The organism is Paraburkholderia phytofirmans OLGA172, from assembly GCF_001634365.1.
Classification (GTDB): Bacteria; Pseudomonadota; Gammaproteobacteria; order Burkholderiales; family Burkholderiaceae; genus Paraburkholderia.
This window is the reverse complement of sequence record NZ_CP014579.1, coordinates 1-57,671: the sequence shown is the minus strand read 5'-3', so window position 1 is coordinate 57,671 and position 57,671 is coordinate 1. Positions and strand designations below refer to the sequence as shown.

Below are 57,671 nucleotides of genomic sequence, written 5' to 3'. Positions count from 1 at the left end.
GCCGCCCTGATACTCGAGCGACTTCATCAGCGCGATGACGGGCGACTGCCGTGCATCGGCCATCAGCTTGAGCTGTTCGATCGCGGACGGCAGCGTGGCAGCAGGCTCCCATTGCAGCGTGTTCATGAAGCCCTGCCAGTGTTCCGCGTAGTCGGTGAAGTAGCGGTTGAGCAAGTCCGCTTTCATGCTGTCGGCCGATTGCGCGGCTTGGGCGGCTTGCGGGCCTGTGTTTTGCCCACTGTTCTGGCCGCTGCTCCGGTCATGCTGGCCACTCGGTCTATCGGTCAGCACCCAGTCGTGCGCCACCTTGCTGCGCTTTGCGGCTTCATCGATGGCGGGCGCTATGGTGCCTTCGTACGCCTGACGAGTGAAGACACCGGGCACCGTGGCCGTCGAGCGGATCAGGCCGCGTGTATCCGTGCCGGCCGTGAGCGACGCGAGCGTCTGGTTCGGGTATTTGTTGCCCACCGCATCCAGGATGCTCTGGTAAATCGTGTCCTCGGAGTTCTTCACGCCGATCACCGCAAGCAACGTCTGGCGCGAGGCGTTGACAAGGTCGGGGCTTGGCTGGATGCGCCAGTCCGGATGCGCCTTCAGGTGTTGCGCGTAAAAGCCGAGCAAGCGTTCTGACAGATCGAGTTTCTCGCCGCTCGCGAGGCGGGCATCCGGGTTCCAGTAGCGCGGCAGCAGCGGTGTCATGAACGCGGCGTCGGCGCGGCCCGGATCAGCCATCATCAGGTACGTCTTGAGCGCCTTGTGGCCGTCGAGCGCGAGGCGGCTGGTCTGGTCGTCGAGCTGGGCGGTCTGCATCTGGCCGAGGTCGGCCAATTGTGCTTCCAGGTTCTGCTGGAGCGGCGTCAGCAAGACACGTTTGCTCGCCTCGGCGTAGGAAGTCCACAGGGCAGCGAGCACATCCCGATCATGGTTCAGGCCGAAGCGCGTCAGGAGCGGCGCATGGTGCTGCGTGCGGTATTCGTACAGATCGATTCGCTGTTGCAGGGCAAGCAACGCTCGCAGCCGGGCGGCGGAATCCGTGGCCGTGCTGTTGATCCGGACAGCCTGCGCCGTGATATGCAGATCGCGCGCGTTCGAGAGGCCAGAGACCAGCATGCCTGCGGTCCACACACCGATTGTGGTCAAGGCGCACAGGGTGAACACCGTGACTGGGTGCCAGCCGGTGCGGCGGCCGGTTGCACCACGAGATGCTTCGCCGAGGTAGTGCCACAGTGGCAGATCTACGCTGCTTGCGCCGTCATCGTCGTCGCCGGTGGTCAGCGGAAACGGTGCGAAGAACGCGCCGCTGACGGGCTGGTGGCGCGAGCGTTCGGCTAACCCTGCAATCCAGCTGGCTAATGGCGCGCTGCGTGTATCGAGGCGTTCGGAGAGTTTCGCTGCATAGTCGTCGCGGCGGTTGCTGCCGAGTTGCGCGACGCTGCGATCGGCGAGGCGATCGCGCAGGGTAAGCAAAGCGGCTTCAATTGAGGCGGCACTGGCTGTGCGGGGGAATTCGCAGCCAACGACCGGCGTGGCGCCTGGGGCGACCTCGTCGGTCTGCGCGATGTCGAGCACGAAAACGGGCGCGGACCAGTGCAGCGCCTCGGCGATGCGTGCGAGGTTGATGCTGTGGGCGCTCGTACCGCGGCGTTGCGTGGGCAGGTCTGCCGTGCCGTCGAGCGTCAGCACGACCGCATCGACTGGGCGGCGGCGGCGCAGTGTGGCCAGTTGCTTCAGCCAGCTCTCATCAGGGCGGCCATCGGGACCGGCTTTACTCCACAGCAGCACGGCGTCTTGTGTAACCAGCCAGCTTCGTTCAGCCCGTTCCGGCAGCAGGCGCCCGATCGCCGAGTCGTCGCCAGTCAAAAGCAGCCACGGCTGCCGATAGCGCCAGCGCAAGCCGTGCTCGTCTCGAAGATGCTCACGCAGACGCTGGAGCGCATCCGACCTGCCCTTCGATTGCGCACCGGCATCCTTGGGTGCCAGCAGCCCCTGCGTGGTCCCCGTGAGGCGCTCGACGTTCCAGTGCAGTAGCCTGCTCAAGCGCCGAGCCGCGTCCGCCTCCTCACGTCTCGGCTCGAAGCCGAAGTAAAGCGTGATGATGACGAGGCACGCGCAAAGGGCAATGATCGCCAAAGTCCTTTTCGTTTCGGTATCTAGCCGGAACAGATCTCCTTTGAACCAGATCAGGCCGCCGGCAGCGATCGCAACGAGCAGATACGAAAACACTTCTACACGGAATTTAGGCATCTACTTGCCTGTCTTGCTGCATGTGATTTTCTGCCGGCGCGAGAACCGCGAGCAGGATCCGCCCCTCGCTCTGAATTCCCGCGATGTACGGCGCGGCGCACGCATTGGCCCGACCGAGTGCGAGCACCGTCGCGAGCCACGATGCGGTTGGCCCCGTGTTGCCGGCAAGCGTCTCGAGTGCGAAGTCGGACGACGCCCCGTTGCCTGAGCGGCCCGCCGCTTGCAGTCCGATGCGCAACTGCGCCGCGCTACGTTCGTCGAATCCGGTCTGAATCGTGCCCCCCACCGCGGCGCCTGCCGTGCCTCCCCACTTCAGCGCGTAGTGCAATACGCCTCCGGGCTGGATACTCGTGTCCACCTGCGGGCGATGCAGCCAGCCGGCTACGGGAAGCTGCTCCGTGCGCGCGAGTGCAGCTGGACAGAGCAGTATCATGGCTGCCGCCTCGGCACTACCGGGTTCAGGATCGGCTGTGCGAAGCCGATTCAGCGTCACGCTGATCAGTAACGTCACGACGTCGCGTTGCACGGGGTTTGCACGATCGAGGATCGTGTCGGCGAGCCACGGGCCGCCGCTGGGCTCGATCACGGGTTGCACGTTCAGGCGTGACGGCCATACACGCGCGGCTATTCGTTGCCAGATCGCCTGAATGGCTTCGCCCGAAAGCACGGCACTGTTGATGTCCAGGTAAACCTCAACCGGAACCCGCGCCGGGACCGCGTCCAGCCCCTCCGCCACCGCCGGAGCAAACGAGTGCAGGATCCAGCCGAGTACGATGCCCTGGCGCTCCTCGTCGTCGAACGTCAACGCCGCCGCCACGGGCTCGAGGCAACTCGCGACAATCATTTCGTGCGAATCCCTTGCCTGGCGCGTTGGCGGTTTTGCACTGCGCGCGACAATCGCTTCGAAGGTGTTTTCCTGCTCGTCGGCGTGCAGGCGGTATCCGGCAGCAAGCACGGCGAGCGGCACGCTGGCCACCTCGAACACCGTGTCGGCGTAGACCTTGCTGAGCCTGTTGTGGGTAAGCGCCTCGCTCCGTCGTTTGTAAAAATGCGAAAAACGCCGCAAAACGATTGCTGCCGACAGACACACGGGAATCACAACGACACAGAACCAGAACCACACCGTCTGCGTCTTCTCATTGCGCGGCCATGACCAAAGCGCAAAAGCAACACCGCACAAAGCCAGCACAACGAAGACAATCGACGAGAGAAACGGCGACGGCGCTTTGTCGGGAACCGGATACTCAGGCGGCAGCAACGAGAAGTTCACGGCCATCCGGGTAACCTACCGCGATCCGCTGTTGGGCAACGACGAGATCAGTGCGCAGCCGCACTCACACAGATGACCGTCCTCGGCCACTTCAAGCTCACCGTCACGAACATTCGGATTGCCCTCCGCAATACGGTTCGGACCGTGTACATCGCAGCGCACAGGGTCCGTGCGCCGGGCCAGTGCGCGGCCCACGAACATACGCGAACCGCCACGCAGGACTTCTCCCCCGCGGCTCAGCCTATCGCCTTCTCTCACCACACCTGTCATTCCGTTTCTCCTTGATTCACTCTGGCAACCCTCGCCGCCTGTTGCCCGTTTTCATTCAGGAACCTGCAGCCGCTCGCGTATTGGCCTTATTGGCCTCTCTCAATAGCTCGTCCACGCGCTGCGCATTGCGCTCATCTTCAACACGCTGTTTCGCTTCCTTTTCCAAGTCGCTCTTTCCGAACGTATCCGTCGCCCGCGTCTGGAAGTACAGCGTGGATGACAGAACGTGGTCGTGCCAGCTGGTCAGCATCGTGTCGTGCACCAGCAGGTCGAAGAGCGCCATGACCTGCGGAGGAAGGGGCTTCTTGCCACTGGCGCCCTCCTGCCATGCCCCGACAAGCGCGACCTGCTCGGGGGTGAGCATCTCCTGCCTGACGATGCCTTCGGCCGCGCCCGTAATGTCCGGGTCGTAAGGAAGATCCATGCTCGTATCGCGGGACTGGACACGTTTGAGCCTCGCTTCCAGTTCGGGCTGCCTGGACATGCGCTTGACCAGATCGGCCGATTCGCGGTCAATGCGCTCCCAGACGTGCACCACCGGTCTCGCCAGGGCCTCGTCGGTCGGAATCAGATCTTGCTGCCGGCGCGCCTCGAGTTGCTTGTAGCGAGCAAGCAGGCTCTCGAAGCTGGCGCGGTTCGCGGGCTTGCTGCGTTCGCTTTCCGGCAGGCTTTCCAGCCGTTCGTGCTCGATACGCAGTTTCTGTTGGGTATCGGCTTTCTCGGCCAGCAACGCCCGCCAATCGGCCAGCTTCTGCTCGGCAGGGGCGGTGATCGAGGCGCGGAATGCGGGATCCTGATAGCGTACTGCGAGCCAGCGCAGGAACACCTGCATGTGGGCCTGGAAGTTGAGGCCTTTGTCGCGCGGCACCAGTGCGCGGTAGGCGGCGATCAGGTCGGGGAGTTTGTAGGATGCCTTGCCGTCGGAGATGGGGGAGGCGAGGGTGAATTTATCGTAGGTTCGAGGTTTGTACTTGCTGAGATCTTCCATCATGTCCACCGCTGCGCCGGCCATCAGTGCCTCGTTCAGCATGTCACGCAGCGCAACGCGCTGGAGTTCCGCGCGAAATCCCATCGACCCCTCCGGCGCGCCGCCCGTGATGTCTTCGCTGGTGCCCGGATACAGGTACTGGTCGCCACGTGTCTTCTCGAGGCTGTCGAGCCGCTGATAGAAGCGCAGTTCGTGCGCGGCGGCGAAATGAACGCACTTCTGGACGGCCTGTGGCACACCCAGAGGCCGGTCGCCATAGTTCTGCTTGATCATGTTCACCAGCGGCAAGAAGTCGAGCAGCTTGTTCTCGGCCATAATCGACGACACCGCGTCGAGCAGGCCAAGAAACCGGATCTCGATCGCGTCGCCTTCAATTGCGAGATCGTCATCCCGGCGCCGCTTGTACCGGCGCACCAGTTCGTTGACGAACACACGCGCCAGCACGGCACCGCGATCGGCGCCGAACACGGAGACCTCGATGCGCTGCACCGTGGACATCTTTGCCTTCGCATCGCGATACGCCGCCTCGAACTGCTTGAGCGCCGCGTGAAGCCGGTCCTCAACGCCGGTACCAAACAAGCTCGAAACCGCCGCGTTGTCGCGTACCTGTGGAATCGAATCCATCGCGACGCCGACAAATACACCCTTCGCCACTGACCAGCCGGCCTTGAGCGGGTTCTTCTTCAGGTCAAACAGTGTGGCCCGAACCGCCGCCTTCCCACGCGTCACCCAGCGGTCGTCCCACGCCATCGTCAGCACGCGGCCAACCTTGGCCGGGGCCTTCTTCGCTTCAGCAACCAGTTCGGCGTATGCCTTGGCTACCGGCCGCAACGACATTTCGTCCAATGCCTCCAGCGCTGCGCTCTTCGCGGCTTTTCCGGGTGCATTTTTGAGGTCCAGCACCTTGTCGACCCCGACGACTTTCTGCGCAGTGGATTTCGCCGAGTTCGCTGCTGATTTGCCTACTGCGGTTGCCGTCTTTACAGCTGCGGAGATAATCTCGTTGTTGGCCGCGTCTTTGTTCAGTTCCGTGCCCAGACCGGAATAGTAGAAGGGATACCAGAACTGGTTGAGCATCTTTTGACGCCGTGTGTCGCGCATGTCGCGGTGTGCTTCCCACAGCCGGCAAATATTCGAATAGCGCGACGTCGACGGGTCGTCATGGTCACGATTGCGGCCAAACCCGTCGAAGAAGAAACCCATCTTGATGACTGCACCGCATGGAATACAGTCGTCCTTCTTGTACGGCTTGTGCGCTGCGAGTATTCCGTCGAGCACCTTCAAAGGTGTCCTGTCGGACGGATCGAGTTGCGTGGGATCACCCATGTTTAGCTCCGGTCGGGACGTGTTCGAATTTGTCGCTCTTTAATTCCGTGACTATTGCGGCCGGCAGTTTTTCCATCGCCGCGCCGAACGCGCCGGGTTTGTCCTTTGTTTCAGCCAATATCTTCTGAACAGCTGGATGTTCATCGAACCTGGAATTGACCACCATCGCGTAGTACACGTACCAGCGCAGATCCCGTTTATCGGTGAGGCGGTACTTCATCCATCCACCCGCTGCAATACGGGCGGTCTGTCTGAACACCACCGCGTCATCAAGCCCTTTCGGATTGATCTGTTTGCCATAGGTCCGGTCCAACCATCCCCAGATCTCGTCGTACTCAATTCGCGTACCACTCAGGTCACGCCGGAACTCGAACTCGATGTGATCGTCCGGGTAGAAGTGCAGGCCGAGGATGCGTTCACCGGCTCCACCGGCGACTTTGGTAGGAGGAAGATGAACCCGGGTGATTTTATGAATATCCTGAATGGGTTGTTGCGCGTGGATAGCCTTGATCGCAAGGTCAGCGTCGTAGACATACCAATCGACCGTGAAATCAGTTCCCTTCAGCTTGTAGCAGCAACTCAGGCGACCTTCACCCGACCCAGGCATCAAATCACCACCACCACCGGCCCTGTTACCGTACTTGTCGGTGATCACAAACCGGTCCAGGTTGTACGGCGTGTAGTTGAAGCCCTCGACGCTCAGCCCGCCATACGTCGGCTCGGACGAAAACGCATCGCACCCTCCGATGAGCGTCAACGAAAGTAATATCAGGCACAAAGCGTGTTTGTCTGTCTTCATTCTCGTTCTCATGTTCTGTAGCACGTCGACTGGGGCCGTCGGTCCTTCGCCGCCACTTCACGCCCGGCGGCGGCCATCTGACGTGGCGCCCCCCTTCCGAAAAATCAGCCATGGGTCGCTCCTGTCGGTGCGTGTTCGAATTTGTCGTTCTTTAATTCCATTACTATTGCCGCTGGCAGCGTCTCCATCGCAGCTCCGAACGCGCCAGGTTTATCCTTTGTTTCAGCCAATATTTTCTGAATGGCGGGATGTTTGTCGAAGTTCGGATTCACCAATAGCGTGTAGTAGACGTACTGTTCCAGATCCTGCGTATTCGTCAGGCGATAGCGAATCCAGCCCTCTGACGCTATTCGGGCCGTTCGGCGAAATGCAGCAGCGTCGTCCCCTGAATGCGGATCGAACGTCTTACCCTGCTTCTTGACCACCCAGTCATCAATCTCGGCGTAAAAAATGCGCGTACCACTCAGGTCACGACGGAACTCGAACTCGATGTGATCGTCCGGGTAGAAGTGCAGGCCGAGGATGCGTTCGCCGGCTCCGCCAGCGACTTTGGTAGGAGGAAGATGAACCTGGGTGATTTTATGAATATCCTGAATGGGTTGTTGCGCGTGGATAGCCTTGATCGCAAGGTCAGCGTCGTAGACATACCAATCGACCGTGAAATCAGTTCCCTTCAGCTTGTAGCAACAGCTCAGGCTTCCCTCACCTGATCCGGGCATCAGATCCCCCCCACCACCGGCCCTGTTGCCATATTTATCGGTGATCACAAACCGGTCCAAGTTGTACGGCGTGTAGTTGAAGCCCTCAATACTTAACCCGCCATACGTCGGCTCGGACGAAAACGCATCGCACCCTCCGATGAGCGTCAACGAAAGCAATATCAGGCACAAAGCGTGTTTGTCTGTCTTCATTCTCGTTCTCATGTTCTGTAGCACGTCGACTGGGGCCGTCTGTCCTTCGCCGTTACTTCACGCCCGGCGGCAGCCATCTGATGTGGCAAACCCGCTGCCGCATATTCATCCATGGGCCACTCCGGTCGGGACATGTTCGAATTTGTCGCTCTTTAATTCCGTGACTATTGCGGCTGGCAGTTTTTCCATCGCCGCGCCGAACGCGCCAGGGTTGTCCTTTGTTTCAGCCAATATCTTCTGAACAGCTGGATGTTCATCGAACCTGGAATTGACCACCATCGCGTAGTACACGTACCAGCGCAGATCCCGTTTATCGGTGAGGCGGTACTTCATCCATCCACCCGCTGCAATACGGGCGGTCTGTCTGAACACCACCGCGTCATCAAGCCCTTTCGGATTGATCTGTTTGCCATAGGTCCGGTCCAACCATCCCCAGATCTCGTCGTACTCAATTCGCGTACCACTCAGGTCACGCCGGAACTCGAACTCAATGTGGTCGTCCGGGTAGAAGTGCAGGCCAAGGATGCGTTCGCCGGCTCCGCCTGGAACCTTCGTCGGAGGTAGATGAACTTCGGTAACCTTATGAATCATGTCGATAGGAGCGTAGGGATTTATCATCGCCTTGTCCTGGTCGTAGACATCCCATTTGACCGTAAAGTCAGTTCCCTTCAGCTTGTAGCAGCAACTCAGGCGACCTTCACCGGACCCAGGCATCAGATCGCCCCCACCACCGGCCCTGTTACCGTATTTGTCGGTGATCACAAACCGGTCCAGGTTGTACGGCGTGTAGTTGAAGCCCTCGACGCTCAGCCCGCCATACGTCGGCTCGGACGAAAACGCATCGCACCCAGCGATCAGCGTCAGCAACACCACGCAAAGCAATCCATGTTTCATAATCACGTCGCCCGGCGCCCCGCATAGCCATCGTCAAGTGTCTCGTCGACCTGCGAAAGCACCTCCGCAAACGGAACCTCTCCGTACCTCGCGGACTCCAGCCCCTTCCTGATCAACGGATGTTCATCGAACCTCGGCGAGACAAAAAGCCCCTTTGCCACGTACTGAAGCATGTCCCCTTCATCGCGGACGCCGTAATGCGTTGCTCTTTCCACCTGCGTACGAACGGTCCGGTACAGGTCGTCCGGCGACAGGTGTTCGAGCAGACAGCCACAGAGTTCCGTGATCTGGATCACGACCTTATCGGCGTAGCCCAGAGAAAACAGCATCAGATGCTGCTCGTCAGTCAATGCGAATTCGGCGTTGCGCACTGGCTGTGACAGAACGTCGGCGCACCACGAACCATCCTCGCCCGAACGGTTGCGATACCAGATCTCGAACGCTACGGACGCAAAGCGCGTCCACTCCTCCGCCGTCCAGGTCAGGCGTAGGCGCTCGAGTATCCGGTTGTCGTAGAAATGCAGGTAGAACGTACGCCGGTTCGCAAGCGTGTACTCGCAGTACGAGCGGAAATGTTCCGCGAGGTTGTCCAGTCCATGCGGCGACCAAATCCAGGTCAACATGAACTCGCGGTCCGAAAATTGCCAGAGGCGTTTGAGTAGTTGCTGGGGAACATCTGTGTCGGCGGCCCCGAGATCGACCTTGATCAACAGGGGTGCCACGTCCGCGAACGCCGCCAGGTCCGTCCTGTCCCAAAGGGCTTCAAACGCTATCGCGTCGAGGCGTTGCAGCGCCACCCGCAAATCCGGCAGGCTGCGAGTATCGACGAGCGCATACAGGCAAGTCTGCAGATCGTTGAGTTCATGTTTGCGACGAGCGGCTTCGACACGAGACTGAAATTCGACCCACCTTGAATCCGCGTCCGGCGCAGTTGGCGGCTGTACGGTCGTGCTCATCATCAAGCCTTTTCAGTCATGGCTTCGACGCCGGTATGCGCAGTGAGCAGACACTGCCGGCAGACGCCCGCAGGCAGCGCAGGCAATGGCGGGGCCATGCTTGCGGGCCCCTGCCAATTGAAGTTGCCAGTCTTGAGCGTGATACTGCCTGGGCACCCCAGTTCGATGTTGCCGCCGTCGAGCTTGATATAGGCACCCTGGCTGGACAGCGTCAACGCACCTGCCGAAACGGCATTGAGCTTGCCGTCGACGCTCGACAGAACCATGTCTTTCGAGGAGGCGAGTAGCATCTGGCCGGAGTGCGCTGCAGCGGAAAAGTCCGCTTTCGCAGCGACAAGCTTGATGCCCTGGTCCTGCGCGAAGATCGAGGCGCCTTGGCCTGCGGCGATCGTGACATGATTGCCGGCGCCGAGGTCCAGGTTCGAACGGGCCGTGGCTATCACATTGCCGTTTGCTGCAAGCTGAATACTTTCGCCAGTGGCAAGCGCGATGCCTGCCGGCGCGCTCAAAAGAATGACCGCCTGCTGCAATTTGAGAAGGCGTTGTTCCATCAAGTCGCGCTGTCGCTCGACGTCTGCTAGCTGGACCCGCGCTGCGGCGGCGCATTCGTTCAAACGTTGCATCTGCGCCATTGCGTCGGAAAGAAGCCCTTTCGCCGGCTCCATATCCAGCTGCTGGCCGATCGCATTCGGCTGGTCGTCCGCGGAAATGAACAGCCCCTTGCCGCCCCGGATCGCACCGTACGCGGAGGTGCGCAGCTCGAAACCCTCACCGCGCTTCTTTCTCCTGCCGTCGACAATGTGCCCCAGCGTCAGCTGGCTCTTGCCTGAATGCTTGGTGGAAAGCTTGACGTGTTCCTCATTTTCCCAGTCCTCGAACTGGAGCTTGTTGTCGCCCTGCGTGTGCATCACGTTGCGCGAGAGCCAACGATCCTGACTCGTAACCAGATCCACCGCCTGGCTGTGGTGGTGGAACGCCGCGATATACGGCTTGTCCGGATCACCGTCCCGGAATTCGATCACTGCCTCGGTGCCGTGCAGCGCGGGAAAGTGGAACCCCGTCTGCAGCGCGCCCGCAAAAGGTTTCGCGAGCCGCAGCGGCACACTCTCGCCGCCCGGATTCCACTCATCGAAGTCCAGGTCGAAGCGCACCGTGTAGTAGCCCTGCTGGGTCAGATACGCGTATTTGTAATGCCCGGGCGAAGTCACCCGCGCGCTCAGTGAGCCGGGAATCTTCGGCCATTGATCTTCTTCGAGCTTCAGGCGAAAGCGCCGGTCCGATGGAATCGCCTTGTATGCATTGCGATAGGCTTCGTCACGCGCCCCCCGATGCGTCACCTCGATGATCACCTGGCCATTCGGCGCGTCCTCTGCCCCAGGGGCATTTCCTTGAAGGTGCGGGACTTCCTGCGGGACGTCCAGCGAATCCTCATCCATGCGCAGGATGCGCGCCGGCTGCAACGCCAGCACGTTGCTTTCACCCTCATGGACGATCTGCCAGGCGATCGCCGCCTCGTGGCGCAGTTGCGCCTCCCACTGCGCGCCGTCCTGGTCCAGATGATGTGTACCGTAGACGTAAGGCTGGCCGTAGGTGGTCGTGTCTTTTCCGGCAACGTTCGCCTCGGCCCGGAATCGTTCCCACGCCCGGTCCGGGTTGTAGTCCGCTACGGCGAACGACTGCGGCACCGCCCGCGCATGGGTCTGCAGGGCGAACACCGCCTCGACGCCCGCCTCGAGCCCCGCCGTCTCCCGGTAGGGCACCGTCAGTTCCGGCTGATAGATGTAATGGTCGATGTCGTCGGCGAACACCACCACGTCGCCATGCTTGCCCTCGGTCACGTAGCTGTAGATGCCTTCTTTCTGCATCAACATCCGCACATAGGCGAGGTCTGCAGTCTGATACTGCATCCGGAACGCATGCTGCGGATACTGCCGGCGCAACCTGAAGGTGAACTGGTGCCCCTCGAAGCCATGCCGGCGCAGGATCGCTTCGATAATCTGCGGAGCGGTCTGGTGCTGGTAGATGCGGCTCGCACGCGTCATGTTCAGACGCGCGAGATGGGCCTCGACGACGATCTCATAGCGGCTGAAATCCTTTGTCTTCTTCGTTTTCGAAAAGCGCGTGATGCAGCCGCAGAACTTGCGGAGCACAGCTTCATCGGGGGCAATCGAAAACACGGCGTCCTTGCCGAGATAGTCCGACCTCGAAAGACTGTCCGGATGCGTGAGGACGATCGTGATCCGGTACGGCTCGCCCATGCGCTCGGTCGCCTCAAACGACACGACCGACAAATCCTTCGCGTTCGCCGTGCCCGGCACGTCGAGGAAGTATGACTGCCTCCCTGTCATCGCCTTACGGCTATTTTCGTATTTTCCGACTCGCCTGTTCTGATCTGCCATCATCCCATCTCCAGTTTTATCACCATCGACACGTGTCGCATAGACATTGCCCATGTCGATTCGATGCTTTGCGTTTTGGGTCAGGACGGTAAACATAATTTGCACTCCTGTGAACCACTTGAAACGCTTTTTTCGACTTTTTACAAAAACCAGATTTCCCCTACATACACGCCCCTAAATCCCGTGCTATCAATTACGCATTATCTTTGTTGTACTGATGGTTACCTCAAAATTAGAAGGATTTGAAAAATGAGTAACAGCTTTCAGAATGAAGTGCCAAAGGCCCGCATCAACCTGAAGCTCGACCTGCATATCGGAAGGGCGAAAAAGAAAGTCGAACTTCCGCTCAAACTGCTGGTGATGGGCGATTACAGCAATGGTCATGACACGCGCGCACTGGCCGAGCGCAGCAAGGTCGACGTCAACAAGAACAATTTCAATTCGGTATTGGCTGACTACAACCCGAAGGCCAGAATTGCGGTCGAGAATACGCTTGCAGGTGACGGCTCCGAATTGCCAGTCGACCTCGACTTCAAATCCATGGACGATTTCAAGCCAGACGTAGTGGCGAGCAAAGTGCCCGAACTGCGCGCGCTGATGGCCGCGCGCAACCTGCTGCGCGATCTGAAATCCAACCTGCTCGATAACGCCACATTCCGCCGCGAACTCGAAAAGATCCTCAAGGACCCGGCCTTGTCCGAGCGCCTGCGCGCCGATTTGCAGAGAATCGGTGCACCTGCTCCGGCCCACACCCAATCCGCCCAATAACAACCGTCCCGAGGAGTCTTGCACCATGGCAAAAAACGAAACGCACAGCCGTGAGCCGGCCGCATCGGACACCGTCGTCCTCGAGGCCAGGAGCGTCTACGAGTCGCTTTGCGAAAAGATCAACCTGACGCCGGTCACCACCGCGCGTCCCGTCGAGTCGTTCCAGAGCGCCGACGGACTGGCGGAGTCGTCACTGGATGAGCGCGTTGCCCAGGCCATGAGCATCTTCCTGAAGATGATCAAGGATTCGTCGCAGCAGGTCGACCGTCTGGACAGAAGTCTGCTCGACTTTCATATCGAGCACCTGGACCGGCAGATCAGCCGTCAGCTCGACGCGATCATGCATGACGAGGTCTTCCAGCGGATCGAATCGGCATGGCGCGGGCTGAAGTTTCTGGTCGACCGTACCGATTTCCGCCAGAATGTGCGAATCGAGGTGCTCGACGTATCGAAGGACGCGTTGCGCCAGGACTTCGAGGACACGCCCGAAATCATCCAGAGCGGTCTGTATCTGCACACATATATTCAGGAATACGACACGCCGGGTGGTCAGCCGATCGGCTCGATCATCTCGAACTATGCGTTCGACCGCGGTCCGCAAGACATTGCCCTGCTACGCAATATCGCCAAGGTCTCGGCCGCCGCGCACATGCCGTTCATCGGCTCGGTGTCGCCGCAGTTCTTCGGCAAGGAGTCGATGGAAGAAGTCGCGAGTATCCGCGACATCGGCAACTATTTCGACCGTGCCGAATACCTGAAGTGGAAGACCTTCCGCGACTCGGACGACGCCCGCTACATCGGTCTCACGCTGCCGCGCTTCCTCGCGCGTCTGCCGTATGGCCCGGAGACGGTTCCGGTGCGCGCGTTCAATTACACGGAAGCAGTCAAGGGTCCGGACCATAGCCGTTATCTCTGGGCTAACGCGTCGTTCGCGTTCGGCGCGAACATGGTGAGGAGCTTCATCAAGAACGGCTGGTGCGTGCAGATCCGCGGCCCGCAGGCCGGCGGACTGGTGGAAGATCTGCCGATCCACCTGTACGATCTGGGCACGGGCAACCAGGCGAAGATTCCAAGCGAAGTGCTGATTCCGGAAACGCGCGAATTCGAATTCGCCAACCTCGGCTTCATCCCACTGTCGTACTACAAGAATCACGACTTCGCCTGCTTCTTCTCCGCGCATTCGGCGCAGAAGCCGGCACTGTACGACACGAAGGAAGCGACCGCGAACAGCCGCGTCAATGCGCGTCTGCCCTACATCTTCCTGCTCTCGCGCATCGCGCATTACCTCAAGCTGATCCAGCGCGAAAACATCGGTACAACCAAAGACCGCCGCCTGCTCGAGCTTGAGTTAAACACCTGGGTGAAAACGCTGGTGACCGAAATGACCGATCCGGGCGACGACCTGCAGGCCTCGCATCCGCTGCGCGAGGCGAAGGTGATCGTCGAGGACATCGAGGACAACCCCGGCTTCTTCCGCGTGAAACTGTTCATCGTGCCGCATTTCCAGATCGAAGGCATGGATATCAATCTGTCCCTCGTCTCGCAGATGCCGAAGGCAAAGAACTGACCCATCCCGATCGGGCGGAAACCTTGTGGCACTGCCGTACGGTGGCTTGAACGCTGCCGCACGGTTTGCATTCAATGCGGAGCCGATGATATTTCCTGCATCGCTCCGCGCACCAGCCAACAACAATGAAGATAACAAGACCGCTGTGGGCCCAGGGGATTTTCATGACGCCCCAGCATTTCCAGCAGCAGGCGCAGTGGGAGCGGTTTGCCGATGAACGCGTGGCGCGCATGGCTAGCCCCGAGCCCTGGGGAGTATGCCGGGTTGCTTTCGATACGCACACGCTGTCGATCAATCGCCTCCAGTTGACCGAACTCGACGTGCGGCTGCCTGACGGCACGTTCGTCGATAGCCGAACCGCCGACCGGCTGCCTGCCGCGCGCGATCTGAGCGACGTCCGGGCCCACGTGGAGGCCGTGGTCGTGCTGGCCGGCCTGCCGCTGATGGACACGCAGGGCGGTAACTGCATCGAGGCGGATCAGAAACCGGCCCGGCCGCGCCGCTTCGTGCGCGAGTATCTGCAGGTTGCCGATCTCAACGGGGAAGGCAAAGAAGAAATCAGCGTCGAACGTCACGCATTGGCGCTGCTGTTCGACTTTGAAGAATTCGCTGACTATGCAACGTGTCCGATCGGCCGGCTCGTGCGCAATACGCAGGGCCGCTTCGAGATCGATCCGGCGTTTGTACCGCCGTGTCTCTTTCTATCGGCAAGTGGTCAGTTGATCGCACGCATGAACCGGCTGGCGGAAATTCTCAGCGCAAAAAGCGCGAGCCTCGCCGTGCGCCGCCGCGAACGCTCGGATCAGATTGCGGACTATGCGGTCGCCGACGTATCGCTGTTCTGGCTGCTTCATAGCGTGAACAGCACGTGGCCGGATCTCGCCAGGTTATGCCAGGCGCCGGACCAGCACCCCGAGCGGCTGTACGGCGTACTCGCGCGGCTTGCCGGGTCGCTGCTCACATTCTCGACCACCGAAACACTGCAGGCGATCCCGCCGTACGACCATGACGCGCCGGAACCGGTTTTCGCGGAGCTGGAATCGCTAATCCGGACCCTGCTCGACGCGGTGATCCCGTCACGCGTCGTACCCATTGTGCTGGAGCGTGCAAGAGGAACGGTCTGGATCGGAAAGATCAACGACGATCGGCTCGTCGACGGCGCCGAGTACTACCTGTCGGTCCAGTCCGGCTTGCCGGCCCACGCGCTGCTCGAGCAGTTGCCGCGCCTGTGCAAGGCCGGGGCGCCGGATGAAGTCGAGCAGATCGTCAACTCCGCATTGCATGGCATCCCGTTGCGCGCGATGTCGCGCCTGCCCGCTGCGATTCCGATCCGTATCGAAAACGAGTATTTCGCGCTCGACAGCATGCACCCCGCCTTCAGGCGGATGGTCGACGCACGCGCTTGCCAGTTCTACGTGCCGGCCTCGATTCCGGACGTGTCGCTCGAGCTCTACGCGGTGCTGCCGACATGATCGCTACCGCATCCACCTACACTACGCTCCTGCCGGTCGCATTGCGCGACACGGCGCTAACGGTCACAAGTTTGGGCAGCGACTCTGCGCCAGCAACGTCCTTTATCGATTTTCGCAAGAAATGCACGAGGCAGATCGACGAACTCCGTGCAGAACTGACAGCGGCGGGACATCCGCGTGAAGTCGTCGAAGATGCGGCCTACGCACAATGCGCGCTGCTCGACGAAGCGGCACTCAGCACACTAAAGGGCAGCGATCGTGACGCGTGGGAACGCGAGCCACTTCAAGTGGTTGAATTCCAGAGCCACGATGCGGGCCACGAACTCGTCAAGCGCATCGAGCGGCGTCTCGCTGAACCGCAACCTATTTTGCAGCTTCTCGCCATCTTCAGCGCCGTACTCAGGCTGGGATTCACGGGCAAGTTCGCACTCGACGGCGAAGTCGCGCGCACCGCATTGATACGAACCATCGAGGAACGCCTGAGCCGCAGCAGCGGCCCTGTCGACACGAGAGGGTCTGTGATAGTCAGCCACACCGCCAGACGCCGCTGGTCCGGAAATCTGCCGACCGCAGGCTGGATCGTTATCGCCTGCGCCGCAGCGGCCATCATTTATTGCGCGCTCGACCAATGGCTGAAAACCGCGATCGCAGGGATGACGTACTGATGGGTCCAAGGCTGTCTGGGTATCCCTACCGATCACTATTTGCCTGGGTCGCGACACTCGCTCTGATCTGGCTTGCGCTGTGTTCGCCCTGGTCGTCCGGGTGGAACTGGACCTGCGCGGCGGGTGTGATTGTCGTTCTGCTGGTCGCCATGGCGATCGCGACACGCCGTATCCGCGAGCGCCAGGCGTCAACGCGGCATGTGCTTGTCGCCATCGACGCCGCATTGGCTTCGCTGCCGGCTTACGTCAAGCGCAATATGCTGCTCGTCATTGCCGTCGGCGGCGCTTCGCTGGCCGAAACAGTGGCACGCAAAGAACGCGCCACCGAAAATCGCGAGGCAGGACCGGGGCACGCTGACGGCTCATTCGCCAATCTGTTCGGCGCCTACTCAGTGCGTATCACCGACACCGCCATCTGGGTGCGCACCGATGAACCGGCGCGGCTCGCGCATCTGGCGGATGCACTCACGCGATGGCGCGACGGACAGGGGCCAGACGCACTCGCGTATCTGATCGCCGCCGACAGGATAGCGACCGAATCAGGCCTTGCCGCCAGCCTGAAGCGCTGGCGCTCGGCCATTGCCGAGACGGCCCGAGCCGTAGGCTATCGGATACCTGTCTGCGTTGCGGTCTATGCGGAGGAAGAAGCGAACCCGGCGGCTGGGGAGAGTCCCTGGTTCGGCGTCTGCGGCGCAAGCGCGCTGGAAATCGACACGTTACCGGCGCTGGTTGCATCGCGTCTCGAACACTACGCGCGCGCGGCGATATCAGCTAACCCTGGCCCCCGCGCACGGCGTGCCGCGCGCCTCGACGCCCTCACGCGCTGGGCCTGCGACGCCGTGCTGCCTGCGCTCGTCGACGCGCAGCGCGGCAGTCAGCCGTTGCATATCACCGGATTCGGCGTCACCGCGGTCGAAGGGCGTCATGCTTCAGGCTCGGCGTACGGCCAGTTCGTTTCGTCCATCACCGGCCTCGCACTCTCAGCGGCCAACGGCACAGGGCTCGCTTGTCCGCTGCCGGAGCCGCTGATTCGCGGCATCGCGCCTCAACCTGCACGACAGGCATGGCCGCGCGCATTGGCGCATGCCTTTATCTGGCTCGTAGCGTGTTTTTGCGCCGCCGCGGCGGCGTCGGCCTAGCAGAATCGCGCGCTGGTTGAACGTGTGGTGACTGACATGTCCCGCTACAAAGCGATCGCGCCTGCCCACGATGCGGCACGCGTCGACGCGCTGCAGGCGATCAAACGCGATCGCGACGAACTTGAGCGCTACGCCAGTGCCGGCGTGCCGCCCCGGCTTGGACTCGGCCTCTACAGCGGAGCGCCGCTGCTGCCGCTTGCGAACGCGCTGATTGCCAGCTACCAGCCGCCACTGCCGCCGCCCTCAACGATTGAACTGGACAGCCTGTCGCTGTTCCGCACCGGCAGCGCGGTTCTGAATCCAGGCTCCAACCGCATGCTGGTCAGTGCGCTCGAGTTGATCAAGGCGCATCCGGGCACGCGCGTCCTGGTGGCCGGGCACACCGATTCGATCGGCAACGCCGGCGCCAATCTGAGACTTTCGGCGTCACGCGCCGCCTCCGTGCGCGACTGGCTCGCGGATGCGTCCGGCATCCCACTGACGCACTTCGCGATCCAGGGTTATGGCGACACGCGCCCGAAATCCGCCAACGACACGGAGGCGGGGCGCGCAGCGAACCGCCGTGTCGAAATTACGCTCGTCCCCGATTGTCGTGACGATCGCAGCAGTGGTTTATCCCCCCAAGGCCATCCGGCCTGTTCATTCGAGTAGAAGGAGAAGCAAGCAATGGCAATTCCCGCATACATGTGGATCAAGGACGATGGCGGCGCCGACGTCAAGGGTTCCGTCACGGTACAAGGACGCGAAGGCAGCGTTGAGCTGGTCGCGCTCGATCATGGCGTGAGCATTCCGACCGATGCGAATACCGGCAAGCTGACCGGCACGCGCGTGCATAAGCCAATCACCTTCACAAAGGAAACCGACGCCTCCACGCCTTACCTCTATAAGGCCGTAACGAGCGGGCAAACGCTCAAGTCGGTCGAGATCAAGTGGTACAAGATCGACGATGCCGGCAAGGAGAAGGAGTACTTCAACACCAAGCTCGACAATGTGAAGGTCGTCGCGGTGAAGCCGAAGATGCTGGACATCAAGAATCCTTCCTTCGAGAAGCATAACCACCTCGAAGACGTCGAACTGCGCTACGAGAAAATCACGTGGGCGTACAAGGACGGCAACATCATCCACACCGATAGCTGGAACGAGCGCTCATAAGCGTCCGTGACCTTGCAGGGCCAGCGACATCCGTCACTCGGCCCCGTTGCTGTTTGTGACGTGCGGACCCTGCTCGACCGGCCCGCACGCTTTTCCGTGCTCCCCCCTGCCCCTCGCCACCATGACCGCTCGCAATCTGTCTCCGTTCCTGCGCCGCCTCAACGACCATTGCGCCCGCGCTCTCGCCGAAGCAGCGAGTCTGTGCGAAACGCGCGCCCATCGCGATATCGAAGTCGAACACTGGTTAATCAAACTGCTGGAGCTCGGGGAGGGCGACCTCGTCGCGATCGTGCGCCACTATGAGCTTGACGCGGACGCCATCTGGCAAGGCCTGCTCGGCGCGATCGATCGGTTGCCGCACGAGTTGCGTGGCAAACCCGGACTGTCTCACCGGCTCGGGGATCTGCTGGAAGCGGCGTGGATTCATGCATCGCTCGAGGCCGGCACCCGCACGCCGGCGATACGCTCGGCGCACCTGCTCGCGGCACTCGTCGACGCGCCGCAACTCCTGCGCGCCCCGCAAGCGTGGCCGCTGCTCTCCGTATCGGCCGCGCAGATCGAACGCCTGATGCCTCTGCTGAATGGGATGTCGATTGAAGCGTCGGCCCTGTCCATCCAGGACAGTGGCAACGACGATCCCGCGCATCACAGCGTGAGTAGAGCGTCAGACGGTGCCGCGGCCGGCTCGCTGAACGAAATCGCCCGCCATGTTGGCGCTAGCGGCCAACTGGCATCGCCGGCCGCCGGCTCACGTGAACATCCGGCCCAGCGGCCGGGCGCTGATGCGCTGCAACGCTTCACCATCGACATCACGCAAAAAGCGCGTGACGGCAGAATCGATCCGGTTTTCGGCCGCGACATGGAAATCCGGCAGATGGTCGACATCCTCGCGCGACGCCGCAAGAACAATCCGATCCTCGTTGGCGAGCCGGGCGTCGGCAAGACCGCACTCGTCGAAGGGCTGGCGCTAAAGATCGCCGAAGGCGACGTGCCGCCGGCAATCCGCGAAGTGAGCGTGCTGACGCTCGACCTGGGATTATTGCAGGCGGGCGCGGGAGTCAAAGGCGAATTCGAGCAGCGTCTGAAGAATGTGATCGAAGCGGTACAACAATCGCCCACGCCGATCCTGTTATTCATCGACGAGGCGCACACGCTGATCGGCGCAGGCAACACAGCCGGTGGCGCCGACGCCGCCAATCTGCTCAAGCCGGCGCTCGCGCGTGGCGAACTGCGCACGATCGCCGCGACCACCTGGTCCGAGTACAAACAGTACTTCGAACGCGACGCGGCGCTGGAACGCCGCTTCCAGATGGTCAAGGTCGACGAACCCGACGATCACAACGCGTGCCTGATGCTGCGCGGTCTGAAGGAGCGCTATGCGCAACACCACGGCGTCCATATCACGGACGCGGCGGTTGCCGCGGCCGTGCGTCTATCGCGCCGCTACCTGACCGGACGGCAACTGCCGGACAAGGCCGTCGATCTGCTGGACACCGCAGCGGCACGCGTGCGCTTGAGTGTCGAAGCGACACCGGTTCAGATTTCCGCCCTGCATGCTGAACGGGCGGCCCTAAAGGTCGAACGCGCGGCGCTGGTGCAGGATCACGTCGCCACTTCCGTGGACATCGACGAACGGCTGGTCGCAATCGACGCACGTCTCGCCGTCCTCGAAACCGAGCTCGATACGCTCGAATCGTCGTTTGCCGAACAGGCACAAGCCGTCGCTGCACTGCAAACGCTACGGGCGACATGGCACGCCGCAACGGACGAAAGCGCGCGGCGCGATCTGCAGCAATCGATCCGCGCCGCCCACCAAACACGGCTCAGGCCCGGCGCCGAAGCGCTGATCCACGCGGAAGTGGACGAAGCGGCCATTGCGCGCGTTATCGCCGACTGGACCGGTGTGCCGGTCGGCAGTTTGCTGGAGGATGAACTTGCGACGCTGCTTGCGCTCGAGATGCGCCTCGGCCGCGTTGTCGTTGGCCAGGACGATGCGCTCAGCGCACTCGGCAAAAGCCTGCGTGCCGCCAAAGCCGGCCTCAAATGCGGCGAGGCGCCGCTAGGCGTATTCCTGCTGGTCGGACCTTCCGGCGTCGGCAAGACGGAAACGGCCCGCACGCTCGCCGACCTGATGTTCGGCGGCGAGCGTGCCCTGATTACGATCAATTTGTCCGAGTACCAGGAGGCGCACACCGTCTCACAGCTCAAGGGATCTCCGCCGGGATATGTCGGGTACGGCCAGGGCGGCGTACTCACCGAGGCCGTGCGTCAGCGCCCGTATAGCGTGATCCTGCTCGACGAGGTGGAAAAGGCCCATCGCGACGTGCTCAATCTGTTTTACCAGGTGTTCGACCGCGGCTTCATGCGCGATGGCGAAGGCCGCGTGATCGACTTCCGCAATACCGTGATCCTGATGACGTCGAATCTCGGCAGCGAGCAGATCATGGCCACGATGGAGACAGGCGGCGTGACTCACTCGAGGCTGATGGAAACGATCCACCCGCTGCTGGTCGAACACTTCCAGGCGGCGCTGCTTGCGCGCTTCCAGACCATTGTGTATCGACCACTGTCGGCCGAAGCGCTGGCGTCGATCGTGCGCATGAAGCTTGACAAGGTGGCGCAGCGCATCGTGCACAAGTTCGGCGTACCGCTCCTGTGCGAAGACGCGCTGGTGTCCGAACTCGTGCGTGCGTGCCAGTTGCCTGACTCCGGCGCGCGTAATATCGACAGCCTGCTCGATCAGCAAATCCTGCCGGTGCTCGCGCGCGAGTTGCTGGTGCGTATCGCGGGGCACGCGGAGTCGCGGGCCACGTCACGCAGGAATGTCTCCCCGGCAATACGTCTGTCCTATTCCGAAGACGCGGGCATCGTCGTCGAATTCGATGCGGCGATCGAGGTGGCGGCATGACTCGCGGCGGCCCCGGGCTCTTCGAGGTCGTAACCGGTCATTTCGCCAACGGCGCATCGATTGAGGACTTCGGCGCGGCCACTCAGTCTTTCTTGTCGGTACAAGACAACATCCAGCGCATTCTGAACAGCCGTCGCAACGGGCTCGCTCATCTGCCCGATTACGGACTCGATGATCTTTCGGAAATTTATCGCCACCTGCCGTCGTCAGCGCACAAGCTAAGACACATGATCGAGACCACGCTGCTCAAGTATGAGCCGCGTCTGAAATCGGTCGATATCACGATCGAAGATACCGAACCGGGCATGCTGCTGAGCTTTACGATGAGCTGCCGCCTGCATCAGACTGGGCTGGTGCGCTTCGGTACGCACTTCACGCCAGATGGCCAGACCCGCCTCACCCTACTAAAGTCTGAGCACGATCGCGATTGAAGGCGCTTCCCGCGCGGCAGCGGTACTTCCGGGGTGCGCTTCGCTCTCTTTTTTGCTCCCGTAAGAGCTCACCGTTAGATTGTTTTCCTCTTTTTCACGCTCCCGAAAATGCTCACCTTAAACACCCACCGGTGCGTGCGGCATCGAGTGGCTGTGCGCTGAAAAACATTTCCTTCAGCACATGAATCGGTAGGGCACCGCCGCGCTCTCAGGATGCCCTCACCCGCCGAACAAAGAGTCGCCGCGTGAGATCGAACGCCACCAGATTCCCCGCCACCACCAGCAGGAGCCCGACCACAGCCAACGCGGACCATTGGTAGCCTTCGAATACCGTCGACGCCGCGAGCGCCACAATCGGAAACAGCACGGTGCAGTAGGCGGCCCGCTCCGGCCCGATGCGCCCGACCAGCATGAGGTACGCGGTAAAGCCGATCACCGAGCCGAACACGGCCAGATACGCGAGCGCGCCGAGATAACGCGCGTCAGGCTCGATGGAGAAGGAAAAGCCGGCCAGCGCGCTGCCCACCGTCAGGATGCCGGCGCCGATCAGCATTGCCCAGCTATTGGTGGTGAACGGGTGCAAGCCCATCGATTGCATCCGGCTCGACAGCAGATTGCCGGCCGAAAAGCACAAGGTGCCGAGGAATGCGATAGCGAGTCCCAACCACACCGTGTGGTCGCCCAGGTGTCCTGCCATCTGCTGGACGAACAGGCACACGATGCCGACGAGCCCCAACGCCGCACCGGCAATCGCCGACGCTTGCAAAGGACGGCCCATGAAGAGCCGGCCGTTGATCGAATTCAGCAACGGCGCAGTGGAAAACACCACCGCGACGAGGCCGCTCGGCACCACCTGTTCGGCATAGTAAAAGCACAAAAAGTTGAGGCAGAAGAGCGCCAACCCTTGCGCGGCGAGGAAGCGCCATGCGGCGCGCGGCGGCCAGATGGGCCGGCGCATGATGCGCAGCAGCGCGAACAGCACCAGCGCCGCGATCCAGAAACGCCACGCAATCGACACCGGCGGCGGCACCGCACCCAATTGCCATTTGATCGCGATCCAGGTGGTGCCCCAGATGAGCACGGTGACGGCGTAGAGCGAAAAATTCATGACAGTGCCTGCAGCAGCAAAATGCGGAAACCCAACTATGCTGCAGCGCCGGCGGCCGCACTTGTCCAGGATTGCGCACATTTTCGGAGGCCTGAGCGGCCGGCAATCACTCGCCCTATACTGACGCTTACCCTGTCATCGAATGCATCCCGCTCGTTTCCGTGAACGCCAAACCGCCCGCCCCCGTGATCGAATCCACCGAAACGCCGTTCGGCCTTCAGTCGGTCTGTCACACGCTGCAGAGCGCCAACGCGAATCTCGAACGCTTCGCGTGGCTGGGCGACCGGCTCGCCATCGCCGTCTGGACCCGCGATATCGAGGAAGCCGAGACCATCTATGAGCGGCCCGGCCATCACACGCTGTCGTGCTATCTGGATGGCGGCTATCGCACCGAGCGTCAGAAGATGCCCGGGCGCTACGGCGCGCCGTCGCGGCTTTGCGCGTTGCCCGGCGAGCATGAATCGCGCTGGTGGGTGCGCGGCCACATGCACTTCATGCATCTTTACTTCCTGCCCGACCATTTCACGCAGCGCGCCGTGCAGGAACTCGATCGCGAGCCGCGCGAACTGACGCTGGCCGATCGCACCTATTTCGAAGACCCGCACATCGCGAGCCTGTGTCAAGCGCTCGCCAATGAAGACTGGCAGGACCCCGATGGCTTGCTGCGGACCAATGAAACCGCGCATCAGGTGTTGAGCCTGCTGCTGCGCGCGCAAGGTGTGCGCCGCACGGATGCGTCGCTCAAGGGCGGTCTGTCGGTCGCGACCCGGCGGCGCTTGCGCGACTACATCGAGAACCATCTCGCGCAAACGCTCACACTCGGCGAGCTTGCCGGTGTAGCGGCGCTGTCGGAATTTCATCTGGCGCGCATGTTCCGCACGTCGTTCGGACTACCGCCTGCGGCCTGGATCGCTCAGCAACGGCTCGAACGCGCACGCACGCTGCTGCGCACCACCAGACTGCCGCTCGCGCAAGTCGCCGAGCAATGCGGCTATGCGAACGCCAGCCATTTCAGCCATCGTTTCCGTGAAAGCGTCGGCGTGGCGCCAGCGGCGTATCGGCAGGTGGTCAGCGCGCAATCGTGACTGGCGCGCCGACCCAGGCTGCTCCGGCCTGGGCTGCTCCAGCCTGGGCAGGCTGTCCGGCGCCAGCCTGAGCCCTGAGCCCTGAGCCCTGAGCCTTGAGCCTTGAGCCTTGAGCCTTGAACCTTGAGCCCTGAACCCTGAACCCTGAACCCTGAACCCTAAGGCCGAGCTGCCCTGCCTTAAGCTTGACCGGCACGGGCCCAACCCGGCCGACCTCACTTCAAAGCCATCGCCAGCACGCGCGCCACATGGATCGCGTCGACGCCCGCGCCATCATGAATCTGATGCCGGCAACTTGTGCCGTCCGCGACCATCACCGTGTTGCCATCGATCTTCCGCACTGCGGGAAGCAGCGACAATTCCGCCATCGCCTGCGATGTCGCGTAATGCTCGGCTTCGTAGCCAAAGCTGCCCGCCATCCCACAGCACGACGAATCCACCGTCGACACCTCGAGATCAGGAATCCACTTCAGCACGGTCTGCACAGGCGTGAACGCGTCGAAGGCCTTTTGGTGGCAGTGGCCGTGTACGAGCGCCTGCTCCTTGGCCAACGGCTTCAACGCAAGCTGCAAGCGCCCGGCCTTTTCCTCGCGCACCAGAAACTCTTCGAACAGAAACGCCTGTTTCGAAAGCCGTTGCGCTTCCTCGCCGAAACCGTAGTGCAGAAACTCGTCGCGCAACGACAGCAAACACGAGGGCTCCAACCCGACGATCGGCACGCCACGCTCCACCAACGGTTTGAACAGATCGAGCATGCGCCGCGCTTCCTGCTTCGCTTCGTCGACCAAACCGGCTGCGAGGAAGGTGCGGCCGCAACACACCGGCCGCTCGCCCTGGCGCGTATTGAAGTGCACCGTGTAACCGGCCGCCTCCAGCACCTGTTGCGCGGCGCGCGCGTTTTCAGGCTCCATGTTGTTGTTGAACGTGTCGACGAACAACAGCACTTCTTTCAGCGCGCCGCCTTGAGGCGGCTTGGCCGCCGACGCGCTCGCCAAGAACGATTTCTTGAAACGCGGCAGCGGCCGTTCGGGCGCGAAACCCACCGAACGCTTGAACCACGCCGACAACACCGGCACGTTATCAGCCAGCGCCATCAAGCCCGGCATCCGGCTCGCCGTGGCGGCATAGCGCGGCATGAAGGCCACCAGCTTGTCACGCAGACTCAGCCCATGCTGTTTGACGCGCGCCGCCCGTGCCTCGATCTTGAACTTCGCCATGTCGACGCCCGTCGGGCAATCGCGCTTGCAGCCCTTGCACGAGACGCACAAATCGAGCGTGTCCTTGACGTCGTCGCTGGCGAGACCTGCTTCGCCGAGTTGCCCGGAGATGGCCAGACGCAACGTGTTCGCGCGTCCCCTCGTCACATGCTGCTCATCCTTCGTCACGCGATAACTCGGGCACATGGTGCCTGCATCGAACTTGCGGCAATGACCGTTGTTGTTGCACATCTCAACGGCCTTCGCGAGACCGCCCGACAGATCGTTGCCGCTGCCCGGCGGTGTTTCCTGCCCCGTCAGCGGATCACGTTCGACGTTCCATGCGGACCAGTCGAGGGCGGTCTCGATCCGATGCGCTGCGTAGCCCGGCGCAAAACGGAAATTGCGCGCGTCGTCCATCTTCGGCGGGCGCACGATCTTGTCGGGATTGAAGCGGTTGTCCGGATCGAACAGCGCCTTGATCTCGGTAAAAGCCTGATTCAGACGCGGCCCGTATTGCCACGCGACCCATTCGCCACGGCACAGGCCGTCGCCGTGCTCGCCGGAATATGCGCCCTTGTATTCGCGCACCAAGGCCGCCGCCTCCTCGGCGATGGCGCGCATCTTCGCCGCGCCGTCACGCCGCATATCGAGAATCGGCCGCACGTGCAGCGTGCCGACACTTGCATGCGCATACCAGGTGCCTTCGGTGCCGTGCCGGTGGAACACCTCCGTCAGGCGGCTCGTGTAGTCCGCCAGATGTTCGAGCGGTACCGCGCAATCCTCGATGAAGGAGACCGGCTTGCCGTCGCCCTTCATGCTCATCATGATGTTCAGCCCAGCTTTGCGGACTTCCCACAGCGCCCTCTGCTCATGTGCGGCAGGCATCTCGACGACCGAATCGGGCAAGCCCAGGTCGGCCATCAACTCGGTGAGCTGTTTGAGCGACGCAAGCTGCTGGCCGCGGTCCTCGCCAGAGAATTCCACCAGCAGGATCGCTTGCGGCTCGCCGACCAGCGCCTTCTCTATCACCGGCCGGAAGGCGGGATTGCTCATCGCCAGATCGATCATGGTGCGATCGACCAGTTCCACGGCTACCGGCTTCAGCTTCACGATGTGCTGCGTGAGTTCCATCGACTGCCAGAAGGTTGGGAAATTCACCACGCCCAGCGCTTTATGTGTGGGCAGCGGCGCGAGCTTCAGCGTCAGTTGCCGGCTGAACGCAAGCGTGCCCTCCGAACCGACCAGTAGATGCGCGAGGTTGGCGATGCCGTCATCCGTATAGGCGCGCGGACTCTGGCAATCGAACAGGTCGATGTTGTAGCCCGCTACACGACGCAGCACCTTCGGTATGCGTTCGACGATTTCATCATGCTCCCGCTCGGCGATCCGCTTGACGCCTTCCACGATCTGCTGCAAGCGCACGCCCTGCGGCGGCTCACGCAACGAAGCGAAACGTGCTTCGCTGCCGTCGGCGAGAATGGCGTCGATCGCGTCGACGTTGTGCACCATATTGCCGTATTCGATCGAGCGCGAGCCGCACGAGTTGTTGCCGGCCATTCCGCCGATCGTGCATTGCGCCGCCGTCGAGACATCGACTGGAAACCACAAGCCGTAAGGCTTCAACCATGCGTTCAGGTGATCCAGCACGACGCCCGGTTCGACCGTCACCGTGCGCGCGTCTGCATCGAACTCGACGAGGTTGTTCAGCCACTTGCTGGTGTCGATCACCAGCGCCTCGCCGACGGTCTGGCCGCATTGGCTTGTGCCCGCGCCGCGCGCGAGCAACGGTACTTTCTCGCTTCGTGCAATTTCCAGTGCGATGCGCAAATCGTCCTGATCGCGCGGCACCACCACGCCGATCGGCGTGATTTGATAGATCGACGCGTCGGTTGCATAGCGGCCGCGGCTCGCCTCATCGAATAACACGTCGCCGCGCACAGACTTGCGCAGATGCTGCGCGAGCGGCGTAGTCAGGCGCGCGGCGGACGGGACCAGATGAATCGGCTTGACGAGTAAAGCGGAAGTTGGGTTCGTCATATCGTCGGCCTATAAGAAATCGGGCTAGTACAGCGTCAGGTTGATCGGCTCGAGCCCTTCAATGCGCCCGCTCGCCGTGCCTGCGCTCTGCGGAAAAAACATTCCGGTGTACGAACCGGTGGTGACGACCATTGCCGGCGTGACCGCGATGCCGCGCGACGTGGCGTGATTGACGAGCCATGTCAGCAGGCGCCGCGGATCGCCGGCCGGATTGGCCGGCGTGGTCTCGACAACGTCATGCCCTTCGAAACTGAAATTTGCCGACGGCGCCACGAATGGAAAATCCTCGCGATACGGCGTAAATTCACCGACGATCAGCGCGCCGTGATTCTGCAAATCCGCGAGTTGGGCGAGCTTGTCGACGTTGGGCCAGCCGGCGTAGCGGCTCGCCACAATCTCGATGGTCGCGCCGATCGAGCCAATGCCCGCGCGCACGTCGGCTTCGCTATAGGGGGTTGTGGAAGGCTCGAAGCGGCGGCCGAAGCGGAATGCGATCTCCAGTTCGAGTCCCAGCGGCGCAAAGACTTCGCGCGGCAACCGTGCGCCGTCGGCGTGCAGATCGCTCGCAGGTAGCGGTGCGCCCTGGATCGGGCCGCTGTCGGACTTCGCGCCGATCTTCCAGCCACCGATCGAAGCGTCCAGTACACGCAGGAGGTCATGCTGGATCGCGTAGGCGGCGGCGCCGTCTGTGGGCGTTTGCTCCGGCGGCAACGCATCGAGCGTCAGATGATTGCGGCGCGCGTCGGCGAGACGTTGACTCAGTGAGGTTGTCATTGCTTTAAAGGCGAAGAGAGGGGACGGTGCCACCTGCTTAAGCACCGACGCCCGTGGTGGCGTGCGCCTTGTCGGCCGCGTTGAATTCGAATTTGCTTTCCGGCTGCATGCGGAACGCGAGCACCACACCGATCGCCATCAACAGCATGCTGCCGACGAACGGCAACTCCCAGCTGCCGAAGTAGTCGATCAGAAATCCGCCGACCACCGGCGAGATGATCGCGGCCAATGCCGAGCCGGTGTTCATCATGCCGCTCGCGGTGCCTGAGTATTCCGGCGCGATGTCCATCGGGATCGCCCACATCGGACCGATCGTCATTTCGGCGAAGAAGAAGCCCGACGCGAGACACGCCATCGACAGATACAGGCTGTGCGTGAACATCAGCGGAATGAGCGAGAGCAGACAGAACAACATGCACACCGACACCATCCAGCTCCGCGCGCGCTTCAGGCTGCGGGTCCGCGTGAAGATCCAGTCGGTCACGATGCCGCCGAGCGTGTCGCCGAGCACGCCGGCAAAGAATACGACCGATGCGAAGATCGCCGACTTTTGCAGTTGCAGGTGATAGCTGTGCAGGAAGTACTGCGGAATCCAGCTGAGGAACAACCACAAGGTCCAGCCGTAGCAGAAGTACACGATCGTGACGGGCCACATGCGATGAAACAGTTTTCCCCATGGCACGCCGGCCGCTTTCGGCTTCGGCGCGGGCAAGACTTCGAGTTCCTCAGTCGTGATACGCGGATGATCTTTCGGATGTTCGGTGAACGTGAACGCCCACACCGCCACCCACAGCAGGCTGAACACGCCGCAGATATAGAACGATTCGCGCCATCCCCAGGTCGCCATCACCAGCACGATCAAACCGGGTGCAACCGCATTGCCAATGCGCGATGCCGCGTGTGTAATGCCCTGCGCAAAGCCGCGTTTTTCTTTCGCGACCCAGCGCGCCATTGCGGAAGTGGCGGCGGGAAACGTGGCGCCTTCGCCAAAGCCGAGCAACACACGCGCTGCGAGCAACGAGACCAGGCCGCCGGCGAGGCCGGTCAGCAAAGTCGCCACGCCCCAGATGGCGCCGCAGAAAATCAGCGTGCGCTTCGCACCGAAGCGGTCACTGACCCAGCCACCGATGATCTGAAAAATCAGATACGGGTAAGCGAAGGCGGAGAACACTAGACCCACTTCTGTATGGGAAAGGCCGAACTCCTTGCCGAAACCTGCTGCCGCGGTGCTGACGTTGACGCGGTCCAGGTAAGTGATGAAGTACATGATGCTTAACATCACTAAAACGATACTGGTCGCACTGCTCACACGAAACCGCTTCATCGTCGCTCTCCATTGCAGTCTATCGACGGCGCGCCTGGAATGGCGCGCTGCGTCGGCGCCCGTCAGCGGCATGCGCTGTGGGTCCATCGCATGTTGTTCATGAGCCGCGTTCTATGTGCGGCTTCGTGAGTAAAGTGCTCCCCGCCTTCCCTTGCTGCGAGATGCGCTGATGCTTGTTGCTTGTTGCTTGTTGCTTGTTGCTTGTTGCTTGTTGCTTGTTGCTTGTTGCTTGTTGCTTGTTGCTTGTTGCGCGGATGCACTGGCGCACCGATGCGCGTGGCGCCGGTCTGCGCCTGCACTGATAGCGTCATAGCGCCAAGCAGAAGCGCTACGCGCCAAGGCATCCAAGCGCTTAAGCCGCTGCTTTCAGCCCCGCGGCTTGCGTCGGCTGGCTCAGCCACTCCATAGCGGCAGGCAAGCCACTTTCCTTGAGCGGCACGCCCGCAAGCCGCAGACCCATTTCGCAACCGGCCAGCGTCGCCAATAGCATCAGGTCGTTACAGTCACCGAGGTGGCCAATGCGGAACATGCGGCCTTTCATCTTGCCGAGGCCGGTGCCGAGCGACATGTCGAAGCGTTCGTAGATGAGCTTGCGCACCGCGTCGGCATCGATACCCTCGGGCATCATCACGCCGGTCAGCACCGGGCTATACACAGTGGGATCCGCGCACTGAATCTCCAGCCCCCACGCGCGGACCGCACGGCGAGTGGCTTCGGCGAGACGCTCGTGACGGGCGAACACGTTGTCGAGCCCCTCGCCGAGGATCATCTCAAGCGCCTCATGGAGCCCGTACAGCAGGTTCGTGTTCGGCGTGTACGGCCAGTAGCCGGTCTTGTTCATCTCGACGATGTCGGTCCAGTCCCAGAAGCTGCGCGGCAATTTGGCCTGCTTGCTGGCGGCCATTGCCTTCGGCGAAATCGCGTTGAAGCTGATACCCGGCGGCAGCATCAAACCCTTTTGCGAACCCGACACGGTGACGTCGACACCCCATTCGTCATGGCGATAGTCAGCGCAGGCTAGACCCGAGATCGTGTCGACCAGCAGTAGCGCCGGGTGGCAGGCGGCGTCGATCGCACGACGCACGGCGGCGATATCCGAGGTGACGCCTGTGGAGGTTTCGTTATGCACGACGCACACCGCCTTGATCGCGTGGTGCGTGTCGGCGCGCAGGCGCTCTTCGATCATGTGCGGCTGAACCCCGCGTCGCCAGCCTTCGATACCAGGCAGGCCGAGGAACTCCGGCTTCAGCCCGAGGCTTTCCGCCATCTTTTTCCACAGCGTTGCGAAGTGACCGGTTTCGAACATCAAGACGTTATCGCCGGGGCTCAGCGTGTTCGACAGCGCCGCTTCCCACGCGCCGGTGCCGGAGGCCGGGTAGATCACCACCGGTTGCTGCGTCTTGAAGATTTTTTTGATGCCTTCGAGCACCTTCAGACCGAGTTCGCCGAACTCCGGGCCGCGGTGATCGATGGTCGGGTAGCTCATCGCACGGAGAATGCGATCGGGCACCGGGCTCGGACCCGGGATCTGCAGGAAGTGACGGCCAGCGGGATGAAAGTCTAGCTTGAGCATTGGGCTCCTCCGATTGAATTTTGCATGCAAAAAACTATATCAGACGATCGGCGACGCCCCCAAGGCGAAGATTGCATGCGGACACCGGTGTTTACCCGTGCTATTAACTAATCTTTATGCTTCCGATAAAATCGCATCTATACGATGTTGAGGGCTTTTGTATGCAAAATTCGGATTTCGATGCGGGAGTGGGCGCTTCCCCGCTGATGCCGAAGGTCGAGCGTCAGCGCTTGCACGACACGGTGGTGGAGCACATTCGCCGGTTTATCGTCGAGGGGGTGTTGGAGCCGGGCAAGAAACTGAACGAGCGCGAGTTATGCGAGACGCTGGGGATTTCGCGCACGCCGTTGCGGGAGGCGCTGAAGGTGTTGGCCGCGGAAGGGCTGATTGAGATTTCGCCGAACCGGGGCGCGTCGGTTTCGAAGATGTCGGAAGCGGAGTTGCGCGAGACCTTCGAATTGATGAGTGGCCTTGAAGCTTTTTCCGGCGAACTGGCGGCGGAGCGGATGACGGCTGCGGAGCTTGCCGAGATCAAGGCGTTGCATTACGCGATGCTGGCTTGCCGGACGCAGAACGATCTGGCCGGGTACTACAGCCGCAACCAGGCGATTCACGACAAGATCAATGAAGCGGCAAGGAATTCAGCACTGCGGCAGACTTATGTCGCGGTTAATCGACGCCTGCAGGCGTTGCGGTTCCGGTCGAATTTTCAGATCCCCAAGTGGGATAGCGCAATTCACGATCATGATGAGATGTTGAAGGCGCTTGAAGCGAGGGATGGGAAAAAGTTGAGCGCTATTTTGCGGCAGCATTTGCTGGATAAGCGGGATGCGGTGTTGCAGGTGCAGTCGCAGGAAGAGGTGGCGGCTTCGGTGTTGAAGGCTTGAGCGGTTTTTTGCCTTCGGCGACGGCATAGGTTGCGTGCTTGCGGCGTTGGGCCCGCCGCGGGAGACGTGAACCTAAACCCCTAGTTGTCCACATAATTTGTGATCAAGGCTGTGGATAACCCCCCCACAACAGCGTCAAGTCATTGATGCAAATACATTCTGCCGGGTCGATGCATCCGACAGCCAGCTTGACAACCGGCTGAAGCCACCTTCTAACTAGCGTGAACCGTCTGGCGCGGAACCAACACCGCCACTCCCAAGGGAGTGGGGCGCTGTCCGACGCTTTAAAGTTAATTGGGCGGCAACAGTCAGGTCGTACGCCGACTGGCCACACGATAGGGGAAGTTACGAACCCGATCCGCCATAGAGATGGCGCAAGTCTGCCCCACCGACCCTCTTGTTTCCCTCGACAATCATTAACCCGTTGCCTGCCTCGGGATAGTTAACAAGTGGTTCTCCATCAAGGCGATCAATGTTGAACGAGTCCAGAACGAAACCTGCGTGAGTGTTATGGACGATTGCGTAAATAAGCACCGGGTTCTTTGCATAAATATTCCCTGTAATGCAAATACCGCGGCGGTCGGATCGAGCCGACGCGAACGCTTCATGAACCCGCGTGGCCCAACCAATAGCGGCTCAGGGAAGCTTAAAGCGCGGCGGCAGATCCGACTCCTTGTATACGTGTCGCAAATCTGCCCCACCTATGCGTTTGCCCGCTTCCATGACCATGAGGCCATCACCTGGCTCGGGATAGGCCACAAGAGGCTCTCCATCGAGACGATCGATGTCGAAAGAGTCGAGGACATAACCTGACTGCGTCTCCACCGCACAAGCATAAATCAGCACTGGCACGCCCTCGTCAACGCAAACCAACTCGCGCGCGAGCGTAATGAAGCCACCACCTGAAATTCTGATTTCATCGTGACTGATGGCCAGACAGTAGGGCACATTGACCTCATGGACCGTGCATCGTTCAACCTGATTTTTCCACCTTAGTACGTGAGCGCCATAAAAAGATTCGTTCGCTGCAAGAAGAAACTGCAGAAGCAGACGTTCGTGGCTTGCTAATGGTCGTTGCATGGTATTCATCAAACAGTGCTCCGATTACTTGCCCGGTATCCGAATCGAGCCAACTCTAAATCGGACGGTACAACGCGTGCCTGCAGCATGGCCATTGCCCGGATACACCGGGTCAGCGACGGGACAGCTCGCTTCTGGTTCTTCCGTAGTGGGTGTCGCGCACCACGCGTCGATAAGCGGCAAACTAACGCAGTTGTAGTACTGCATGCCGCCTGGTACGCCGGCGTATGCATCCCACCGGCAGGTGGGCGAACCCGGTTTTGCGCCGGTTGCTGTCCACACCGCGTTGCAGTCCGCCGCGTTTGCGCCGAACGCGAACATAAGCAACATGAATGCGGCCAGCAGGCGGCCCGCCATGCCTGCTGGACTCTCAGTAATTCTGCTGTTTTTCATAGTCATCCTTATTAGTTGTACTTGGTTAAAGCCCAAGCACCCTATAAGGAGCATTCCACCTCGACTATCCGACAACTCCTAAAATTACGATCTCATTGCATATTCACAAATATGCTTTCACTGGAGTTCGCGACAATTCGTAGGACACCACGCGAGCGCCTATCAGTCATCAACACTCACCACCGGTGATAACAGGAATAGCGGACGCGCATGGGGAATCGCGAGGGAACGCGCTCAGCGGCCTCAAGCGGACTCTCCCTCTCCAGAGAAAAGCGGGCGACGCCGTACGGACCAACCGTCCGAGCGGGCGCCCTAAAGTTATCCCCAGTTTTCGTTCATAAGGCTGTGGACAACTTGCGCACAGCCAAGCCAAGTGCTTGATGCCACAGGCGTATCGCCCATGGGCTCAGCCGCATGCACACGCCCCGCCCCGTGATACAAAGAAGCTCCCACGCTTTGCCACTCGTCGAGGCTCCCGCATGTCCTCCGTCATGGGCTTCAAACTCGTCCTGCTGTCGCTCGTCGCGATGATCGGTCTCCAACTGCTCGCCAAGCGGCTGCGACTCCCACCGGCCGCGGCACTTCCGGTCGGTGGCGCTGCGATGGCCTTCGTGCTGGGCCTGCCGACCATCAACCTCGATCCCGAGCTGGTCCTGATCGTGTTCCTGCCGCCGCTCCTCATGGACTGTGCCTACTTCTCCGTGTGGGACGAATTCAAGCGCAATCTCGGTGGCATCCTGCTGCTTGCGATCGGCGCCGTCGCCTTTACGACCCTCGCGGTCGGCCTGGTCGTGCATTGGGTCGTGCCGTCCTTACCGTGGAGCGCGTGCTTCGCGCTGGGCGCGATCGTCTCGCCGCCTGACGCCATCGCCGCGAAGGCCGTACTGGAACGCGTGAGAAAATGGCGCTCTTCTCAAGCCAACGATCACAAGGAACGACATGTCCACTTCTTCTCCAATCCGCGCGATCGTTACCGGTCACACTCGCGGCCTCGGCGCATCCCTCGCTGAACAACTGCTGGCGCGCGGCGTCGCGGTACTGGGTTTGTCCCGCTCGCGTCATGCCACGCTCAAAGAGCGTTTCCCTGCACTGCTCGAAGAAATCGAACTCGAGCTTGCCGATCCCACGCGCGTCGCGCAGTGGGTCGCAACCGATGCACTGCGCAGCTTCGTCAGCGGCGCGCAGACCGTACTGCTGATCAACAATGCGGGCACGGTTCAGCCGATCGGTCCGATCGAAGGCCAGGACGCCGCGGACATCGCCACCGCCGTGAGCCTGAATGTGGCCACGCCGCTGATGCTGGCGAGCGCGCTCGCCGCGGCCGGCGTCGACGCGACCGATCGGCGCATCATGCATATCTCGAGTGGCGCGGCGCGCAATGCGTATCCCGGTTGGAGCATCTACTGCGCGACCAAGGCCGCACTCGATCATCACGCGCGCGCCGTTGCACTCGACGCGAATCGCGCGCTGCGCATCTGCAGCCTGGCGCCGGGCGTCATCGATACGAATATGCAGGCGGAAATTCGCGGCAGCGGCACCGAACGGTTCCCGATGCGCGAAAAATTCGAAGACCTCAAGCGCAACGGCCAGCTTTCGACACCGGAGCAATGCGCCACCCAGTTGCTCGATTACGCCTTCAGCGATGCATTCGGGAAAACGCCGGTAGCCGACATTCGCGAGGTCGCGAAGCAAGGCTGACACGCGAGTACAACGCTCCCGTAAAACCTCACCTTTGGGCTGATCCGCCGATACTCGCACGCCGGGCGCAACTATCGCACCGCGCTCGGCCGCCCCCAAGCCTGGCAAATTTTTCCCAACTCTTTCAACACGGAACGTGATTGGGGACCGCTCGCAAAGCCACGGTGCGATGCGCGGATCAGCTCCCGAAAAATCTCACCTTTGGCACGGAGCGACTGGGGTTCGACGCGAAGTGTCCATCTGACTGCTCCCGAAAAAGCTCACCTTCCGAGCGTGGGGGCAGGCCGCAAAGGCATGCTGGGCGTGGCACCGGTGGTCCAGAACAGGCTACTCCCGCAAACCCTCACCTTTGGAAGTGGCCGGGTAATCTGCATACCCAGGTAAGAGGCCGTGTGTGTCAGGCGCTTGCACTTAGTGCCTGACAGTCAGTGCGCGCTGCTTGTTCACGGCCCATGCGTCACTGATTGATCGACTCGGGCCTGGGTGGTGAGGCGCAATGAAGCGGCGCAACTCACGTGTCCGCTATCGCGTCACGCTCCCGAATATTCTCACCTTTGGATAAGCCAACGCGCCGGCACAGTCCGCCGTCATCATCGCGACGGCTGTTTTTTCACGTATTTAGCGTGTTTTTGACGGGGGCCGTGATCGCGAAGCTTGCTTTGCACAACACCGCCGCGCGGCTCCCGAAAATTCTCACCTTCGCCAAACCCGGCCGCGCTTGCCGTGTCTAGCTCGCCAACTTGCGGAACGTTTCCAGCACTGCGTCGCCCTTGAACGGCTTGACGATCCAGCCTTTCACGCCAGCCGCCTTGCCGCGCTCTTTCATCGCCGGGCTGCTCTCGGTCGTCAGCATGATGACGTTGACGGTCGTGTTCGCTAGTTCACCGCGAATCTTCTCGACCATCGTCAGGCCGTCCATGTTCGGCATGTTGACGTCGCTGATCACCAGCTTGATGCCGGGGCTGGCCTTCAGTTTGGCGAGGCCGTCCTTGCCGTCCACCGCCGTGTCGACGTCCAGGCCGTTCTTCTTCAGAAAGCCGGCCACTTCGTCGCGCACCGTGCTCGAGTCATCCACCACCAGAATTTTCGACATGTTTTTTCCTATGACAACATTCAAAACAGATCCAGTTCGCCCGCTTCGACCATCGCGCCGACATCGTTCGTGACTTCCTTGAAGTCCTCCGGCGACCAGCTCAGGCTGAACACAAAACGTTGATGCAGCTTGACCGACCGGCCAGACTGCGGGTCAGTCAGCGAGTACATGAAACACAGCTGCGGATTTCCGCTGCCAAACGAGATGTACTTGTGCTTGTGATTCACCAGCAGCGGCACCTGTACCTGGCTGCGCAACCAGGCGTCCGCATCGCCGACATAGCGGTTCCTGAACGAACCCCAGATCAGATTCGTCACCTCACCGAGCACGCCATTCAGATCGCGGAAGTTTGCTTCGCCGTCTTCCGCGTTGTCGATCATCCGAGAGCGATCGAGCAGTTCGAGAATCGGCGCTTCTTCCGCCTGCATCATCATGTAGCCGCGGCACCACGCGCTTTCCAGCGGAATCAGGCTGAACACCTCGCCGAAGATAATCCTGTCGCGCACGATATACGGCGTGTCGCACGTGATGCTCAGGTTCTTGAACACGTCGCCGAGAATCGCCTGCGTCATGTCGGCAATGCCACGCACTAACGCGTTCGGATAATCCAGGCTGAAGATGTATTCGTCGATCACCTTCCGCAAGGGCGCCATATCGTGCGCGACGTACGTTGCGCAGACCACGCGGCGCAAGCTCTCCGGCAAACCGTCGACACTCGGATCATGATCCCGCCGCATGATGATCGGCAACTCGGGGCGCACCGCATTGATCCTGATCGCGATCTCGGCGCTCGCTTCGGCCGAGCCGCCGTAGCCTTCGGCGAACAGAACCGCGCCCAGATCGATGTTCGAGCGCAGCACCGACTGCAAGCGGTTCTTGCCGACTTTCACACCGACCAGATTGTTCTCGTCGCAGAAGCGCTTCAGCGCCTCTTTGTGCGCCGGGCAGTCGTCCAGCACCAGCACCTTGCTGACCGGTTTGTTCATGTTCATTTCGCGTTCCTGCTCACTGCAAATATCGGCGTCGTGGTCGACAGTTAAAACAACTCCAGCTCACCGCTGGAGTCTTCGATCGTGCTCGTGTCCGCCACGAAGTCGATCGGCGCATGGGCGCACACGCATATCGTCGCAGCAAGCTGCACGGAACCGCCAAGCGTGATCGAATACGACGACAGCAAACCCGGCTTCAATTCCGGCAGATGCCCCAGACAACGCGCGCTCAATACATAGGGCGTCGACATGCCGAGGTCCGGGAAGTAATGCAGCAGTTCCTGATTCATCGCGCCACAGCACAAATTGCAGATTTCCAGAAACGCTTCCTGGAACGGGCGTTCGTCGGACTCTTTCAGGTAGTAGTTGCGGGTGCTGTCGCTTTCGTCGAAGTGAAGGATCAGCAGTAGTCTGAACACAATCGACGAGATGGTCAGCACGACCACCTGGGTGTCCTTCGTTGCGCCTGTGCCGGCCCCGGCGAGCGGCGCGATCTCGCACGCATCGCCGGAATCCAGCGGCAGGCGCGCCTGTGCCGCTTTGCGGAAAATGCGCTCGAAGCTGTCCTTGGCGTTGCCCGTGATCACATCGGCACCTGGTGCAGCTTCGAGTGAAACTGGTTGGCGAGCGATTCGACGCTCGAGAGCGACGCCGCGATCATCTTGCCGCCCGCCTGGATGTCCTGGAAGGTGGAGGTGGTGGTCAGATCGTTGCGGTGCAGGCTGTCGCGATAGCTTTTCGACAATTCCTCAGAACGCGCGGCGAGCGCCCGGACCTCGCTTGCCACCACCGCGAAGCCGCGTCCGGCCGGACCTGCACGCGCGGCCTCGATCGACGCGTTCAGCGACACGATCACCACATGCCGGACGATCGACGACAGCTCCTGATTCTTCGCGTGCATGTCGTGGTTCTGCGTCATCAGCGAGATCATCTGCTCGTGCCAACGCTCGAATGTCGCGCCGAGGCTCTTCAGACGCGCGGCTTCGCCGGCGATCTGTTGTGCCTGATGCGCCCACTGGTCTTTGTCGTCAGTGGCTGCTTTCAGCGTTGCGCGCAGCTCGTCGACGCTGGCCGATTGCTGCCTCAGCTCCTCACGCAACTGCGCGGCCAACGCTTCCATCTCTTGCACGGCCTGTTCGCGTTCGCGGATCGCTTCACCATGGTCCGCCTGTTCCGCCGACAGCGCTTTGATCCGGACATCGGCTTCGGCGGAGAGCCGTGCCGTCAGCCTCGTGCTGTGCAATTTGTGCGCGACCAATGCCAGCAGCGCGGTCACCGCGCTGCCTGCCACTGCCGCCAAGACGTACTGTTGAATCACAACCTATCCTTCCAAAGTCCGTCGTGAAGCGCGTCAATCCGCGTTCGACCGACGTTCAAACCGTTATCGCGTCAAATTGCACTTCGCCGGCATCGCCGCGCGCTTCCACACCCAGCGTATCGACAACAACGCTATCCGGCAGGCAGACAATCGTCTGGAACTGGCGGAACGATGCGCCCTTGTGATCGTCGGTGAAGCGCAGTTCGATGCGGCCGTTCTCGCGCTTGAGGAAATCGCGCACGGCGTCCATGCCCACGCCACGGCCCGACACTTCCGTGACTGTTGCTGCGGTTGAGAAGCCCGGCCGGAAAATGAATTCGGCAATGGCTTCGTCGCTCAGTTGTTCGTCGCTGCCGATCCAGCCGCGCTCGACGGCAATCCCGCGAATCCGTTCGAGCGCGAGGCCGCGGCCGTCGTCGCTGAGCGTGATCTGCAGCGCGCGGTTGTCGACGCCCACTTCGATATCGATCGTGCCAGCCGGCGTCTTGCCGTGTGCGCTGCGCGCCTCGACGGTTTCGATACCGTGGTCCATCGAATTGCGCAACAGATGCATGAACACGTTGTTCAGCGTGCCGGCCGCCTGGCCGCGCAGACGGTAGCCGTTGTCGTCGATACGCACGGTCGGCGCCGGCTTGCCCAGCTCTTGTGCGAGCGAAGGCAGCGAGTCCAGCACGCCGGACAGCGCGTCGCGCACGCTTTCGCTGCCGAGCGCGCGCAAGGTTCGGCGCATCGCATCGCGCATCGACTGCAATTCGTGGAGTTCGCCGGCGTTCGTCTTGTCCAGCATGCTCAGGGTCTGCTGAATCTGGTCCTTCTCGACCATCACGTAACGGCCCGCATTGCCGGCGTTGTTTGCGCCGGCTTTGGCCTTGCGGCCGAGGCTCTGTTCGTTGATCCTGGCGTAGCTCTCGATCGCCTCGCGCACGCGTGTCAGTTCCTGCATCAGGTGTTCCTGATCCCACGAGCGGTCCGCGTCCGGTTGGCGCAGTTCGTGATAGCTCTGCTCGGTTTCATGAACGACATTGGTCAGATGCGCCAGGTTATAGGTCCGTGCATTGCCCTTGATGGTGTGCATGTTGCGGAACAGTTCGGCGATCGCCGCATGGTCCGCTTCCGAATGCTTGCGGATGATGCGCTCGTTCTCGCTGACAAAACCCGCGGAGCTTTCGATGAAGTGATGGAACTTCTCTTCGCTCACCGCGAGAATCTCGCCGATCATGTCGAGACGGCGGCGCTGTTCGCTGGCTTCGGCAGCGAGCTTGCGCAGTTCGGTGACGTCGCGCACGCACAGCATCAAACGCACGATCACGTCGTTTTCGTCTGTGATCGCCGACCAGCTGAGGTCTAGAATCTTCACCCGGCCATCGGCCATGCGGTTTGAAATTTCGCCGACCAGCAAATGCTGATTGAACGCGAAGTTGATGCAGTCTTCGCCGAGGCACGCATGTGCGGCTGCATCCACTTGCGAGAGCACGTCCGAACCGAGATCGGTATCCGAGAACACCAGATCCATCAGGCCACGCCCGGCGATGTCTTTCGTTTCGAAGATGTCTTCCAGATACGCCGAGTACTCCGAGTGAATCACGGCGCCGTCGATCACCGTCAAAATACCTTGCTGCATGTTCTGCAACATCGCCTGGATATCGGCGGTCTTCTGCTTGAGTTGCGCCGAGCTTTCCTGGATCTTTTCGATCATGCCGTTGAAGGCGACGATCGAATGGCCGATCTCGTCCAGCCGGCCCACCGGCACGCGCCGCGTGAAATCCTGGCTCGACGCGATCTCGCTCATCATGGCTTGCATGCGGCTAAGCGGGCGAGTGATCTGACGGTAGAGCAGCGAGCCGATCGAGGTCAGCAGAATGATCGCGATGCCGGTGACGATGGCGATGGCCGTCGTGGTGGTGGAAAGCGTGGCGTTCAGTGCGGTGATCGCCTCGTCTTTCTGGCGGTTCTTCTCGACGCGCAGGGTTTCAACGATGCCTTCGAGTTCGTCGCGATACTGCGCGACGTTGGCGAACAGATAGGCTTGCGCCAGCTCGTTCTTGCCGTCGGCCTTCATTTTCGCCGTCTCGGCGATAGCGGAAAAGTAGTTCTCGAGGCTGTCGTTGGCCTGGGAGACGAGGCCTTGCTGGGCGTGGCTCGCGGCGTCTTTGGCCTGCAGCGCGAGGGCCTGTTGCAACGAGGCCTTTTTCTTCTTCAGTTCGTCTTGTGCCTGGGCGACCATGTTGGCGTCCGGCGCGTAGACCAACGTCATGGTTGCGAGCTGTACGTCTTTGACTTGCGAGACGAGGTCAGCGGAAGCCAGCGCGCTGGGCACGACGCCTTCCGTCACCTTGCGCACTTCGGCTGCGCTGCCGCGCGTCTGATACACGGCGTAGCCGCCGATCGCCGACAAGGCGACAAACATCAAGACAACCAATAGCGTGATGCGATGACGGATAGTCATGTGAACCCCCCGGGTGTGGCCTTTTGCGTCGGCCCTCGATCGGGGCAGCGCGTTCTTTGCGAAATCTGGTCGTGTCTACAGCACAGGCCATTATTCCGGTCGCATGTTACTGAGCGATGACTACGGTGTTTTTGAGCACGCCCGAGGAGTTAAATATTCTTCTAAAGTTTTTGGTTTTGATGCCGTTATTTAAAGCCCATTTATTTGCGCATTGCGGTGCGTAGCGCTTTTGCAAAGGCTTTTGCAAAAGCGCGCGTTGAGCGTCGGCGTGCGGCATGAGTGCCGCCTTGATTTCTTCGCCAAAAGCGCCGGGCGTCATGGGAGAAGTTCTCCATGTGACTGGAAAAAAAACTCGCAGGTGGCTGCGTTCGGGGAGGCATCCCGAATCTTCTCACCTTCGAATCGAAAATGCATCGACAGGTAGCCACATTGTCACCGCACGCGCTCCCGAATGTTCTCACCTATGGGCTTTCAGCTTCCCTGCTGACCGCCCCGTGCCAGCTGGCACTCGCGGCGTGCGAGTACCGCAACGGCCATTGCGCGCCGGTTGTGGAGGCGAGCGTCCACAAGGAGGACTCCATGGAAATTCTCACCTTTGGCTGTGTTGACGATATTTCCTGGCGTTCCTCACCTTTGACAACGACGATGCCATCTCCTGGAATTCCTCACCATCCTGAAATCGCTCACCTTTGACTGGATGGCCGCGCAGGATGCGCTGACGTCAGTCACGCCTCCCGGCTCGGGTCCGTTTTGTTTGCCGTCGTTATCCCGCGCGACCTCAGTTTGTCTTTAGCTCCCACCGAAGAAGATATTGCATTGTGGGTCGATGTTGCAGGGCTTCGTGTGTTTTGCGCCGCTCTGCATTTTCGTGTCGGGCATGCCACCGTATCCCTGCGTCGCCGTATCGGAAGGGGCAGGCTGAGTCGCTGCGTTTTCCTGCTGGGCTGGTTGTTGAGTCTCCGGCATGCTTTGCGAATGCGCAAACCCGGCCATGACAAGCAATCCGGCGGCAGAAGCCGCCATCAGGTGTAATTTCATTTTTAGCTCCTAAATTAAGGGTGCGTTTTTCACCGATGTGATTCGTTATCCTCGTGCCCGGACGTCGACATAGATCGGAAATTTTCGGACGCGCGAACGCTCTTCGGGTCCGCGGGCGAATTGCCCGAGGCCAAAGTTTTAGGTGGTTATGAAAATACGGAGAGCAGTGCGCCGAGCCGAAGTCCCGGGGCGCAAGGTGGCGTGCGAACTGGCAGTGCCAACGGATTTTGTGGACCCCTCGACACGTAATAATCGCCCTGCAAATACCTGTTATAGCGTGTGAGATGCCGAAGTGATAGCGAATATTTTCGCCGCGGTCCGTCCACGCGCCCGCAAGCGGCTTTTTACGCCAGGCACGGGGCCTATTACGCCAGATTTAGAACTTCACCTTCAACTGGAACCCGATCGTGAATGGAAGATCGTCCGAGGGGATAGGCGGAATCACAATAAAGTTAGCCCCGACGCGCTTATAGTCCACCATCACGATTGGCGCAACCACCGGCCCGATCGTGTGGTTGCGACCCAGGCCCCAATTGCCGTAGTTATAGCCGGAGATGATCCCGCCGATCGCCGCGATCCGCACGATGCCCCAGTGCGCGAACTCGGGCGCCCAGACGCCGCCGCCATAGTATGAAGGCCGCCGCAGCGAGTTGCGAAAGCCGCCAGCAGTCAGCGCCCATTGATTGTTGAGCCAGCATTCGACGCCAAGGCCAGGATTGAATTGCTCGAAATGAGTATTTGGGTCGGGGTTGATGTGATAGGAACCGAGCATTGCATCGACCCATACGCCGCCCTCGCACCAGTTGCCCGCATAGGCCGCGGAGGCCGCAGCCAAGCTCGCGACGAGCGCCACGGCGGTACGCCGAATATCCTTCCTGATCTGCCGAAAATGCATGTGCTCTCCGTCACCGGTCGAGTGCCGGTGTCATCCATGTTCCAGGTATTCCTGCTTGCCGCCCGTCGCGCACTGTACCTCAACCCGCACCGGCGATGTGGAGGACACGCTCGGGCGCGCGGGAACAGGACATGCCCCGCGGCGCAGATGCAACCATAACGGAGAACCGATGGCAGAGCGGTGAGCACCCGGCAGGTGGCCACCTTCGATGTCGGAGAAATATCTAGAGGCCGAGGTCGGACAGGCCGGGATGATCGTCGGGACGTCGGCCGAGCGGCCAATGATAAAGACGCTCGGCCGCGCGGATCGGCAGATCGTTGATGCTGGCATGACGGCGCGCCATCAGTCCGTGTTCATCGAACTCCCAATTCTCGTTGCCGTATGAACGGAACCAGTTGTTCGAGTCGTCGTGCCATTCGTAGGCAAAGCGCACGGCGATGCGGTTGTCCGTGAATGCCCAGAGTTCCTTGATCAGGCGGTAGTCGAGTTCCTTTGCCCATTTGCGGCGCAACAGTCCGACGATCTCCGCGCGTCCTTGCGTGAACTCGGCGCGGTTGCGCCAGACGCTATCCAGCGTATACGCGAGCGACACGCGCTCGGGGTCGCGGGTATTCCAGCCGTCTTCCGCGGCGCGCACCTTCTGGATCGCGGTTTCGCGTGTGAACGGCGGGAGTGGCGGGCGGGTTTCGATCGAGTCAGCCATGGTGGTTTCTCAGTCAGGTGGCGGTGCGCCGGGACGGCGGCCGTTTGCTTGGGGCTGTGCCTCGCGACTTGCCCGCTGATCGACCTGCGAGTGGGTCCGATTCGCTTGCGGACTCGGTATCGAGCAAGGCTTCTGCGGCAGCTTGCGCGTCGAGCGCGGCGTCGGCCTCGCCGCTCACCAGCGCCACGGCGATGGCGCCGTCGAGCAGGATCAGCCATTGGCGCGACAAGCGCGCGGCGCGACGCGCGCCCATGCCCGATTCAGCCGCGTATTCATTGCACTGGGTTAGCACGAACGCGAGCAGGCGTTCCTTGTGTTCGCGTGCGACGATCCGGATCGGATCCTCCGCGGAGGCGATTTCGCCGGCGGCGTTCAGGAACGCGCAACCATGAAAATCCTCCGACGCAAACCATTCGCACAGCACATCGAACATGCCGAGCAGGCGCGTGCGCGCAGTCTTGCCATGTTGCCGCGTGCCCGCGATAAACCAGTTCATCCAGCGTTCGTCGCGCCGCTCCAGCGCGGCGGCGACAAGCGCGTCTTTCGATTCGAAATGCGTGTAAAAGCTTTTGCGCGCAGTGCCGGACTGCTTGACGATCGCGTCGACGCCGGTTGCATGGATGCCGCCGGCGTAGATCAACGCTTCCGCAGCGTCGAGCAGCCTTTCACGCGCGCTGCCGGACGCAGCCCATTCAGTCGGGTTTTGAGTAGCCATGCGCGAAGGGTAGAATGATCATTCTCCTTCGTCAAGTTTTTGTGTGCCTCGGCGTGTCGGTTACGCTTACTGTTATCGTGGTGACGATCGATCAACTGGAACGAACCTCATGAATCGCTCTACTATCCGCAGAACGTTTTTAGGTGCGCTGCTCAGCGCAACGCTGCTGACGGCAATGGCCTGTACGCCGGTGCGAGTGCTCACCCATACGGTTAGCCAGAACGAGGCGCGCGTGCCGGCCGGACGCTACGACCTCGACCCGGACCATTGCAGCATTACCTTCGATATCGATCACTTCAAGTATTCGCGCTTCACCATGCGCTTCGACCGCAAGCAGGGACAGCTCGACTGGAACGAAGGAGGGCTGGACAGGAGTAGCGCAACGATCACGATCGACGCCGCGAGCATCGATACGAATGTGCCGCTACTCGACAAGATGGTAAAAAGCGCGAGCATGCTCGACGTGTCGCGCTATCCGGAGGTGCGCTTCGCCAGCACGCGCTTTGAGCGCACCGGCGAATCGCGCGGCACGTTGACCGGCGATCTGACGATTCACGGCATGACGCAACCCGTGACGCTCGATGTGACCTTCAACGGCTTCGCACCCGATCCACTCACGAAGAAAGACACGCTCGGCTTTTCCGCAGACGGTCATTTCAGCCGCGCGAAATTCGGTTTGTCGACGTGGTACCCGGCTGTTGGCGACGATATTCATGTGCGCGTTCAGGCTGAGTTCGTTAAAACGCCCGCAGGCGCATGAGCGCGGTGCGGGCGTTTGGTTTCAGACTCTGCGTTTCAGGCTTTGCATTTCAGCGGATGCGCCTGCGTGTGCCGTTTTTTTAGCTCACGCGGCGGTCCAGTCGAGAATCACCTTGCCGCTCTCGCCTGATAGCATCGTGGCGAACGCCTCCTGATAATCGTCGACCTTGAAACGATGTGTGAGGATCGGCGACAGGTCCAACCCGCTTTGCAGCATCGCGACCATCTTGTACCAGGTCTCGAACATCTCGCGGCCGTAAATGCCCTTGATTTCGAGGCCCTTGAAAATGACCTGGGTCCAGTCGATCGCGGTCTGCGCGGGCGGAATGCCGAGCAGCGCAATCTTGCCGCCGTGGTTCATCGCTTCGAGCATGCTCGTGAAAGCGCTCGGTACACCTGACATTTCCAGCCCGACGTCGAAACCTTCGGCCATGTGCAGATCCGTCATCACGTCGCGCAACGATTCACGCGAGACGTTCACCGCACGCGTCGCGCCCATCTTGCGCGCGAGTTCGAGGCGATAGTCGTTGACGTCCGTAATCACCACATTGCGTGCGCCGACGTGTTTCGCAATCGCCACAGCCATGATGCCGATCGGCCCCGCGCCGGTGATCAGCACGTCTTCGCCGACCAGGTTGAACGACAGCGCCGTATGCGTGGCGTTGCCGAACGGATCGAAGATCGCGGCGAGATCGTCGGAGATTTCGGGCGGAATCTTGAACGCGTTGAACGCGGGAATCACGAGATATTCGGCGAATGCGCCTTCACGATTTACGCCGACGCCTACCGTATTTCGGCACAGATGCCGGCGTCCTGCACGACAGTTGCGACAGAAGCCGCAGGTGATATGTCCTTCGCCCGACACGCGATCGCCGATCGCAAAGCCCCGCACTTCCTGACCCATTTCGACGATTTCACCGACGTATTCGTGGCCGACATGCATCGGTACCGGAATCGTCTTTTGTGCCCAGTCGTCCCATTTCCAGATGTGGATATCGGTACCGCAGATTGCGGTGCGCGTGATGCGGATCATCACGTCGTTGTGACCGACTTCGGGCTTCTTCACATCCGTCAGCGTGAGGCCCGGTGCGCGTTCGAGTTTTGCCAATGCTTTCATGTGCGCCTCCGCTTCAGATAATGCCGAGTTGACGGCCGACTCGCGCGAATGCGTCGACGGCTCGATCGATTTGTTCCGGCGTGTGCGCGGCGCTCATTTGCGTGCGGATGCGCGCGCGGCCTTTGGGCACCACGGGGAACGAGAAGCCGATCACGTACACGCCTTCCTTCAACAACGCGTCGGCCATGTTCGATGCGAGTTGCGCGTCGCCCAGCATGACTGGAATGATCGGGTGTTCGCCGGGCACGAGCGTGAAGCCGAGCGCACTCATCGCGCGGCGGAAGTGCGCGCCGTTGTCACGCACGCGCGCGCGCAGTTGCGCACCTTCGTCGCTGGCGAGCAATTCGAGCACTTTCAGCGAGGCGGCAGCGATGCTCGGCGTCAGCGTGTTCGAGAACAGATAGGGGCGCGAACGCTGACGCAGCAGATCGACCACTTCCTGGCGCGCGGCGACGTAGCCGCCCGACGCCCCGCCCAGCGCTTTGCCGAGCGTGCCGGTAATGATGTCGACGCGCGACAGCACACCGCAATGTTCCGGCGTGCCGCGCCCATGTTCGCCGACAAAACCGACCGCGTGCGAATCGTCGACCATCACCAGTGCGCCGTAGCGGTCGGCCAGATCGCAAATGCCGACGAGGTTGGCGATGATGCCGTCCATCGAAAACACGCCGTCGGTCGCGATCAGCTTGAAGCGCGCGCCGGCGGCATCGGCTTCTTTCAGCCTGGCTTCGAGATCGGCGAGGTCATTGTTCTTGTAGCGAAAGCGCTTCGCCTTCGAAAGCCGCACACCGTCGATAATGCTCGCGTGGTTCAGCTCGTCGCTGATGATGGCGTCGCTTTCGTCGAGCAGGGTTTCGAATAAACCACCGTTTGCATCGAAACAGCTGGAGTAGAGAATGCAGTCGTCGGTTTGCAGGAATGCGGCGAGCGCTTTTTCGAGGTCTTTGTGCACGGTTTGCGTGCCGCAGATGAAACGCACCGACGCCATGCCGAATCCGTCGCTATCCAGGCCAAGCTTCGCGGCCTCGATCAGCCGTTCGTCGTTGGCCAGACCGAGATAGTTGTTGGCGCAGAAATTCAGCACTTCCGTGCCGTTCGCGAGACGCACGTCAGCCGACTGCGGGCTGGCGATCACGCGCTCGTTCTTGTAAAACCCGTCAGCGCGGATCTGCTCGAGAGTGCCGCGCAGATGGGCGAGGTAAAGGTCACGCATGAACCAGACTCCTGAAAGGGTGATGCGCCTGTGGACGACATGCTCGGCGCGTGGAGCATGTTCGGCGTCGAGGCGGGCTGTTATAGTCGGTTGTCAGTTTTATCGGATATTTTCGTTTTTTCGAACTAAAATCCGGTATGTCGAACAACTCTAAACGATAGGTCAGTAAATGGCAAGTTCGGGAATCCGCCGCGCAGCAGCCAACGCGGCACCCACTTCGGGCGCGAGTTCGGTCCCGGCGATCGCGGCGCCGCCTCGCGTCGGCGAGCAGATTCAGCGTCTGCGCGCCGAACGGCGCATGACGCTCGACGACCTGTCGCGCGCGGCCGGCGTATCGAAATCGATGCTCTCGGAGATCGAACGCGACAAGGCCAATCCGACGATCGCGGTCGCCTGGCGTCTGACGAACGCGCTCGGCGTCAGCCTCGATTCGCTGTTCGCGCCGCAGAAGGCGCCGGAGGCGATCGCCGTCTCCGGCCCTCACGACATCCCGACTTTGAGCGGGCACGAGGCCAAGTACCAGTTGCGTGTCTGGGGGCCGATCGAATTGGCCGGCAAGTTCGAGTGGTATGAACTGACGCTGCAGCCGGGCGGGGCGCTGGTGTCGAACGCGCACGAACCCGGAACGCGCGAGCATCTGACCGTGCTGCAGGGATCGATCGAGATCGAGGCGGCCGGCACGACGAAGCGGCTCAAGGCCGCGGACACGGCGCGCTACGTCGCCGACGAGCCGCACGCAATTCGTAACGCCGGAAAAGGCGAGGCGAAAGCGCTGCTAGTGGTGATTCACGGCTGAGGGGCGGGCGCACCGCTGCTGGTTGATGTCGGAGTTGGACTGAATTGTCGTTTGGGCGAGGTTGCACCGGACACTGTATATTTGTACAGTATGGGGTATCGACTGGAGCCGATAATGAACGACCTGACCACCGACCAAGCCGAGCATGCTCTGGCCGCGCTGCGCTATCAAACCGCGGCGCGCGATCTTGAACACATCGTGCGCAATATCGCTGCGCGCTACATCGTCCAGCAGGTCCCACTCTCGTGGCGCCTGCTACACGCAATCGAAGCCGAAGCATTGGCGGATCTCGGGTTTGCCAGCCGACACGACGCAATCATGCTTGGCCTGTTCCAGCGGCCGTCCGAGCTGCCTTATCCGGAAACGGACGAGGCGGTCGACTTCGGCACCTCCACCGCGTTGCCCGCGGTATTCGCGTTTGCCGTCTCGGCCTATGAAGAGGCGGCACGCCGCGCCGCGCAACCTGCCTCTAAGGGCGCTCCGCTAAGGCACGCGCGGGCGTGGGGCGACTGACTCAAGCGCTGTACTTTCGTCGGCTGCCACCTACAATACGCGCAACTAACGGAAAAATAGCGTATGTCACCTCCTCATCTGTCCGACCCGGTCCCGCGCCCTGCACCGTCAACCGATCTCTTCGATCGGGAACGCGACGACTGGCGCCGCGATCCGCAAATCGCGTTCGACGCATGGCTTGCCAAGCAGCATTTCAGGCGCTCTTCCGCTGAAGTCTATCAAGCGCAGTGGGGGCTTTTCCTCGACTGGCTTGCCGTTCGTCAAAAGAGTCTGGTCACGGTCGATATGCAAACCATCGCTGAATTCGTGGGCGGCCTTGCGATCCGAAAACCGCAACGCGTCAGGTATTTGCGACTCATTGAACGGGTGCTTGATCATGTCCGCGAAATCGAATCCGCGTCGACCAATCCTGCACGCTTCATTGCTCAGGATGGCGAAGCAGCATGGCGAAATGCACGCGACAACGAACCGACCGGTTTTCTTAACCATGCCGAGCGAGCCGCGCTCATCGCGCATCTGTTTTCGCCCTTGCCGGCCTTGTCCGCAGCGCAACGCTGGAGAGAGCGACGCGATCGTGCCTTGATTGCGGTGTTTCTCGGCGGCGGACTCAAGACGGGCGAGGCCGCGGTGCTTACGGTTAGTTGCGTGAATGCCGGCTCACCCTGGGTCACGATCGAGTCCGCAAATCCGATGCTGACGCGGCGGACCCGGCTCGCGCCTTTCGCAGCCGCCATTCTCGACGCATGGCTCGCCGAACGGCGCCTCTCCGAATTGGCCGGCAATCTGGTCTTTCCCGCTTCGCCTTCAGGACGCCCGATGCACAAGGCAACAATGCTGCGCGCAGTCGACGCGTTGATCGACGCGGCTGGAATTGCCGCGTCGCGAACCTCACGCGCCAGTCCACAAACTTTGCGCAATACCTTCGCGGCGGACCTGTTCGAGAGCGGGGTTGAGGCAGAACTGGTCGGGCAATGGCTGGGATTTGTGCAGGCAGTGTCCGCCAACCGTTTGTATCGGGCGTGGCAAAGGTGGATGGATCAGCAGGATTCGCCGGTCGTCAATGAGCCGGATCCAGCCGCGCCACCATTGCCAACACCCAGGCTCGACGGGCGTTTGACGAGAAAAGGGGGATCGGCCGAACCCTGAAAAACCTCACCCTTGGGGTCCCGAATTTCCTCACCTTTGACGATTTGGCCGTTAGAACGTCCAGAACGTCCGCGCCGCGCGTCATGCCGACGCTGCAATCGAAGCTCGCGATAGAAACCGGCTAACCGCCTCCAGCCTTGATTCACCGAGCCCTGACGAGTGATCGCACTCAGGACACTGCAATTCGAAGCGGTGATCCACCTGCGAGAGTTCGGGCTCACCTTCCTCGCATTTCGGGCAGCGCAGCGGCAGCGTGATATGGCCGTCCGCCGCGGTGCCGATCACTGCAAGCTCGTCGGTCGTGAGCCTGCCTGCTTCGACCAGCGCACACAGCAGGCCCCCGATTGTCGGGTCGATGCCCTGTTGCCCGCGCAGCATGGCAACTTCTTTCGTCAAAGCATCTACTTCGTCCGATTGCTCGCGCAGTTGCGCGTCGAGCCGGTCTCCGCGCGACTTGGCTGTGGCGATCTGCTGGATAAACTCGAATTCCTTGCGGCTTGCATCACGCACCCCCGACTGATAGGTGGCGGCCATGCTGCGTAATGAATCGAGCTCGACCAGCATCGGCTTCACACGCCGCTCGGCTTCGGCGACGGCGTCTTTGATCTGTTGCGCATAGTGTTCGGTACTTTGGCGCAGTTCGACATGGAGCGCATCGATACGGTCGCGGAGCGCCGCGTTGGTCGCCTGCTCGGTATCGAGGCGTTGACGCAGCGTTTCGTTTTCGCCGTCGAGCCGGCGCACCGCTGCTTGCAAGCCTTCCTGGTGAGCGGTCCCATGTGTCGTGGTGCTGGATAGCTCAGTCTCGAGTGCGCGGACGCGTTCCCACGCGGCTTCAGCTCTCAGCTCGCTGCGCTTGATCGCCTCTTCCGACACGTCGCGGCGAATTTCCGCCTCTCGTGCGCGTTGGTCGGCTGCAGCGACTTGGGTCCGAATTTCCTCGCGCTCGCTGTCAAGGGTCGAGCGGGCATGGACGACGGCTTCCTCAAAGAGTGCGCCCAACAGTTCTCCGGCGCGGTCTTCCAGTGCTTTCGGGATCGCGCCGGCACCGACTTTTACGCGCGACACCGTTCTGATGCGTTCCCAGAAGTGGTCGATGTCTTTCGGAATGTCGCTTGCGCTGCCTGTTTGGGTCAGGTCGCGAACGGCCGCCATGGACGGACGAATCCCCAAGTCGAAAAAGAGCCGCTTGCAAGCATGCAGTGACAAGTCCTGCCGCCGTGCCCCACTCGCCCTCAACGATTCAAGCTCGTTACGGATGGCTTGTCGTTCCTGGTCCAGATTCATATCTACCTCGACGTCGCTCGAATTGGATTGATCATAACAATTTACGTATTGTTTGCTACGTATTTGTTTGTGATGAGTGTTTTTTGGCTAGATGGCGTGTTTCAGGGGTGCGGGTAGGTCGAGAGATTGGGGCAAGCAGAGTTTTCCCGTGAAACAAAACGAAGATTAGCCAATAAGCCTTTGTAAATAAAGAGTTTTCATCGGTTTCTTTCTGGTCGCGCACTGTTTCACGAACATGTCATGGGAGCTGGGTTGGGGGAAAGGTCTTGTCCGAAGGACACGCGGGGGAAATTCTAGAGAGTAATAAAAGTAAACACCTTTGAACCCATGTTAAAAACGTTAACGCCACGGCAAACCCTTACCAGGCAGGGGTTTCAGCCCGGTAAGGTGAAGCTTTGCGGGAGGGGTGGTGAGGTCTTGCGGGAGTGTCGAGTGATGAGGTTCGGGGGCCTCGGTGAGCGGGTCCGGGACAGAACGTGAGCGGGTTCAGGAGCCGACCCAAAAGTGCGGTTTGGCTAAAGGTGAGATTTTGCGGGACCTAGGCATCCCAGATCGCCCGGCAGCACTCAAAAGTCGGTTCAGAGCCCGGCTGCCGGCAAGGTGAGCGCTTTCGGGACCGCCGTGGACCCCAGTTTTTGACCTTATTCTGGCCTCGTAAACCCCATTGGTGAGTCAAGACAGGAGAAAACGCGAACCGAAGGTGAGACTTTCCGGGGACGAGGCGCTGTTTTTGCCTCAATTTTGTGCATTCGGGAGCTTAAGGTGAGCGTTTGCGGGAGCTGAACTCGATTTCGCCTGAAATTCTGTCCGCAGCATCAATGGGGTCGTTGCTAACCCGTGGGGAAAGGTGAGCGAATTCGGGAGAAGTGGATCGAGGCGATCGCCGGCTCGTGAAATTGCCTGTTTGGGGCCAGAGGTGAGGTTTTTCGGGAGTCTTTTTGGGCGCTCGCGATCGCTAAGGTGAGGAAATACAGGACCAAAATCCCTACGACGGGCCGGAGAAGCCCTACAGACGCTGTCGGCGCCGTTCCGATTTTGTGGCTGCTGAATTCTTAAGGTGAGGTTTTTCGGGGCCATTCGGGTTGTGACCCAAGATGCCAGATTTCACCGAAAAGCCGTTAAGGGTGAGGATATGCGGGACCATGTATTCATGGCTCCGCTAGCCGCTACTCTGTAACTCCATGAAATTATTGAATAATTTTTTGCGCACCGCGCAAAGGTGAGGTTTTTCGGGGGGCTTTTTCGTGACCTGCGCAAGCCTCTTTTCAACTCATTGGTGAGGCTTTTCGGGAGTATTTATCGGTGTTTTTTCAGGCCACCACGTCTGGAGGCCGCGTCGTTCCGAGCGTTCAGCAGAGGTTAAGGTGAGCTTTTTCGGGAGCATTTGTCCCGACTCGAATCTCGTGCCGGCGTGAACGGGGCGTCTGTCTGCCGGGGCTGGCAGCCATTAACTCAAATGGACAAGTAGCGATTGTCGTGCGTAGCTGCGTGGTGAACGCCAGATGGCCGCGATCGACGGGGGTGCATTCCGGCGAGCTTAGTTGCCGTACCTGCTTGGGTAGGCGATTCGGCGCGCTTGCCGGTCCTGCCCCTCCCCTCTCGGCTGAAAAGGGCCGAAGCGCGTTTGCGCGACCGACTCAATGTGAGGCGCCCAACTCGCAAGGTGCGCATGGCCCAAATTCACGAGAATTTTTTGAGGTGAGAAGATTCGGGATCGAATCGCTGCCGTTCGCGGCAGTCGGAAAATCGGTCGGTATTTCGGGAGGCCGTGACCTGTAAGGATGCCCTGAACCTGGCGAGAAGCGGGTGAGGTGAGGTTTTTCGGGAGCTGCTCGAGGTGAGTTGCGCCTCGTAAACTCACTTCACCGCGAACGGTGAGACGCATGCTATAGACGTGTATCACCACAGCCGGTATGCTCTCGCCAAATCCCTCCTCGACCAGACGCATGGCCACGAAGCGCGCGAAGAAGACAGATGTAGTCAGCCCGAGCTCGGCCGAATTGCGCAAGGCCGTCGAGGCGATCGCCATCCAGCCCAAGAGCGGCAAGATCACGCTCCTCACCCGCAAGCTGTTCAACGTTCTCCTTGCCGTCGCTCAGCAAGCTGACGAGTCTGGCGACACGTATCGGGCCTTGCTGTCCGACATCGTCGCCAATTCGGCATTCGATTCGAACGATACGGCGCTCGTGAAAGAGCACCTGCGGCGTATGGTGTCGGTGCAGGTCGAATGGAGCACGGGCACGTCCAGCCAGAAGCCGGGTCGGAAATGGGGTATCTCCACGCTGATTGCCGACGCGGAAATTCTCGAAGATCCCACCACCCGCCGCGTCTGGGTGGAGTTCTCATTCGCGCCGAAGATCAAGAAGAAGCTGCTCGATCCGGTTCAGTATGCGCGGCTGAGTCTGCAGTTCCAGAGCCAGCTGCGCAGTAGCGCGGGCCTCGCACTTTACGAGATTTGCGTTCGCTACCTGACCAACCCGAGCCATCTGACGATGCGCGAATCGTGGGAATGGTGGCGCCCTATCCTCTCCGGTACCCCGGACACCGAAGCGGGCGACGAGGCGAAGCGGGAGTACAAGTACTTCAAGCGCGATTACCTGCGCCCGGCCATTGCCGAGGTGAATGCGGTCACCAACATCTTTGTCGAATTGATCGAGCACCGGGAAGGGCGGCGTGTCGCCGAAATCCAGTTTCGCGTGACCGAGCGCAAGCAGCCCATGCTTGCACTCGACGAACACCCGAATGTGTTCGACAGCACCTTGGTCGACCGGATGGTGAAGATCGGCATTCCGTTGAAAGAAGCGCAAACACTGTACGCCGATAGCGAAGAAAATCGGATTCGCGCGGCGCTGCAGATGACGGAGCAACGCATGCGCAGCACGTCCTTGCCCGCTGTGCGTAGCGCGCCGGCTCTGTTCAAGGATGCATTGAAGAAGGGCTATGCGCCGCCGGTCGAGGCGCTGCAGTCGGGTAGCGGTGGCAAAGCCGCGGTGGCCGCGCCGGCGGACGATCTGAAAGCGCGTCTGCTTGGCGAGTACTCGGCGGTTCGCCGCAAGGAAGCACGCGAGCTTTACGACGAGCAAGGCGAGTCCGAGCGGGAGGTCGCGCGGAAGTCGTTCGAGGAAGACGAGTTGCCGGATCTCGGCACGCACATGCGGGACGACTGGCGCCGTCGTGGACTGGACTCGAAGATCGTCGAAACGGCGTTCTTCGATTGGCTGGCGCGCAAAACGTGGGGCGAACCCACCGATGGCGACCTGCTCGCCTTCACGCTGAGCCAATCGCGCGCGGCGTAATCATCAAAAGCGCATCAAGAAAAACGGCGGCCACTCTCGTGCGCCGCCGTGTCTTTTCCTGCTGACTCTTCCCCTCTGTTACTTCAGCATCTTTTCAATCTGACGAAGGATGTCGTCACGCTTTTCACGTGTGAGCCCCTTCAGACGCAGTTCGATTCGATCGTCCCCATACGATTTCAGGTCGCCGACTGAGACACCGCCGAGCTTGATTTCCAGACGCTGCGCATAGCGCTGCCGACCCGCCGGCTTGGTACTTTCCTGTGCGCTTGCCCTGCCCTTCACGATGTCCGCGACCTGCCGCGTGCTCAGGTCGTCCGAGAGGATTTTGTTGATCAGGCGTAGCGTAGCGTCGGCGCCTCGGGCAGTGTGGTACCGGCCCACCTGATACGCCATGTTTGAACCAAAGCGGTCGGTCCTTGCGACCATCTCATGCATCACCTCCTCGGGCAGCTTTGCGATCGACAGCGCGACTGCGACGGTCGACTCGTCCAATCCAAGATGTTCGGCGAGCTCCTTCTGGCTCTGGAAATGCCGATCGTCGAGAAAGCGTTTCCAGACGACGGCGTTGTCGAATACTGTCTGCGAATCGCGCTGGACGTTGAGGTCGTAGCCGAGCTTGTAGCTCTGAATGCCGATCGGCAGGTCGATAACGATCGCCTTCACCGATTCCTTGTTCGCTTCTTTGAGCGCCCGTACACGCCGGCCGCCGTCGCTGACAAAGTAGGTGCCGGGATTGTCGTAATCGGGGATGACGTGAATCGCCTGCTGCTGCCCCTGCTTCGCCAGATTGACGGCAAGCTCGGCAATCGACGACTTCAGATAGAAATGGCGCGGATTGAACGGGCTCGGCTTGATCGTTTTGAGCGCGAGCTCGATGACCTGGCCCGGACGGTAAGCGTGTTCGATCCGCCACGCGCGGTAGGCCGCCGACTCATTGGCGATATCGGCTGCTTCGACTTCCGCGACGTCCTGCGGCATGACCGGGTGGATCGTGCGGCTCGGTACATCGCCAGTCTTGACCATACCGTCGATCGCATTCAGGCGGTCGAGGGCGGTTCGCTTTTCGCTGCTGGTCGTATCAGGACGTGCTTGAAAGCCTTTGGCGAATTGGGAGGGTTTCATTCAGGGTCCTTTATGCGCATAAATTCAGGGGAGCAAGGCTGCGATCTCGTTGGCGCACGCCCGTACTTCGATGGCGGCGAGCTTGGCGCCGCGATCGTTCATCTGAAGCACTGTCTGCCCTAACGCCATTGCCTGCTTGTAGGCTTCGCGCGTCGGGATCTGGGTCTTAAGCAGTGGGAAGCCGAGTTCTTCCAACGCGCGCTTCAGTTCGCGCGTCAGCATTCGCTTCTCTTCGGTCTTATTCAGCAGAAAGACTGCTCGCAGGTCCTCGTTCATGACCTGGGCTTGCTGCACGAGCTTGACCAGTCCGACGCTCGACCAATAGTCGGCGGGCGAAGACGACGTTGGCATAATCGCGACGCTCGCCGCGAGCAACACGACGCCGGACACTTTCTCGGTGATGGAGGGCGGGCAGTCGACGACGATGATGTCGTAGTCCGCCACGAACTTCTTGATCTCGCGATGGATCTGGCTGCCGGCTTCGGAGAGGTTGACGACTGGAAAGGGGATGCCGGTGTCGCCGTCTGATGATGCACTGGCCCAATGGATCAGTGTGTTTTGACCATCTGCGTCTACGACGAGGACGCGTTTGCCTTTCTCATGGAACGCAGCGCCGAGGTGCATCGCGATTGTGCTCTTCCCGACCCCGCCCTTCTGCTGAGTTACCGCGATGATTTCTGCTGCCAATCTTCACCTCCTCTTTTTAGACGCAGATGGATTTTACCTGGATGAATTCGCATTTCAATCGTTTTTGTGTAAACGCGAGAAGAATTAGCCGTTTGGGATAGGTTTATGCGCATAAAGGATGGGGGCATGGCAAGCGACAGCGTAGCGGCTGTGAAGCGCGATCAACGGTGACACGTTGGCGGCGTCTGGGAGATATCAGATATGAGGTGGCGAAAGGAGGAGAAGTGGCCGCGCGATCCTGTGTGATGTGGGGTGACACCCCTGGATATAGCTGGGCGCATCGGCCATATGGATTCGACGCGACCCCGCCTGGCCAGATCTGGCCTCGCCACATCGTTTTTGCGTGGCCCGGCTGTTGGCGGCAAGTGGCATATGCGGGTCACTATCGAGCCCCGCGAGCCATTTCGTGTAGACATCTTTATGCGCATAAACCCCTCTGGCGTTACTCGACCATCGAGTCGTCGCTACGGTGGGATGTGGCAGCGCGGATCGATGCATGATCCTGGCGGCACGGCGGCACGGCGGCACGGCGGCACGGCGGCACGGCGGCACGGCGGCACGGCGGCACGGCGGCACGGCGGCACGGCGGCACGGCGGCACGGCGGCACGGCGGCACGGCGGCACGGCGGCACGGCGGCACGGCGGCACGGCGGCACGGCGGCACGGCGGCACGGCGGCACGGCGGCACGGCGGCACGGCGGCACGGCGGCACGGCGGCACGGCGGCACGGCGGCACGGCGGCACGGCGGCACGGCGGCACGGCGGCACGGCGGCACGGCGGCACGGCGGCACGGCGGCAAGGCGGCAAGGCGGCAAGGCGGCAAGGCGGCACGGCGGCAAGGCGGCAAGGCGGCAAGGCGGCAAGGCGGCAAGGCGGCAAGGCGGCAAGGCGGCAAGGCGGCAAGGCGGCAAGGCGCCTGGACGCTCGGATTGGCTGCCGCGCGTTCATGAATACAGAAGCAGGCCCACACAATACGAGCCGAAGCGTTCCGCGGAACGATGCGCATCGCCCCACGTTACGTGAAGACAACCTCACCCCCCGCTTTATGCGCATAAATCAAACGACACCATCACCAACAGGCAAAGCCCCTTGCACAACCAAACGAAACCCGATCACCCTATCCCACCTCGCCCAGTCGCCCCACTCGATCGCCGGCACCCGCTAAAATCCCCACCCAAAGCGTCCTGCAACCCAATACAAACACCGTCTAGCAAATCACC

The 57,671-nt window shown here is 61.0% G+C and carries 49 protein-coding genes and 3 pseudogenes (1 of these 52 running past the window's edge); 19 read left to right on the top strand and 33 right to left on the bottom strand.

Going from position 1 to position 57,671, the window contains the following annotated elements; genetic code table 11:
* From AYM40_RS20715 to AYM40_RS20675, 9 genes are all read right to left on the bottom strand, one after another.
* Positions 1 to 2,244 carry the 5' portion of an ImcF-related family protein gene (locus AYM40_RS20715; protein ID WP_082855193.1) on the bottom strand. It extends 1,476 nt beyond the left edge of the window, so the window shows 2,244 of its 3,720 coding nt (coding positions 1-2,244); it begins with the start codon at positions 2,242 to 2,244; its stop codon lies beyond the left edge, outside the window.
* Positions 2,237 to 3,520: a hypothetical protein gene (locus AYM40_RS20710; protein WP_063498179.1), complete on the bottom strand. Its 1,284-nt coding sequence runs from the start codon at positions 3,518 to 3,520 to the stop codon at positions 2,237 to 2,239. The genes AYM40_RS20715 and AYM40_RS20710 overlap by 8 nt, the downstream gene beginning before the upstream one ends.
* Positions 3,521 to 3,529: 9 nt before the next feature.
* The gene (locus tag AYM40_RS20705; protein ID WP_063498178.1) at positions 3,530 to 3,784 is read right to left on the bottom strand and encodes a PAAR domain-containing protein; all 255 of its coding nucleotides are present in this window, start codon (positions 3,782 to 3,784) and stop codon (positions 3,530 to 3,532) included.
* Positions 3,785 to 3,839: 55 nt separating this feature from the next.
* Positions 3,840 to 6,098, bottom strand: coding sequence for a DUF2235 domain-containing protein (locus AYM40_RS20700; RefSeq protein ID WP_063498177.1), 2,259 nt, complete (start codon positions 6,096 to 6,098; stop codon positions 3,840 to 3,842).
* Entirely contained in the window at positions 6,091 to 6,897 is an 807-nt protein-coding gene (locus AYM40_RS20695) for a DUF3304 domain-containing protein (protein ID WP_063498176.1), read from the bottom strand. Before AYM40_RS20695 ends, AYM40_RS20700 begins: the two co-directional genes overlap by 8 nt.
* Before the next feature lie 104 nt (positions 6,898 to 7,001).
* Entirely contained in the window at positions 7,002 to 7,808 is an 807-nt protein-coding gene (locus tag AYM40_RS20690; RefSeq protein WP_063498175.1) for a DUF3304 domain-containing protein, read from the bottom strand.
* 105 nt (positions 7,809 to 7,913) lie between these two features.
* Entirely contained in the window at positions 7,914 to 8,702 is a 789-nt protein-coding gene (locus AYM40_RS20685) for a DUF3304 domain-containing protein (protein ID WP_063498174.1), read from the bottom strand.
* 2 nt (positions 8,703 to 8,704) lie between these two features.
* Positions 8,705 to 9,661: a DUF4123 domain-containing protein gene (locus AYM40_RS20680; protein ID WP_063498173.1), complete on the bottom strand. Its 957-nt coding sequence runs from the start codon at positions 9,659 to 9,661 to the stop codon at positions 8,705 to 8,707.
* The gene (locus AYM40_RS20675) at positions 9,661 to 12,057 is read right to left on the bottom strand and encodes a type VI secretion system Vgr family protein (RefSeq protein WP_063500583.1); all 2,397 of its coding nucleotides are present in this window, start codon (positions 12,055 to 12,057) and stop codon (positions 9,661 to 9,663) included. The genes AYM40_RS20680 and AYM40_RS20675 overlap by 1 nt, the downstream gene beginning before the upstream one ends.
* A gap of 249 nt (positions 12,058 to 12,306) precedes the next feature.
* Between AYM40_RS20675 and tssB the strand changes: the two genes are divergently transcribed.
* From tssB to tssE, 9 genes are all read left to right on the top strand, one after another.
* Positions 12,307 to 12,825 (top strand): type VI secretion system contractile sheath small subunit, encoded by a 519-nt coding sequence (gene tssB / locus AYM40_RS20670; protein WP_063498172.1) that lies wholly within the window; start codon positions 12,307 to 12,309, stop codon positions 12,823 to 12,825.
* 25 nt (positions 12,826 to 12,850) lie between these two features.
* Positions 12,851 to 14,392 (top strand): type VI secretion system contractile sheath large subunit, encoded by a 1,542-nt coding sequence (gene tssC, locus AYM40_RS20665; RefSeq protein ID WP_063498171.1) that lies wholly within the window; start codon positions 12,851 to 12,853, stop codon positions 14,390 to 14,392.
* A 125-nt stretch (positions 14,393 to 14,517) separates the two neighbouring features.
* The gene (tssK, locus tag AYM40_RS20660; RefSeq protein ID WP_082855192.1) at positions 14,518 to 15,864 is read left to right on the top strand and encodes a type VI secretion system baseplate subunit TssK; all 1,347 of its coding nucleotides are present in this window, start codon (positions 14,518 to 14,520) and stop codon (positions 15,862 to 15,864) included.
* Positions 15,861 to 16,529, top strand: coding sequence for a DotU/TssL family secretion system protein (locus tag AYM40_RS20655; RefSeq protein ID WP_063498169.1), 669 nt, complete (start codon positions 15,861 to 15,863; stop codon positions 16,527 to 16,529). Before tssK ends, AYM40_RS20655 begins: the two co-directional genes overlap by 4 nt.
* The gene (locus tag AYM40_RS43480; RefSeq protein ID WP_335341226.1) at positions 16,529 to 17,668 is read left to right on the top strand and encodes a hypothetical protein; all 1,140 of its coding nucleotides are present in this window, start codon (positions 16,529 to 16,531) and stop codon (positions 17,666 to 17,668) included. Before AYM40_RS20655 ends, AYM40_RS43480 begins: the two co-directional genes overlap by 1 nt.
* Positions 17,669 to 17,704: 36 nt before the next feature.
* Positions 17,705 to 18,319, top strand: coding sequence for an OmpA family protein (locus AYM40_RS43475; RefSeq protein ID WP_335341225.1), 615 nt, complete (start codon positions 17,705 to 17,707; stop codon positions 18,317 to 18,319).
* Between the two features lie 15 nt (positions 18,320 to 18,334).
* A complete protein-coding gene (locus AYM40_RS20645) occupies positions 18,335 to 18,820 on the top strand; it encodes an Hcp family type VI secretion system effector (protein ID WP_063498168.1) in 486 nt (161 codons plus the stop codon).
* A gap of 121 nt (positions 18,821 to 18,941) precedes the next feature.
* Positions 18,942 to 21,728, top strand: coding sequence for a type VI secretion system ATPase TssH (gene tssH / locus AYM40_RS20640; protein WP_063498167.1), 2,787 nt, complete (start codon positions 18,942 to 18,944; stop codon positions 21,726 to 21,728).
* The gene (gene tssE / locus AYM40_RS20635) at positions 21,725 to 22,159 is read left to right on the top strand and encodes a type VI secretion system baseplate subunit TssE (protein ID WP_063498166.1); all 435 of its coding nucleotides are present in this window, start codon (positions 21,725 to 21,727) and stop codon (positions 22,157 to 22,159) included. Before tssH ends, tssE begins: the two co-directional genes overlap by 4 nt.
* Before the next feature lie 208 nt (positions 22,160 to 22,367).
* Here the strand turns inward: tssE and AYM40_RS20630 are convergent, their stop codons facing one another.
* A complete protein-coding gene (locus AYM40_RS20630; protein ID WP_063498165.1) occupies positions 22,368 to 23,267 on the bottom strand; it encodes a DMT family transporter in 900 nt (299 codons plus the stop codon).
* A gap of 161 nt (positions 23,268 to 23,428) precedes the next feature.
* Between AYM40_RS20630 and AYM40_RS20625 the strand changes: the two genes are divergently transcribed.
* Complete coding sequence (locus tag AYM40_RS20625) at positions 23,429 to 24,352, top strand: AraC family transcriptional regulator (RefSeq protein ID WP_063498164.1); 924 nt, start codon at positions 23,429 to 23,431, stop codon at positions 24,350 to 24,352.
* A 215-nt stretch (positions 24,353 to 24,567) separates the two neighbouring features.
* On the opposite strand, the gene AYM40_RS20620 is transcribed toward AYM40_RS20625, so the two are convergent.
* The 5 genes from AYM40_RS20620 to AYM40_RS20605 all read right to left on the bottom strand — a co-directional run bounded on the left by AYM40_RS20620 (position 24,568) and on the right by AYM40_RS20605 (position 31,259).
* Positions 24,568 to 27,588, bottom strand: coding sequence for an FAD-binding and (Fe-S)-binding domain-containing protein (locus AYM40_RS20620; protein ID WP_063498163.1), 3,021 nt, complete (start codon positions 27,586 to 27,588; stop codon positions 24,568 to 24,570).
* Between the two features lie 24 nt (positions 27,589 to 27,612).
* The gene (locus AYM40_RS20615; RefSeq protein ID WP_063498162.1) at positions 27,613 to 28,362 is read right to left on the bottom strand and encodes a 2-keto-4-pentenoate hydratase; all 750 of its coding nucleotides are present in this window, start codon (positions 28,360 to 28,362) and stop codon (positions 27,613 to 27,615) included.
* Between the two features lie 37 nt (positions 28,363 to 28,399).
* Entirely contained in the window at positions 28,400 to 29,686 is a 1,287-nt protein-coding gene (locus AYM40_RS20610) for an MFS transporter (protein ID WP_063500582.1), read from the bottom strand.
* A gap of 62 nt (positions 29,687 to 29,748) precedes the next feature.
* Positions 29,749 to 29,997: a hypothetical protein gene (locus tag AYM40_RS40415; RefSeq protein ID WP_148662251.1), complete on the bottom strand. Its 249-nt coding sequence runs from the start codon at positions 29,995 to 29,997 to the stop codon at positions 29,749 to 29,751.
* 41 nt (positions 29,998 to 30,038) lie between these two features.
* Entirely contained in the window at positions 30,039 to 31,259 is a 1,221-nt protein-coding gene (locus tag AYM40_RS20605) for a pyridoxal-phosphate-dependent aminotransferase family protein (RefSeq protein WP_063498161.1), read from the bottom strand.
* A gap of 161 nt (positions 31,260 to 31,420) precedes the next feature.
* Here AYM40_RS20605 and AYM40_RS20600 point away from each other — a divergent pair, with 161 nt between their 5' ends.
* Positions 31,421 to 32,146, top strand: coding sequence for a GntR family transcriptional regulator (locus tag AYM40_RS20600; RefSeq protein WP_063498160.1), 726 nt, complete (start codon positions 31,421 to 31,423; stop codon positions 32,144 to 32,146).
* A gap of 636 nt (positions 32,147 to 32,782) precedes the next feature.
* Here the strand turns inward: AYM40_RS20600 and AYM40_RS20595 are convergent.
* Entirely contained in the window at positions 32,783 to 33,235 is a 453-nt protein-coding gene (locus tag AYM40_RS20595) for a hypothetical protein (protein WP_063498159.1), read from the bottom strand.
* 15 nt (positions 33,236 to 33,250) lie between these two features.
* The gene (locus AYM40_RS20590) at positions 33,251 to 33,619 is read right to left on the bottom strand and encodes a hypothetical protein (protein WP_236721044.1); all 369 of its coding nucleotides are present in this window, start codon (positions 33,617 to 33,619) and stop codon (positions 33,251 to 33,253) included.
* 479 nt (positions 33,620 to 34,098) lie between these two features.
* Between AYM40_RS20590 and AYM40_RS20585 the strand changes: the two are divergent.
* Positions 34,099 to 34,515: pseudogene (locus AYM40_RS20585) on the top strand (cation:proton antiporter); the annotation flags it as partial.
* A gap of 43 nt (positions 34,516 to 34,558) precedes the next feature.
* Positions 34,559 to 35,317: an SDR family oxidoreductase gene (locus AYM40_RS20580; protein ID WP_063498156.1), complete on the top strand. Its 759-nt coding sequence runs from the start codon at positions 34,559 to 34,561 to the stop codon at positions 35,315 to 35,317.
* A 727-nt stretch (positions 35,318 to 36,044) separates the two neighbouring features.
* Here the strand turns inward: AYM40_RS20580 and AYM40_RS20575 are convergent.
* From AYM40_RS20575 to AYM40_RS20530, 10 genes are all read right to left on the bottom strand, one after another.
* Positions 36,045 to 36,410: a response regulator gene (locus AYM40_RS20575; RefSeq protein ID WP_028196001.1), complete on the bottom strand. Its 366-nt coding sequence runs from the start codon at positions 36,408 to 36,410 to the stop codon at positions 36,045 to 36,047.
* Positions 36,411 to 36,430: 20 nt separating this feature from the next.
* Positions 36,431 to 37,402: a chemotaxis protein CheX gene (locus tag AYM40_RS20570; protein ID WP_063498155.1), complete on the bottom strand. Its 972-nt coding sequence runs from the start codon at positions 37,400 to 37,402 to the stop codon at positions 36,431 to 36,433.
* A 44-nt stretch (positions 37,403 to 37,446) separates the two neighbouring features.
* On the bottom strand, positions 37,447 to 37,986 hold the full coding sequence (locus AYM40_RS20565) for a hypothetical protein (protein ID WP_063498154.1): 540 nt from the start codon (positions 37,984 to 37,986) through the stop codon (positions 37,447 to 37,449).
* The gene (locus tag AYM40_RS20560) at positions 37,983 to 38,717 is read right to left on the bottom strand and encodes a methyl-accepting chemotaxis protein (protein ID WP_063498153.1); all 735 of its coding nucleotides are present in this window, start codon (positions 38,715 to 38,717) and stop codon (positions 37,983 to 37,985) included. Before AYM40_RS20560 ends, AYM40_RS20565 begins: the two co-directional genes overlap by 4 nt.
* Before the next feature lie 55 nt (positions 38,718 to 38,772).
* Entirely contained in the window at positions 38,773 to 41,163 is a 2,391-nt protein-coding gene (locus AYM40_RS20555; protein WP_063498152.1) for a HAMP domain-containing protein, read from the bottom strand.
* Positions 41,164 to 41,269: 106 nt separating this feature from the next.
* Complete coding sequence (locus tag AYM40_RS20550; RefSeq protein ID WP_063498151.1) at positions 41,270 to 41,482, bottom strand: hypothetical protein; 213 nt, start codon at positions 41,480 to 41,482, stop codon at positions 41,270 to 41,272.
* 470 nt (positions 41,483 to 41,952) lie between these two features.
* Positions 41,953 to 42,201: a hypothetical protein gene (locus AYM40_RS20545; RefSeq protein WP_063498150.1), complete on the bottom strand. Its 249-nt coding sequence runs from the start codon at positions 42,199 to 42,201 to the stop codon at positions 41,953 to 41,955.
* A gap of 376 nt (positions 42,202 to 42,577) precedes the next feature.
* Positions 42,578 to 43,096: a hypothetical protein gene (locus AYM40_RS20540; protein WP_063498149.1), complete on the bottom strand. Its 519-nt coding sequence runs from the start codon at positions 43,094 to 43,096 to the stop codon at positions 42,578 to 42,580.
* Between the two features lie 223 nt (positions 43,097 to 43,319).
* Entirely contained in the window at positions 43,320 to 43,799 is a 480-nt protein-coding gene (locus AYM40_RS20535) for a DUF1348 family protein (protein WP_063498148.1), read from the bottom strand.
* Between the two features lie 13 nt (positions 43,800 to 43,812).
* A complete protein-coding gene (locus tag AYM40_RS20530) occupies positions 43,813 to 44,514 on the bottom strand; it encodes a TetR/AcrR family transcriptional regulator (protein WP_063498147.1) in 702 nt (233 codons plus the stop codon).
* A gap of 109 nt (positions 44,515 to 44,623) precedes the next feature.
* On the opposite strand from AYM40_RS20530, the gene AYM40_RS20525 reads away from it, so the two are divergent.
* Positions 44,624 to 45,274 (top strand): YceI family protein, encoded by a 651-nt coding sequence (locus tag AYM40_RS20525; RefSeq protein WP_063498146.1) that lies wholly within the window; start codon positions 44,624 to 44,626, stop codon positions 45,272 to 45,274.
* An 84-nt stretch (positions 45,275 to 45,358) separates the two neighbouring features.
* Here the strand turns inward: AYM40_RS20525 and tdh are convergent, their stop codons facing one another.
* On the bottom strand, positions 45,359 to 46,390 hold the full coding sequence (gene tdh, locus AYM40_RS20520) for an L-threonine 3-dehydrogenase (RefSeq protein WP_063498145.1): 1,032 nt from the start codon (positions 46,388 to 46,390) through the stop codon (positions 45,359 to 45,361).
* Positions 46,391 to 46,403: 13 nt separating this feature from the next.
* Entirely contained in the window at positions 46,404 to 47,603 is a 1,200-nt protein-coding gene (locus tag AYM40_RS20515; protein WP_063498144.1) for a glycine C-acetyltransferase, read from the bottom strand.
* A 169-nt stretch (positions 47,604 to 47,772) separates the two neighbouring features.
* On the opposite strand from AYM40_RS20515, the gene AYM40_RS20510 reads away from it, so the two are divergent.
* The 3 genes from AYM40_RS20510 (at position 47,773) to AYM40_RS20500 (ending at position 50,058) form a co-directional block, all read left to right on the top strand.
* Entirely contained in the window at positions 47,773 to 48,399 is a 627-nt protein-coding gene (locus tag AYM40_RS20510) for a helix-turn-helix domain-containing protein (protein ID WP_063498143.1), read from the top strand.
* A 114-nt stretch (positions 48,400 to 48,513) separates the two neighbouring features.
* A complete protein-coding gene (locus AYM40_RS20505) occupies positions 48,514 to 48,912 on the top strand; it encodes a DUF2471 family protein (RefSeq protein WP_063498142.1) in 399 nt (132 codons plus the stop codon).
* 63 nt (positions 48,913 to 48,975) lie between these two features.
* Positions 48,976 to 50,058: a tyrosine-type recombinase/integrase gene (locus tag AYM40_RS20500; RefSeq protein ID WP_063498141.1), complete on the top strand. Its 1,083-nt coding sequence runs from the start codon at positions 48,976 to 48,978 to the stop codon at positions 50,056 to 50,058.
* 81 nt (positions 50,059 to 50,139) lie between these two features.
* On the opposite strand, the gene AYM40_RS20495 is transcribed toward AYM40_RS20500, so the two are convergent.
* Positions 50,140 to 51,345: a DNA-binding protein gene (locus AYM40_RS20495; RefSeq protein WP_063498140.1), complete on the bottom strand. Its 1,206-nt coding sequence runs from the start codon at positions 51,343 to 51,345 to the stop codon at positions 50,140 to 50,142.
* Between the two features lie 1,946 nt (positions 51,346 to 53,291).
* On the opposite strand from AYM40_RS20495, the gene AYM40_RS20485 reads away from it, so the two are divergent.
* Positions 53,292 to 54,641, top strand: a complete 1,350-nt coding sequence (locus tag AYM40_RS20485) for a replication initiation protein (protein WP_063498138.1) — start codon at positions 53,292 to 53,294, stop codon at positions 54,639 to 54,641.
* A gap of 78 nt (positions 54,642 to 54,719) precedes the next feature.
* On the opposite strand, the pseudogene AYM40_RS20480 reads toward AYM40_RS20485, so the two are convergent.
* The 3 genes and pseudogenes from AYM40_RS20480 to parA form a co-directional block, all read right to left on the bottom strand.
* Positions 54,720 to 55,589: pseudogene (locus AYM40_RS20480) on the bottom strand (ParB/RepB/Spo0J family partition protein); the annotation flags it as partial.
* Positions 55,590 to 55,654: 65 nt separating this feature from the next.
* Positions 55,655 to 55,763: pseudogene (locus AYM40_RS43720) on the bottom strand (chromosome partitioning protein ParB); the annotation flags it as partial.
* 24 nt (positions 55,764 to 55,787) lie between these two features.
* Entirely contained in the window at positions 55,788 to 56,450 is a 663-nt protein-coding gene (gene parA / locus AYM40_RS20475; protein WP_063498136.1) for a ParA family partition ATPase, read from the bottom strand.
* Positions 56,451 to 56,942: 492 nt separating this feature from the next.
* On the opposite strand from parA, the gene AYM40_RS20470 reads away from it, so the two are divergent.
* Positions 56,943 to 57,401 (top strand): hypothetical protein, encoded by a 459-nt coding sequence (locus AYM40_RS20470; RefSeq protein WP_148662250.1) that lies wholly within the window; start codon positions 56,943 to 56,945, stop codon positions 57,399 to 57,401.
* Positions 57,402 to 57,671: the final 270 nt, after the last annotated feature.

Bases quoted from the DNA above. Each gene is read 5' to 3' on its own strand.
- AYM40_RS20710 (WP_063498179.1), bottom strand. From the start codon at position 3,520: ATGGCCGTGAACTTCTCGTTGCTGCCGCCTGAGTATCCGGTTCCCGAC.
- AYM40_RS20705 (WP_063498178.1), bottom strand. From the start codon at position 3,784: ATGACAGGTGTGGTGAGAGAAGGCGATAGGCTGAGCCGCGGGGGAGAA.
- AYM40_RS20700 (WP_063498177.1), bottom strand. From the start codon at position 6,098: ATGGGTGATCCCACGCAACTCGATCCGTCCGACAGGACACCTTTGAAG.
- AYM40_RS20695 (WP_063498176.1), bottom strand. From the start codon at position 6,897: ATGAAGACAGACAAACACGCTTTGTGCCTGATATTACTTTCGTTGACG.
- AYM40_RS20690 (WP_063498175.1), bottom strand. From the start codon at position 7,808: ATGAAGACAGACAAACACGCTTTGTGCCTGATATTGCTTTCGTTGACG.
- AYM40_RS20685 (WP_063498174.1), bottom strand. From the start codon at position 8,702: ATGAAACATGGATTGCTTTGCGTGGTGTTGCTGACGCTGATCGCTGGG.
- AYM40_RS20680 (WP_063498173.1), bottom strand. From the start codon at position 9,661: ATGATGAGCACGACCGTACAGCCGCCAACTGCGCCGGACGCGGATTCA.
- AYM40_RS20675 (WP_063500583.1), bottom strand. From the start codon at position 12,057: ATGGCAGATCAGAACAGGCGAGTCGGAAAATACGAAAATAGCCGTAAG.
- tssB (WP_063498172.1), top strand. From the start codon at position 12,307: ATGAGTAACAGCTTTCAGAATGAAGTGCCAAAGGCCCGCATCAACCTG.
- tssC (WP_063498171.1), top strand. From the start codon at position 12,851: ATGGCAAAAAACGAAACGCACAGCCGTGAGCCGGCCGCATCGGACACC.
- tssK (WP_082855192.1), top strand. From the start codon at position 14,518: ATGAAGATAACAAGACCGCTGTGGGCCCAGGGGATTTTCATGACGCCC.
- AYM40_RS20655 (WP_063498169.1), top strand. From the start codon at position 15,861: ATGATCGCTACCGCATCCACCTACACTACGCTCCTGCCGGTCGCATTG.
- AYM40_RS43480 (WP_335341226.1), top strand. From the start codon at position 16,529: ATGGGTCCAAGGCTGTCTGGGTATCCCTACCGATCACTATTTGCCTGG.
- AYM40_RS43475 (WP_335341225.1), top strand. From the start codon at position 17,705: ATGTCCCGCTACAAAGCGATCGCGCCTGCCCACGATGCGGCACGCGTC.
- AYM40_RS20645 (WP_063498168.1), top strand. From the start codon at position 18,335: ATGGCAATTCCCGCATACATGTGGATCAAGGACGATGGCGGCGCCGAC.
- tssH (WP_063498167.1), top strand. From the start codon at position 18,942: ATGACCGCTCGCAATCTGTCTCCGTTCCTGCGCCGCCTCAACGACCAT.
- tssE (WP_063498166.1), top strand. From the start codon at position 21,725: ATGACTCGCGGCGGCCCCGGGCTCTTCGAGGTCGTAACCGGTCATTTC.
- AYM40_RS20630 (WP_063498165.1), bottom strand. From the start codon at position 23,267: ATGAATTTTTCGCTCTACGCCGTCACCGTGCTCATCTGGGGCACCACC.
- AYM40_RS20620 (WP_063498163.1), bottom strand. From the start codon at position 27,588: ATGACGAACCCAACTTCCGCTTTACTCGTCAAGCCGATTCATCTGGTC.
- AYM40_RS20615 (WP_063498162.1), bottom strand. From the start codon at position 28,362: ATGACAACCTCACTGAGTCAACGTCTCGCCGACGCGCGCCGCAATCAT.
- AYM40_RS20610 (WP_063500582.1), bottom strand. From the start codon at position 29,686: ATGAAGCGGTTTCGTGTGAGCAGTGCGACCAGTATCGTTTTAGTGATG.
- AYM40_RS40415 (WP_148662251.1), bottom strand. From the start codon at position 29,997: ATGACGCTATCAGTGCAGGCGCAGACCGGCGCCACGCGCATCGGTGCG.
- AYM40_RS20605 (WP_063498161.1), bottom strand. From the start codon at position 31,259: ATGCTCAAGCTAGACTTTCATCCCGCTGGCCGTCACTTCCTGCAGATC.
- AYM40_RS20600 (WP_063498160.1), top strand. From the start codon at position 31,421: ATGCAAAATTCGGATTTCGATGCGGGAGTGGGCGCTTCCCCGCTGATG.
- AYM40_RS20595 (WP_063498159.1), bottom strand. From the start codon at position 33,235: ATGAATACCATGCAACGACCATTAGCAAGCCACGAACGTCTGCTTCTG.
- AYM40_RS20590 (WP_236721044.1), bottom strand. From the start codon at position 33,619: ATGAAAAACAGCAGAATTACTGAGAGTCCAGCAGGCATGGCGGGCCGC.
- AYM40_RS20580 (WP_063498156.1), top strand. From the start codon at position 34,559: ATGTCCACTTCTTCTCCAATCCGCGCGATCGTTACCGGTCACACTCGC.
- AYM40_RS20575 (WP_028196001.1), bottom strand. From the start codon at position 36,410: ATGTCGAAAATTCTGGTGGTGGATGACTCGAGCACGGTGCGCGACGAA.
- AYM40_RS20570 (WP_063498155.1), bottom strand. From the start codon at position 37,402: ATGAACATGAACAAACCGGTCAGCAAGGTGCTGGTGCTGGACGACTGC.
- AYM40_RS20555 (WP_063498152.1), bottom strand. From the start codon at position 41,163: ATGACTATCCGTCATCGCATCACGCTATTGGTTGTCTTGATGTTTGTC.
- AYM40_RS20550 (WP_063498151.1), bottom strand. From the start codon at position 41,482: ATGACGCCCGGCGCTTTTGGCGAAGAAATCAAGGCGGCACTCATGCCG.
- AYM40_RS20545 (WP_063498150.1), bottom strand. From the start codon at position 42,201: ATGAAATTACACCTGATGGCGGCTTCTGCCGCCGGATTGCTTGTCATG.
- AYM40_RS20540 (WP_063498149.1), bottom strand. From the start codon at position 43,096: ATGCATTTTCGGCAGATCAGGAAGGATATTCGGCGTACCGCCGTGGCG.
- AYM40_RS20535 (WP_063498148.1), bottom strand. From the start codon at position 43,799: ATGGCTGACTCGATCGAAACCCGCCCGCCACTCCCGCCGTTCACACGC.
- AYM40_RS20530 (WP_063498147.1), bottom strand. From the start codon at position 44,514: ATGGCTACTCAAAACCCGACTGAATGGGCTGCGTCCGGCAGCGCGCGT.
- AYM40_RS20525 (WP_063498146.1), top strand. From the start codon at position 44,624: ATGAATCGCTCTACTATCCGCAGAACGTTTTTAGGTGCGCTGCTCAGC.
- tdh (WP_063498145.1), bottom strand. From the start codon at position 46,390: ATGAAAGCATTGGCAAAACTCGAACGCGCACCGGGCCTCACGCTGACG.
- AYM40_RS20515 (WP_063498144.1), bottom strand. From the start codon at position 47,603: ATGCGTGACCTTTACCTCGCCCATCTGCGCGGCACTCTCGAGCAGATC.
- AYM40_RS20510 (WP_063498143.1), top strand. From the start codon at position 47,773: ATGGCAAGTTCGGGAATCCGCCGCGCAGCAGCCAACGCGGCACCCACT.
- AYM40_RS20505 (WP_063498142.1), top strand. From the start codon at position 48,514: ATGAACGACCTGACCACCGACCAAGCCGAGCATGCTCTGGCCGCGCTG.
- AYM40_RS20500 (WP_063498141.1), top strand. From the start codon at position 48,976: ATGTCACCTCCTCATCTGTCCGACCCGGTCCCGCGCCCTGCACCGTCA.
- AYM40_RS20495 (WP_063498140.1), bottom strand. From the start codon at position 51,345: ATGAATCTGGACCAGGAACGACAAGCCATCCGTAACGAGCTTGAATCG.
- AYM40_RS20485 (WP_063498138.1), top strand. From the start codon at position 53,292: ATGGCCACGAAGCGCGCGAAGAAGACAGATGTAGTCAGCCCGAGCTCG.
- AYM40_RS20470 (WP_148662250.1), top strand. From the start codon at position 56,943: ATGCATGATCCTGGCGGCACGGCGGCACGGCGGCACGGCGGCACGGCG.